The organism is Bradyrhizobium sp. S3.12.5 (assembly GCF_040548225.1).
Taxonomy (GTDB): domain Bacteria; phylum Pseudomonadota; class Alphaproteobacteria; order Rhizobiales; family Xanthobacteraceae; genus Bradyrhizobium; species Bradyrhizobium cytisi.
Window position 1 is genome coordinate 57,672 of sequence record NZ_JBEPRF010000025.1, and the last position, 57,671, is coordinate 115,342.

Here is a 57,671-nt window from a genome sequence, read left to right on the forward strand (position 1 = left end):
CAGCGGCGGATAGGGAATGGTGGCGCCGTCCGGCACCAGCATGTCGGCGTGCTTGGCGAAGAAGAACGGCGGCGCGCGCTCGTCATTGCCCATCTCGCGGATGTGCTCGAGATAGTTGCGGCCGACGCACCAGATGCGGCGCACCGGATAGCGGCCGGCCTCGCCGACCACGGGAAGCGAAGCCTGGGGCGGAAGCGGGATGACGTAGGAGGCGGCGTTCATGAAGCGATCTCGCTGCTCTTGAGGTGGACGGAACTTTATGCGGTGGCGCTGATCGGCGCCAGAGCGCCGGCGTCGCGATGTTGCAGGCGGAAGAACGAGGCGTAACGGCCCGAGCGGCGCAGCAGCTCGTCATGCCGGCCTTGCTCGACGATCTCGCCGCCCTCGACCACCAGGATCGCATCCGCATGCATGATGGTGTGCAGCCGGTGCGCGATCACGATGGTGGTGCGGTTCTGGCAGAGATGCTCGATCGCCTCCTGGACCTGCCGCTCGGATTCGGAATCGAGCGCGGCGGTGGCTTCGTCCAGCAGGATGATCGGGGCATTCTTGAGCAGCGCGCGCGCCACCGCGATGCGCTGGCGCTGGCCGCCCGAGAGCTGCGTGCCGTGCTCGCCGACCGGGGTGTCGTAGCCGAGCGGGAAGCTCATGACGAAATCATGCGCGCAGGCTGCCTTCGCGGCGTCGATGATCTCGCTTTCGCTCGCGCCTGGTCTGCCGAAGGCGATGTTGTTGCGGATGGTGTCGCGGAACAGATAGACGTCCTGGCCGACATAGGCGGTCTGCGCCCGCAGCGATTTGCGCGATACCGCGCCGATCGATTGGCCGTCGATCACGATGTCGCCTTGGCTCACCTCGTAGAAGCGCAGCAGCAGCGCCAGCACGGTCGACTTGCCGCCGCCAGAGGGGCCGACCAGCGCGGTGACCTTGCCGGGCTCGGCAACAAAACTCATGCGGTTGAGCACGGTCTCATTGGCGCGATAGCAGAAGCTGACGTCGCGCAGCTCGATCCGCGCATCGGAAAGCTTGAGGGCCGGCTTGTCGTCGTCGGAATGCTCGCTGGCCGGGCTGTCGACGACCTCGAGCAGCATGCGCGCGCCGACGAGCTGGCTGTTGAGGTCGATGTTGAGCCGCGCCAGCCGCTTGGCCGGTTCGGTCGCCATCAGGAAGGCGGTCATGAACGAGAAGAACGCGCCGGGCGTGGCGTTGAGCGCGACCACGCTGTAGCCGCCATAAAGCAAGCAGCCGGCGACCGCGAAGCCGCCGAGCATTTCCATCAGCGGGTTGGAGCGGTTGGCGACGCGGGCCATCTTGTTGGCGTTGCGCTCGACGATCGCGATGTTCTCGTCGATGCGCTTCTGCATGGTCTCTTCGAGCGTGAACGCCTTCACCGTGCGGATGCCCTGCAGCGATTCCTGCATCGTTTCCATGATGTCGGCGGTGCCGGTGAACTGGTTGAAGGCGAGGCCCTTGATGCGCTTGACCAGCTTGCGCAGCACCAGCATCGCCGGCGGCACCGCGACGAGGCCGATCAGCGACATCAGCGGATCCTGCCACACCATCACGCCGATCATGGCGAGCAGCATCAGCAGATCGCGCCCGATGGCGTTGACCAGCATGTTGAGCACATCGGTGATCGACTTGGCGCCGGCCGTCAGCCGGGCCAAAAATTCGGACGAATGCCGCTCCGAGAAGAAGCCGACGCTCTCGCGCATCAGCTTGGCAAACAGCTGGCGCTGGTTGGTGGCGAGGATGGCGTTGCTGATCTTGGTCAGGATCACCATGTGGCCGTAGGTCGCCACGCCCTTGATGAACAGCAGGATCACGGTGACGCCCGAGAACATCGCGATGCCCGGGATGTTCTTGTCGACATAGGCCTGGTTGATGACCTGGCCGAGCACGTAGGTCGCGCCTGCGGTGGCGCCGGCGGCCGCCGCCATCAGCGCAAAGGCGACGAGGTAGCGCCGCCAGTAGACGACGCCCTGTTCCGTGACCAGGCGGCGAATGAGGACCATCGCCTCATAGGGATCGTCGGTGATTTTCTTTGGAAACTGGGCCATCCGTAGTCCATTGACGGCCAAGGCGAAAAGCCTGCCCGCGCGTCAGGGATCGAATGGCCTCTGTGCCCGCTAAAGCTACGCTTTTCAAGCCCAATTAAGGGCTTGCGCCTGGAGGGATTTTAGGCCGAGACGGCGTGGCGAAGCTCGCCATGGCGCTCGCGGAACAGCTTGTCCTCCCAGGCCAGCGCGTGCGCCGCGATGGTCTCGAGGTCCTCATATTGCGGTTTCCAGTCGAGCAGGCCGCGGATGCGGCTGGTGTCGGCGACCATGGTCATGATGTCGCCGGGCCGACGCGGGGCGTATTGCACGGCGAAGCTGCGGCCCGACACCCGGCGTACGGCGTCGATGGTTTCGAGCACCGAATAGCCGCGGCCATAGCCGCAGTTCAGCGTCGTCGAGGCGCCGCCATTGCGCAGGTAAGCCAGCGCCGAGCGATGCGCCTGCGAGAGGTCCGTGACGTGGATGAAGTCGCGGATGCAGCTGCCGTCCTGAGTCGGGTAGTCGGTGCCGAACACGTCGATCTTGGCGCGCTGCCCGGTCGCGGCTTCCACCGCGATCTTGAGCAGATGCGTGGCGCCGGCGGTGGCAAGGCCAATGCGGGCCTGCGGGTCGGCACCGGCGACGTTGAAATAGCGGAGCACGACGTACTGCATGCCGTAGGCGGCGGCGACGTCGTGCAGCATGATCTCGGTCATCAGCTTCGACGAACCGTAGGGCGACAGCGGCCGCGTCGGCGCGTGCTCGGGCACCGGCACCTGGTCCGGATTGCCGTAGACGGCGGCGGTCGAGGAGAAGATGAAGCGGCTGATGCCGCGCTTGACCGCGACGTTGAGCAGGTTGCGCGCGGTCATAAAATTGTTGCGGTAGTAGCCGAGCGGATCGCGCATCGACTCCGGCACGACCACCGAGCCGGCGAAATGGATGATGCTCTCGATGTTGTGCTGGGCGATCACGCCCTCGAGCAAATTCTCGTCGCCGGCATCGCCAATGAACAGCGGCACGCCTTCGGGCAAGTAAGCGGAGAAACCGGTGGAGAGATCGTCGATCACGACGACGTCCTCGCCGGCTTCCGCCAGCGCCAGGACCGTGTGACTTCCGATATAGCCGGCGCCGCCGGTGACTAGCACAGTCATGATCTCACCCGTCTTCGATCAACGCACCAAGTTAACGTTTGCGCGGTGAAGAGGGGGTTTCGGCGCGGCTGAACTGGTCACTATGCTTAATGTTGCGTATAGGGGGCGTACCAGACGGAGCATGACGTGGCGAATTTTCCGGACGATCTGCAGGTGATCGTACCAAATCTGCACAGGCGCTATTCTGGGGTCACCGCGACCAACCGGATGGTGGCGCCGCGGCTGGCAAAACTCTATCGCGCCGCATGGTTCGGATCGGACGCGCCGGAGGGGATTGCGCGGCTGGGCGCCGCCGATGTCCTGAAACTGTGGCGCCGCAAGTCGCCGCTGATCTGGCATGCGCGCCGCAACAACGAGATGATCGCAGGCGTCGTGCTGCGCGCGCTCGGCTGGCCGCTCAAGCTGGTGTTCACCTCGGCGGCGCAGCGGCATCACAGCTGGATCACGCGCTGGCTGATCCGGCAGATGGACGCGATCATCGCGACGTCAGACATCTCGGCCTCGTTTCTCAAAGTGCAATCGACCGTGATCCCGCATGGCGTCGACACCGATGTCTATGCGCCGCCGCACGATCGCGCCGCGGCCTTCGCGGAAAGCGGCTTGCCGGGCCGTTACGCCATCGGCTGCTTCGGCCGCGTGCGCGCGCAGAAGGGCACCGACGTGTTCGTCGATGCGATGTGCCGATTGCTGCCGCGCTATCCGGATTTCACGGCAGTCATCGTCGGACAAGTCACGGCCGAGCAGACGCCGTTTGCGAATGATCTGAAGAAGCGCATTGAAGCAGCGGGCCTCCAATCGCGCATCGTCATCACCGGCGAATTGCCGATCGAGGATGTGCAGCGCTGGTATCAGCGGCTGACGATCTACACCTTCACCTCGCGCAACGAAGGCTTTGGCCTGACGCTGATCGAGGCGATGGCGGCCGGCAGCGCGCTGGTCGCTGCGCGCGCCGGTGCGGCCGAGCTCGTGGTCGAGGATGGCGTGAGCGGCGTGCTGATCCCGACCGGTGATGCGGAGGCGCTGATGGCTGCGCTCGAGCCGCTGATGCGCGACGTGGCTCTCGCGACCGCGATGGGCGAGCGCGGTCGCGCCCGCGTGCTCGAAAAGTTCAGCCTCGACGCCGAGGCGGCGCGGATCGGCGAGATCTATCGTCCGCTGCTCTGAGCGACCGCAGACAAAAACGCGAAACAAGCCCATGCACAGTAGCCCGAGGCAGCAAAATCAACGGCTTGCCGGGCAGGCACGGGAAGGTGCGGATTTTACGAATTTCATTTGACTCGTCGGGCAAAACAAGGGCACGATGTCATGATCGGCGTAGCTTCGGTGGCTACTTGCCTTCGCAAGCGTCAGCGACGCTGCCCTTTCTCCGCGAATGAACTGACGACGTCACTAAGGCAAGCGGGCGGATATCGAGACCTTTTGCTGGATCACGGCCATGCTCTCGCGGCTTGTGTTCATTTGATTTTAATCGGCCCCCGGTTGCCATTTTGCTTTTATGCAATCGGGCCTCCCACGAAAGCCCTTTGTCCGCGAGGTGCCTAAGAGGCGGCTGGCATCTTTGCTCTCCCGATTTATAGCCGCGAGAACACCCCGGCCGCGCGCAATGCCGAGCCGGGTCGACACTTCTGCAAGCCATGTCGGCTTCAGGTGCATGCCAGGAGGAGGATCACGTCATGAGTAACGATAGGATTCCGGCAAAGCCCGAGACAAGCTCACGGCCAACGGGCCCAGGATTGAAGCGCCGCGATCTCTTGTTGAGCGGTAGCTCTCTCACCGCGGCTTTGGCACTCTTCGCCGTCGGTGCGACAAGTTTCGCGCAAGCGCAGCAACCAACAGCGGTCCCCGCCCCGGCCGGGCAGCGGCCCAATATTGTCGTCATCATGGGCGACGATATCGGCATCTGGAATATCGGTGCTTACCACCGTGGGATGATGGCCGGCCGGACGCCGAACCTCGATAAGATTGCGGCCGAGGGCATGTTGTTTACCGATTACTACGCCGAGGCGAGCTGCACCGCGGGCCGCGCCAACTTCATCACTGGCGAGCTCCCGATCCGCACCGGTATGACGACAGTCGGTCAGGCCGGCGCTCCCACAGGCCTGCCCGCGGAGGCCGTGACGATTGCCACCGCGCTAAAAGGGATGGGTTATGCCACTGGCCAGTTCGGCAAGAACCACCTTGGCGACAAGAACGAGTTTTTGCCGACAGTGCACGGCTTCGACGAATTCTTTGGCTATCTGTACCACCTCGATGCGATGGAAGACCCGGCCCACCCGGCCTATCCGCAGGAGCTGCTGAATAAAGTCGGTCCGCGCAACATGATCCATTCGTGGGCAACGACTGTGGACGATGCCACCGTCGATCCGCGCTGGGGCAAGGTCGGCAAGCAGAGGATTGAGGATGCCGGAACGCTTTATCCCAAGCGGATGGAAACCGTGGACGACGAGATCCGCGACTTAGCGCTGGGGTTCATTGAAAGGGCAAAGGCGGAGAACAAGCCGTTCTTCTTATGGCTCAATCCAACCCGCATGCACATCGTCACGCACCTGTCGCCGAAGTACCAGGCGATGCGCAACTCCAAGAACGGCTGGTCGATTCATGAAGCCGGCATGGCGCAGCTCGACGACGATGTCGGCATCGTGATGCAAAAGCTCAAGGACATGGGCGTGGATGACAACACCATCGTCATCTTCACCACCGACAACGGCACCGAGGTCTTCACCTGGCCGGATGGCGGACAGACGCCGTTCGCGCAGAGCAAAGGTACGGTCATGGAAGGCGGCTTCCGCGCGCCGGCGATGATCCGCTGGCCGGGCAAGGTGCCGGCCGGCAAGGTCGAGAATGGTATCATCTCCGGGCTGGACTGGTTCCCGACCTTGCTGGCCGCTGCCGGCAATCCGAACATTGCCAACGAGTTGAAGAACGGCAAGCTCATCGGTGACCGCAGCTACAAATGCCATCTGGACGGCTACAATCAGATGGACATGATCACCGGCAAGGGACCGTCGAACCGGCACGAAATCTGGTACTTCGGCGAAAGCGAGCTGGGGGCCGTGCGCATCGACGACTACAAATATCGTTTCATCGACCAGCCCGGCGGATGGCTCGGCGAAAAGAGCAAGGTCGACGTACCGTACCTGATCAACCTTCGCCTCGATCCGTTCGAGCGAACGGGCTGGCCAGACAGTGGGACCAAATACGGCGCGCAAGAATACTTCGACTGGTTCAAATATGAGTTCTGGCGATTCGTGTTTGTCCAGCAGGAGGTCGAGAAACTGGCCATGACCGCCGTCGAGTTTCCGCCAATGCAGAAGGGCGCGAGCTTCAACCTCGATGCCGTGAAGGCGAAAATCGAGGCTGCAAGGACGGCGATGGGAAAATAAGCTGTGCCTATGATCGTCATGGTGGGACGGCCCGCATCCGGGCCGCCCCACGCCCCAGGCGACATGCATCAACGTTGGTGATAGTCGCTTTGCGGGAGTCGAGCGGACCGGCCGTCTAAGCCCGCCTGTTCCGCGCCAGCACCCCCGCCACGAACGCGTCGAGGTCGCCGCCTGGAAAGAGAAAGCCAGGCAGCCCGAGCGCCTTGCCGGCTTCGATGTCCCGGGCCTGATCTCCGATCACGAAGCTGCCGTCGAGTTGCACGGGCCAGTGCTGGACGAGATCGCGCAACATGCCGGGCGCGGGCTTGCGCCAGTCATGCTCGGCGATGTAGCCGGCGACCGTTCCCTGCGGATGATGAGGACAGAAGCGGATGTCGTCGATACGAGCGCCTTCGCGGGCGAGCTCGTCGCGCATCCAGCCGTGCAGCCGGTTCACGTCCTCTTCGGTGAAGAGACCGCGCGCGACGCCGGACTGGTTGGTGAAGACGAACACCCAATAGCCGGCCTCATTGAGACGGCGGATGGCTCTGGCGACGTTGGGCATCCAACGGATGCGGTCGCGCGTGCCGATATAGCTATCGTCATGATTGATGACGCCGTCGCGATCGAGGAATGCGGCGGGCTTCGCCGCGCGGCCGTCAGACATTTGCAAGTCAGCCATTTTCAAGTCCCTGCGTCCTGGCAAGCACCTCTCTTGCGATCTCGACCACGTCCTGCGCCGTGATGTCGCGCATGCAACGGTGGTCGTTCATCTTGCAGGTCGTGCTCTGGCAGGGCTGGCAGGCGAGCACGCTCCTGTTCTGGACTACGGTTGCGGCGAGGCCGTTGAGGGGGGCCCAGAGAGAGGGGCTGGTCGGGCCGAAGATGCCCATGGTGGGGGTGTCGAGCGCGGCCGCGATATGCATCAGGCCCGAGTCGTTGGAGATCGCGACGCCGGCCGCGGCCATGGCGAGGATGCCGTTGCGCAGATCGTTGCCGGTGAGGTCCCTCACCCCCGCGCCACCGGCCGCGACAATCTCCTGGGCGAGGCCCTTTTCTGCGGGGCCGCCGACCACCCAGACCTCGAGCCCGCGCTCGACCAGCAGGCGGGCAGCCTCCGGATAGAAGGTCCAGCGTTTTGACGCCCCGACCGAGCCGGGGGCGAGCGCCACGGCGGCGCCGGCGCTGAGGCCATTGGCCTGCCGCCAACCGGCGATCTCCTCGGCCGGCACCCGCAATTGCGGCACCGGCCATTCCCGCGGCAGGGGCGCGCCGTCGGGCTGGGCCAGCGCGGCGTTCTTGTCGATGAAGCGGGGCAGCTTCTTCTCGCCCCAGCGCCAGCGGTTGAGCAGGCCGAACCTGAATTCGCCGACGAAGCCGACCCTTTCAGGGATGCCGGCCAGCGCCGGTGCAATGGCCGCCTTCCAGGTCCGCGGCAGCACTAGGGCGGTGCCGTAGTTCCGCTCGCGCAGGAGCCGCGCCAGGCCGAGCTGGCGGCCGACGGCGAGGCGGCTGCGGGGCAGGTCCCAGACGATCCCGGCGCGTACGCCGGGCATGTAGTCGATCAGGGGGGCGCACTGCGATGTGGTCAGGAGATCGACCGGCCGATCCGGCCATCGCTCCTTCAGCACCCGAACCACGGTGTGATTCCGGACGAAATCACCGATCCACATATAGGGCACGATCAGGATCGGGCGGGTGTCGCTCCGATCCTCACTTCCGCCAAATTGCGAATCATTATTCATTCGTTGAAGGTGCCCGCCGACGCTCTGATGAGGCGGTTCGGTTAGCCGCTCCGGACCGGCAGGTAAAGCCGGGAGAAGTGCCGGTCCCAAAATGCTTACACTTTGGCAGATGATGCGCTACGGCAGATATCGGGCCGCAAAAACTCGGGCAGGGTGATTGGAATGTTGCTGGTGACCGGCGGGGCCGGTTTTATCGGATCGAATGTCGTCGCGGCGCTGAACGACGCCGGCCGCAGCGACGTCGTGGTCTGCGATCTCCTCGGCAGCGACGGCAAATGGCGCAATCTCGCCAAACGGCAGCTTGTGGATATCGTTCCCCCGGCCGAGCTGCCTGACTGGCTTAGGGATCGCAAGCTCGACGCCGTGATCCATCTCGGGGCGATTTCCGAGACCACGGCGACCGACGGCGACCTCGTGATCGAGACCAATTTCCGCTTCTCGATGCGCCTGCTCGACTGGTGTACGGCCAATGCGGTGCCGCTGATCTACGCGTCGTCGGCTGCGACCTATGGTGACGGCGCGGAAGGTTTTGACGACGATGCCTCGCTGCCGGCGCTGAAGAAGCTGCGGCCGATGAATCTCTACGGCTGGAGCAAGCAGCTGTTCGATCTCGCGGTCGCCGAGCGCGTCGCGCGCGGCGAGAGGCTGCCGCCGCAATGGTCGGGCCTGAAATTCTTCAATGTGTTCGGCCCGAACGAATACCACAAGGGCACGATGATGAGCGTGCTGGCGCGCCGCTTCGACGACGTCAAGGCGGGCCGCGTCGTGCAGCTGTTCAAGTCGCATCGCGACGGCATCGCCGACGGCGACCAGCGCCGCGATTTCATCTATGTCGACGACGTCGTGCGCGTGATCCTGTGGCTGCTGGCAACGCCATCGGTGTCGGGGCTGTTCAATGTCGGCACCGGCAAGGCGCGCAGCTTCCGGGAGCTGATGCTGGCTGCCTATGCCGCGCTCGGCACCAGGCCCAATATCGACTATGTCGACATGCCCGAGCAGATCCGCGGCAGCTATCAGTATTTCACCGAGAGCAAGGTCGATCGTCTCCACCGCGCCGGCTATAACGGCGGCTTCACGACGCTCGAGGACGCGGTGAAGGCCTATGTCGCCGATTATCTCGACCGGCCCGACCGTTTCCGTTAAGGCCCCAAGGATCTGAGGCCCAATCACCATGCCGACGCCCATTCTCGATTTCGATGCCCTCGCGCAAGCCATCTCCGGCCGCACGGTGCTCTGCATCGGCGACATCATGCTGGACGAGTTCGTCTATGGCGAGGTGTCGCGGATTTCGCCGGAAGCGCCGACGCCCGTCATCGCGGCCCAGCGCAGCGAGATCCATATCGGCGGCGCCGGCAACGTCGCGCGCAATATCGCTTCGCTCGGGGCCCGCTGCGTCTTCGTCGGCCTCGTCGGCGAGGACGATGCAGGGGCGCGGCTCAAGGCCGCGCTGGCGGATTATGCCGGCATCGAGAGCGTACTGGTGTGCGACCCGTCGCGGCCGACCACGCGAAAAGTCCGCTTCGTCTCCGAGCATTTTTCCACGCATATGCTGCGCGCGGATTGGGAGCAGGCGATAGCGGCCTCCGACGAGGTCGAGACCAGGCTGATCGAGGCGATCCTGCCGCAGATCGCGCGCGCCGATATCGTGCTGCTGTCCGACTATGCCAAGGGCGTGCTGACCGCGCGCGTGATCCGCCACACCATCGACGCCGCGCGAAAGCTCGGCAAGCCCGTGATCGTCGATCCCAAGAGCCTGAACTGGGCGATCTATCGCGGCGCCACGCTGCTCACGCCCAACCGCAAGGAATTTTCGGAAGCCACCCGCAGCCGCGCCGACACGGTGCAGAGCATCGTCGATGCCTCGGAAGACGTGATGCGGCTGGCTGATTGCGAAGCGATCCTGGTCACCCAGGGCGAGCACGGCATGACGCTGGTGCCGCGCAAGGGTGAAGCCGTCCATGTTCCGGCTTTCCCGGTGAAGGTGCGCGACGTCTCCGGCGCTGGTGATACCGTCGCCGCCGCGCTCGCGGTCTCGATCGCGGCGGGCGCGGATTGGGACACGGCGCTGCGCGTGGCGAGTGCGGCCGCCGCCGTCGCGGTCGGCAAGCAGGGCACCGCCAGCGTGAGCGCCGACGAGCTGCGGCGAAAGATCCTGCCGCATGCCACTCTCGCGGCCGAGGAGAAGGTCGTGAGCGCGCCTGATACGCTCGAGGCCCAGCTCGCCGAATGGAAGGGGCAGGGGCTGCGCGTCGGCTTTACCAATGGCTGCTTCGACATCCTGCATCCCGGCCACGTCAAGGTGCTGACCGCGGCGCGCGCCGCCTGCGACCGACTGATCGTCGGGCTGAACAGCGACGCCTCGGTGCGGCGGCTGAAAGGCGCGGATCGCCCGGTCCAGGACGAGCGGGCGCGTGCCGAAGTGCTCGCCGCGCTCGAAGCCGTCGATCTCGTCGTGATCTTCGAGCAGGACACGCCGATCGACCTGATCGCGCGCATCACGCCGAGCGTGCTGGTCAAAGGCGGCGATTACACCCGCGAGCAGGTGGTCGGCCACGAGGTCGTCGAGGCCGCGGGCGGCACGGTCGTGCTGGTCGACATCCTCAAGGGCTTCAGCACGACGGCGCTGGTCCATCGCGCGCGCGGAGAGACGAAGTGACGGAGCTCGTCCGGGACACGATGTGGGGGACGACGCTGCGGCGCTTGCGCAGTCCGGCGGCATGGTCAGAGACGGTCGACCTGTTTGCCATCCTGACCGCGGCCTCGCTGCCGTGGTCGACGTCGCTGGCGGCCATCTTCAACGTCACGATGCTGATTTGCATGGTGCCGTTTCTCGACGTCAGGGACTTCCTTCAGTCGCTGAAGCGACCGGTCTGCGCACTGCCGATCGCCCTGTTCCTGCTCGCGCTCGTCGGCACGCTGTGGTCAGGGGCGCCCTGGGGCGCGCGGCTCTACGCCGTGAACCCGACGACGAAGCTGCTCGTGCTCCCGGTCCTGATCTATCATTTCGAACGCTCGTCGCGCGGGCACCTTGTGTTCATCGCATTTCTGGTTTCCTGTGCGCTGCTCTCGGTGATGTCCTGGCTCGTGGTTTTCCATCCCACGTTCTCCCTGAAGCCGCCTGACGAACCCAATTCGCGCGGCATCTTCGTGAAGAACTACATCGACCAGAGCCAGGAGTTCACGCTGTGCGCGGTCGCGCTCGCGTTTCCGATCGTGAAGCTGCTGCAGCAGAACAGGGTCTGGCTGGCCGGGCTGCTGGCGGCGGTCGCGCTCAGCTTCTTCGTCAACATGGCCTTTGTAGTAATCTCGCGCACCGCACTCGTGACCGTACCGATCATGCTGGCGGTGTTCGGGCTGCTGCATTTGAAATGGCGCAGCGTCCTGATCATCTTCGCTGCTCTCGTAGCCCTCGCCGCGCTGACATGGAACACCTCGTCGACGCTGCGCAACACGATTGAAACATTCTCCGTGCAGTACGAGCTCTACAAGGACAAGGGGATCCCGACATCGATCGGACTTCGGCTCGAGTTCTGGCGCAAATCGCTGGGTTTCTTTGCCGAGGCACCGGTCGTCGGTCATGGAACCGGCTCGACGCGCGGCCTGTTCGAGCTGGCTGCGACCGGCGGCCCCTACCAGGCCTCAAGCGAGGTGATCGGCAATCCCCATAACCAGACGCTGAACGTGGCCGTGCAATGGGGCGTTGTCGGCATCATCATCCTGTATGCGATGTGGGCGGTGCATCTCCTCCTGTTCCGCGGCGAAGCGCTCGCCAGCTGGATCGGGTTGCTGGTCGTTGTCCAAAACGTATTCACCTCGCTGTTCAATTCCCATCTTTTCGACTTCCATGAAGGGTGGATGTACGTGCTCGGTGTCGGTGTGGCCGGCGGCATGGTGCTCAATTCGCGCCGGAACGGCCGCAGCCCGGGAGAAGCCCGCGCCTGAGCTTCGGAGCGCTGGCAAGTCCCGGCGAGATGCGCTATCAGCGCGGTCAGGTTGTATGCAGCATTGGAGATATTCGGCCGCAGATGACGCGTCTTTCGCATCTTACCTTGCGTAACTTCCTGATCGCGCTTCACGACCTGGTGGCGACGGCCGCGGCCCTGTTCGTTGCGTTCTATCTGCGCTTCGAGGGCGGCGAGGGCTTCACGGCCCGCTTGCCGCTGCTGCTGCAGATCCTGCCCTATTTCCTCGCCTTCAGCGTGGTCGTCTTCTACGTCTTCAACCTGACGACCACGAAGTGGCGCTTCATCTCGCTGCCTGATGCGCTCAACATCATCCGCGTCGCCACGGTGCTCACCGTCGCCCTCCTCGTGCTCGACTATGTCTTTGTCGCCCCGAACGTGCACGGTACTTTCTTTCTCGGCAAGATCACCATCGTCCTTTACTGGTTCCTGGAAATCTCCGCGCTGAGCGCGCTGCGGCTGACCTACCGCTATTTCCGCTATACCCGCGTGATGCATCACGTCAGGACCGAAAATGCCGCGACGACGCTCCTGATCGGGCGCGCTGCCGATGCCGAGGTCGTGCTGCGCGGCGTCGAGAGCGGGGCCATCAAGCACCTCCGTCCGGTCGGGGTGCTGTCGCCGTCCCGGGCCGATCTCGGCCAGCTGATCCGCAACGTGCCGGTCGTCGGCGCGATCGACGATATCGAGGACGTCATCGGCAGCTTCGCCAAGCGCAACAAATCGATCGCCCGGGTGGTGATGACACCCTCCGCCTTCGAGCCGGAATCGCGTCCCGAATCCGTGCTGATGCGGTCGCGGCGGCTTGGCCTGATCGTCAGCCGCCTGCCGTCACTCGAGCAGGGGGATATGCCGCGGCTCACCTCGGTTGCGGTCGAGGACCTGCTGCTGCGGCCGAGCGAGACGATCGACTACGTGCGGCTGGAAGCCCTGATCAGGGACAAAAGCGTCATCGTCACCGGCGGTGGCGGCTCGATCGGCTCGGAGATCTGCGAGCGCGTGGTCGCGTTCGGCGCGGCGCGTCTTCTGATCGTCGAGAATTCGGAGCCGGCCCTTTATGCGGTCACCGAGGCGCTCGTTGCGCGCGGTTCCGGCGCAGAGATCGAAGGCCGGATCGCCGATATCCGCGACCGCGAGCGCATCACGCGTCTGATGGCGGAGTTCAAGCCGGACATCGTGTTCCATGCCGCCGCGCTCAAGCACGTTCCGATCCTGGAGCGGGATTGGAGCGAGGGCGTCAAGACCAACATCTTCGGTTCGATCAACGTGGCCGATGCCGCGCTTGCGGCAGGCGCCGAGGCCATGGTGATGATCTCGACCGACAAGGCGATCGAGCCGGTCTCGATGCTCGGCCTGACCAAGCGATTCGCGGAGATGTATTGCCAGGCGCTCGACCACGACCTCGTGGCGCAGGCCGGCGGCAGCAGGCCGGCGATGCGCTTCATCTCGGTCCGGTTCGGCAATGTGCTGGCCTCGAACGGGTCGGTCGTGCCGAAGTTCAAGGCGCAGATCGAAGCCGGCGGTCCTGTAACCGTGACGCATCCCGACATGGTCCGGTATTTCATGACCATCCGCGAGGCCTGCGATCTCGTCATCACGGCCGCCACCCACGCGCTCGGCGCCAAGCGTTTCGACGTTTCGGTCTACGTGCTGAACATGGGCCAGCCGGTGAAGATCGTCGATCTGGCGGAACGGATGATCCGGCTCTCGGGTCTGCAGCCCGGCCACGACATCGAGATCGTGTTCACAGGCATGCGGCCGGGGGAGCGCCTGCACGAAATCCTGTTCGCCTCCGAGGAGCCGACCCGCGACATCGGTGTCGCCGGCATCATGGCTGCGCAGCCGTACGAGCTGCCGATGCAGACCCTGCAAAAATGGATCGCGGCACTAGATCAAGCGATCGCGCGCGACGACCGGGTGACGATCAGGACCATCCTCAAGGATGCGGTTCCTGAATTCGGGTCGACCGCGGCCTGACGATGCAGCCCCGAAATAAGATCGTCGTCGCGAGCCAGCATTATCCGCCGGATCCGGGCACGACCGCCGCGATTATGGGCGAGATTGCGTGCCGCCTTGCCGCGGAGCACGAGGTCGTGGTGTTGTCGGGCTGGCCCGGCGCGCTGCCACCCTCGCAGATCGGGCCGAAAAAGCCGCGCGTCGTTGCCGTCGAGAATCAGGTCGCAGACAAGGCGGCGCTGGCGCGGCGCGGCATCTCCGAGCTGCTGTTCGTGCTGCGCATCTTCGTCGCGCTGTTGCGGCAGCTTCGGCGCGGTGACGTCGTGCTCACTGTGACCGCGCCGTTCATGTTGCCTTATGCGGTGGCGGCGGCAGCGTGGCTCAAGGGCGCTCGCTCGGCATTGATCATGCACGACCTCTTTCCCGACGTGCTGGTGATGGCGGGCCTCCTGAGGCCACGGTCGATCGTGGCGAGCATGATGCGCGCCGCCAACGGGCTGATGTTCCGCGTGCTCAATGCCGTCGTCACCATTGGCCGCGATGCTGAGCGGCCGCTGCTGAGTTATTCCTGCATGACGCGGGGCAAGATACGCTTCATTCCAAACTGGGCGACGCTCGCGCCCGGAGTACGGCCGATGACATCGGACAACCCGTTCCGCAAGATGCGCCCGGCCTGCTTCATTGTTGGCCTGTCGGGCAATCTCGGCTTCACTCACGATCCGGAAATCGTGTTCGAGGCGGCGCGCTTGCTCAAGGACGAGGCGGACATTCATTTCCTGCTTTCTGGCTGGGGCATCGGCTTCGAGCGGCTGAAGCAATTGCAGGCGGATACGAACCTGCCCAATGTCTCTTTCGTGGCGCGGGTCGAGGACGCCGAGCTTGAAGCCTTTCTGGCTGCGGCCGATCTCTGGATCATCCCGTACCGTAAGGACGTGGCTGGAGTGTCGGTGCCGAGCCGCTTCTATAATCTGTTGGCGGTCGGTCGCCCTGTCGTGCTGGTCTCGGAGGCCGAGGCCGAAGCCGCCCTGACGGTGAAAGAGAATGGACTCGGTTGGGTCGTGACGCCGGGCCGAGCCGATCAACTCGCGCGTGCCATCCGGGCGGCGTCCAGTTCGGACGCTGCCGGCATGGCGCAGCGGGCAGTGACGGCGGCGTCACAGTTCGATCGCTCCGCCGCTCTGAACGCCTACGCGGCCCTGGTCGGAGAACTGTTGCACCACTCTAACCTTTCGGAGTAACGATGATTGAGCGAAAGCCGGTCGTGCTAGTGACGGGAGCGAGCGGCTTCGTCGGCCGCCATGTAACTCCGATGTTAGTACGTGAGGGATGGTCCGTCCGCCGTGCGGTCCGCAGACCGGACGGCCTTGATGGGGAGGTTGTCATCCCATCGATTGGGCCTGAAACAGCCTGGCGGACGACGCTTGCTGATGTCGATGCCGTTGTCCATCTTGCCGCACGCGTTCATCATAAGCGTGAGGAGCACGCGGCTGATCTTTATAGAGCGATTAATATTGCTGGCACGCTGCGACTGGCGCGCAGTGCGGCGGAGGCTGGAGTTGGCCAGTTCATCTTCATCAGTACAGTTCTTGTCCATGGTCGCAGCAATGGAGGTCGCGCGCCGTTCAGCGAGGAGGATATTCTGACGCCCCGCGGCGTCTACGGCGTATCGAAGGCTGAGGCGGAAGCCGGCTTGAAAGCGTTGGCTTCCGAGACCGACATGAAAATCTCGACGATCAGACCCCCGCTGGTCTACGGCGCTGGGGCGAAGGGCAATTTTGCGTTGCTGACGCGTGCGGTCAGCTTAGGTCTGCCACTCCCCTTAGCTGCGATCCACAATCAGCGCGCCTTTGTCGCCGTGCAGAACCTCTCGTCGTTCATTCTTTATCGACTTGCACATCCAGATCCCATCAGCAATTTCGAGACCTTTCTAGTCGCCGATAATGAGCAGATCTCGACTCCGGAGTTTATTTCGCGTCTTGCCAAAGCATCCGGTACGCGTCCCAGGCTCTTCCGTGTGCCGCCAGGTTTGCTCAGCTCGCTTCTCAGCATGATCGGCCGGCAGGAAACTTATGATAGTCTGCTCGGTTCGCTCGAGCTCGACATTTCTAAGGCGATCGCCACCGGCTGGCGGCCGCAGGTCTCAATGGACGAAGGATTGCGGCTCGCGCTGTTGGCTCAAAACCGCTGAAGGCGGGAGAATCGCCAAAGGACAAAGCCGATCGCGATCGCACCGGCGAGCAGCGCAACGGACGTGACCGCTGCCGAACCGGCGCTGATGGTGCCGAGGGCAAGCAACCCCAAGATGAAATTGAGCGTGAAGACCTCGCCGATTACGCGGCGCACCGTGAAGCCGTTGTCAGTGGCGCGCTGGTAGAAATGGGTGCGATGCGCCGACCAGAATTGTTCGCGCCGGACAATGCGACGAAATAGTGTGACTGTGGAATCCGCGAGGTAATAGGCTGGCAGCAATAGCGCCGCGACTGGTTGTCCGTGCCAGGCAAGCTCGAGCAGGCACCAGCCCAGCAGAAGTCCGATCGGTAAGCTGCCGACATCGCCCAGGAACACTTTTGCGACCGGCGTGTTGAATGGTGCGAAGCCGAGCACAGCGCCGCACAGCGCAGTTGCGACCAGCGTTGCCGGTGAGGACAAGTCCCCGAGCCATCCGAGCAGCAGTAGCGCCGCGGTGACTGGCACAACCTCTGCCACCGTCATCAAGTCGAGCCCATCCATGAAGTTGACGAGGTTCACGAACCAAACGCCCGCGAGCAGGATGAGGGCACGCTCAAACGCGAGCGGTAGCGCCGGCATTATCCGCGCGTACTCGGGTACGGTGAACACGACTGCGCCGACACAAGCTGCTTGCAGCACGAGCCGCACCAGCACCGGAAGCGATACGATGTCGTCGGCAAACCCGACCAACGCGATCGCAATCGTCGCGATAACCAGCGCTGGCGGCATTGCGACGTTGGCCCAAGCTGCCCATGCCAATGCAACGACGAGCGTCGCGGCGATTACCGCTATGCCCGCGCCTTGTGGGGTCGGGATGCGATGCGAGGAGCGCACGTTCGGTCGCGCCAGCGAGTAGCGCTGGAGCAGAGGGCGGCTGGTCCAGGTGATCAACGCCGAAATCAGCGCGGCAATTGCGACGGCGAGCAGAGACGCCGGGACAGCAAGGGCGATCACTCCGGCACCCCGATCGGCGCCGAGCCCTGCGCGGCTTTCTCCGCGCTGAGGATCCAGACCAGGCCGCCGAACGCGCCGACGATGAAGGAGACCGCGCCGAACAGCAGCGAGACGTTGACGCCTTCATTGGCAGCCAACCCGGCGAAGCCGAAGGCGAGCCCCATGCTGGCCTCGCGCACGCCCCAGCCGGCGATCGAGATCGGCATCAGCGTGATCAGCATCACCGGCGGCACCAGCAGGAAGACCTGCACGAAGCTGACCGGTGCTGCGATTGACTGCACTACGCACCAGGCGATGATGACGGCAAGCACGTGAACCAGCAGCGACAGGATCGCGATAACAGGTCCGCGCGTGCGGTTGAAGATCACGCGGTCGGCGATCACCGCGCAGGCGTGGATATGGTGGGTGGCCCACCAGGCCTTCAGCCACGACCATTTCAGCGCGCCGAAGATCAGGAAGCCGATGCCGCCGGCGAGTGCCGCGAAGTCGACGAGCAGCAGCGCCGAGCGGCCGTGCGGATCGGCGATGAGCGTGTAGCTCCAGGGCAGGCTCGCGACGATGAGGACGGCCAGCGCGACCAGGCCGATCGCGCGATCGACGAAGATCGAATAGGCCGCCGCGCGCCATCCGGCGCCGGTGCGCGCCACCAGCCATAGCCGGACCGCATCGCCGCCGATTGCGGACGGCAGGGTCTGGTTGAAGAAGGAGCCGATCACGTTGTAGCGCATCGCGCGGCCGAGCTCGAGCGGCGCACCGCATGCGGCGCTGACCTCGCGCCAGCGCAGCACGCCGACGAAGATTTGCAGGAACGTCACCGCGATCGCCATGCCGATCCAGAACAGGCTGGTCGCGGTGAAGCGCGCGAGCAGCTCGGTCAGATCGACCTTGCGCAGCGCCAGATATAGCAGCGCCGCGGAGATCAGGATTTTGGTCGTCGACAGCAGGATTCGGCGCATCTCGCCCGCTTGAACAGGGTTTCGGGACAACCCGACGCGAGGCGCCGAATTCGGCCGCTTTGGTATGGTTTTGGCGCCGATCTTGCAATAGCTGTCATTGAGGCGCCGCGGGCTCACGTTAAGGATGGCTTGGGATCGCTTGGGAACAGGATGACGGATCAGGCGATTTTGGTCACGGGAGCCGCCGGTTTCATCGGCTTTCACACCGCCCGGCAGCTGCTGGCCGAGGGGCGGTCCGTGGTCGGGCTCGACAATCTCAACAGCTATTACGATCCGGCGTTGAAGCAGGCGCGGCTTTCGCTGCTCGGCAACGAGTCCCGTTTCTGCTTTGTCCAGGCCGATCTCGCCGATCGCGAGACGATGGCGGCGCTGTTTGCGCGGCATCGCTTTTCAGAGGTCGTGCATCTCGCCGCCCAGGCCGGCGTGCGCCACTCGATCGAGCATCCGCAGAGTTACGCCGATTCCAATCTGCAGGGCTTTCTCAACCTGCTCGAGGGCTGCCGGACGTGCGGTTGTCGTCATCTCGTCTACGCCTCGTCATCGTCCGTTTATGGCGCCAACACCAAACTGCCCTTTTTCCGTGCAGGACCGGACCGATCATCCCGTGAGCTTCTACGCTGCGACCAAGAAGGCCAACGAGGTGATGGCGCAGTCCTACAGTCATCTCTACCGGCTGCCGGTCACGGGCTTGCGCTTTTTTACCATCTACGGCCCGTGGGGCCGGCCTGATATGGCCATGTTTCTGTTTGTAAACGCCATCATGGCGGGCCAGCCGATCCGGCTCTTTAACCATGGCAAAATGCGCCGCGACTTCACCTATATTGACGACGTGACCCGTGTAGTGTCCAAGCTGATCGATCTTGTGCCTGCGGACAATCCGTCTGCCGCAAATGCGCCGTCTCGGGTCTACAATGTCGGAAATCACCGCCCCGAAGAGCTGATGCATGTCGTCGGACTTCTGGAGCGGGAGCTGGGTCGGACGGTGGTCAAAGAATTGCTGCCGATGCAGCCGGGAGACGTGGTGGAAACGTTCGCGGATGTCGAGGATTTGATGCGCGACACCGGCTTTGCACCGTCAACGCCGATCGAGCACGGGGTCCACAAATTTGTCACCTGGTATCGCGACCACTTCAAGGTTTGAAATGACGATGGACAAACGCATTATCCCCCTGATCATGTGCGGCGGCGCCGGCACGCGGCTGTGGCCGGCTTCGCGCGAGGTGCGCCCGAAGCAGTTTTTGCCGCTGTTCGGCGCGCGCTCGACCTTCCAGGACACGCTGTTGCGCGTCTCGGACGCTTCGCTGTTCGATCGCCCGATCGTCATCACCAATGTCTCCTATCGCTTCATGGTGCTGGAGCAGCTCGCCGAGATCGGCATCGAGGCCGACGTGATCCTCGAGCCGATGCGGCGCGACTCCGGTCCTGCGATTGCCGCCGGCGCGGCGTTCGCGCAGAACCGCAGCAGTGAAGCGATCGTGCTCGCGCTCGCTGCCGACCATGTGGTGCAGGACAAGGCCGCCTTTGTTGCGGCGTGCCGCGAGGGCCTCGTTGCCGCGAGCACCGGGCGCATCGTCACCTTCGGCGTCAAGCCGGAGCGGCCGGCGACCGAATACGGCTATATCAGCCCGGGTGAGGTGATCTCCGGCGAGGTGCACGCGGTCGCGCGCTTCGTCGAGAAGCCGGATGCCGTGAAGGCCGCCGACTACGTCAGTTCGGGCTATCTCTGGAACAGCGGCAACTTCATGTTTCCCGCCGCCCTGCTGCTCGACGAATATCGCAAGGTCGATGCGGCAAGCGTGGAGGCGGTGTCCAACGCGGTTGCCGGCGCGGGGCGCGATCTCGGCTTCGTGACGCTGGAGCCACAGGCTTTTGGCGCGGCGAAGGCGATCTCGATTGATTATGCGGTGATGGAGAAGACCTCGCGCGCAGCCGTGGTGCCGGTGTCCTGCGGCTGGTCCGACGTCGGCTCCTGGCACGCGGTGTGGGAATTGTCGGACAAGGACGCGCAAGGCAACGCCTCGCATGGCGTTGCGGTGTTCGAAGACTCGCGCAACTGCAACGTCACGACGGATTCGGCGCTGGTCGCGCTCGAAGGCGTCGATGATCTCGTCGTGGTGGCGACTGCGGACGCGGTCCTCGTATCGCGCCAGAAAGACGCCAACGGGCTCAAGCGGCTGGTCACAAAACTCAAGGCGGTCGCGCCGAAGGTCACCGAGGAGCATCTCAAGGTGCATCGGCCCTGGGGCAGCTACCAGTCGGTCGACAATGGCGAGCGCCATCAGGTCAAGCGCATCGTGGTGAAGCCCGGCGGGCGGCTGTCGCTGCAGAAGCATCATCACCGCGCCGAGCACTGGATCGTGGTCCGTGGTGCCGCCCGCGTCACCGTGAACGAGATCGTGAAGACGGTGCACGAGAACGAGTCGATCTACATCCCGATGGGCGCGGTCCACCGGATGGAGAATCCCGGCAAGATCATGCTGGAGCTGATCGAGGTCCAGACCGGCTCCTACCTCGGGGAAGACGACATCATCCGGATTGAAGACGACTATCAAAGGTCGTAACCAGCAAGCTCCGAATCACGCGATCCGGGCCTAAAAACTCCGCTTCATGCGGCTTAAGGCCCGGAGAACGTGTAATTTTTTGAATCAAATCGTGTCCGGGCAGTTTTGCCGGCATTCGCCACAAATGTGGCACCCGTGCTAGAAGCGGCCCGGGAATTTGCGGTGAATCGGGGTTCGATCAGATGAGTTCCAAAGGGTCACCACCGGCAAAGGCCGGCTTGCGCGTCGGCGTCATCGGCGCCGGCGTGATGGGCAGCAACCATGCGCGCGTGCTGAGCGGTCTGCCCGGCATCAGCCTGGTCGGCATAGTCGATCCTTCGCCGGCGCACCGCGCGCGCGCCACCGAGCTTGCCGGCTGCCAGGGCTTCGAGACCATCGAGCAGCTCTTCGCCGAAGGCGTCGATGCCGTCACCATCGCGGCGCCGACCCATCTGCATCACGAGGTCGCGCTCGCCTGCATCGCCAAGGACATCCATGTGCTGGTCGAGAAGCCGATCGCGTCCACGGTCGCCGAAGGCCGCGAGATCGTCGCCGCCGCGCAAAAGGCCGGCGTCACGCTGATGGTCGGCCATGTCGAGCGCTTCAATCCGGCGGTTGCCGCCGTCAAGCAGGCCATTGCGGGCGAGGACATTCTCTCGATCGCGATCACCCGCGTCGGTCCGTTCCCGCCGCGCATGTCCAATGTCGGCGTCGTCATCGATCTGGCCGTGCACGACATCGATCTGATCCGCTGGTTCACCGAATCCGACATCGTCGAGGTGCAGCCGCAGCTCTCGAGCGCGGTCGCCGAGCGCGAGGACATCGCGCTGCTCCAGTTCCGCACCGCCAGCGGCGTGCTCGCCCACATCAACACCAACTGGTTGACGCCGTTCAAGGCGCGCAGCGTCACGGTCGCGACCCGCGGCAAATACGTGATGGGCGATCTCTTGACGCGTCAGGTCACCGAATGCTTCGGCTTCAAGCCCGATGGCAGCTACTCGATGCGGCATCTGCCGGTCGGCCATGACGAGCCGCTCCGCGCCGAGCTGATCGCCTTCCTCAAGGCCGTGCGTCACGGCGAGACGCCGGCGGTCACAGGCGACGAGGGCGTCGCCAGCCTCGAGATCGCGACGCAGTGCCTCGAGACGCCGTCGCGGCCTGCAGCCACGTCGGCCGCCCTCAAGGGCCCGCGCCGCGTCGCCGGCTAAAACCCTTTGTCTATGTCGACCACGCAAGAAGGCGTCATGAACCAGCATCTGCGTTCCGAACCCATTCCCTTTGTCGACGTGGCCTCGCAGCGCCGCCGGCTCGGCGCCTCGCTCGATGAAGCGGTCAAGCGCGTTCTCGACCACTGCCAGTTCGTCAATGGTCCTGAGGTCGCCGAGCTCGAGGCGCAGCTTGCGGCCTATTGCGGCGCCAAGCACGTCATCGGCTGCGCCAGCGGCACCGATGCGCTTCTCATGGTGTTAATGGCGAAGAACGTCGGTCCCGGCGATGCCGTGCTGTGCCCGTCGTTCACCTTCATCGCGACCGCGTCGCCAGCGGCGCGAATGGGCGCGACGCCGGTCTATGTCGATGTGGACGAAGCGACCTTCAACATGAGCCCGGAGTCGCTCAAGCGCGGCATTGCGACCGCGCGCAAGGCTGGCCTGAAGCCGGTCGCGGTCATTCCGGTCGATCTGTTCGGACAGCCTGCCGACCACGATGCCATCGCCGAGATCGCCAGCGACGAAGGCCTGTTCGTGATCGATGATGCCGCGCAAGGTTTTGGCGCAAGCTACCAGGGTCGCAAGCTCGGCACCTTCGGGCTCGCCACCACGACCAGCTTCTTCCCGGCAAAGCCGCTCGGCTGCTTCGGCGACGGCGGCGCGATCTTCACCGATGACGACGAGCTCGCCGCAACGCTGCGCAGCATCCGCGTGCACGGGCAGGGGGTCGACAAATACGACAACGTCCGCCTCGGCCTGACCGGCCGGATCGACACCATGCAGGCCGCGATCCTGATCGAGAAGCTGAAGATCTTCGACGACGAGATCGCCGCCCGCAACAAGGTCGCCGAGCGCTACGCGCGGGGCCTGTCCAACGTCGTGACCGTGCCGCGTCTGGCGCCGGGCAACACCTCGGTCTGGGCGCAGTACACGATCCGTCTCCCTGAGGGGACCGACCGGGATGGCTTCGCTGCCGCGCTAAAAGCCCAGGGCGTGCCGACCGCGATCTATTACGGCAAGTCGATGCATCAGCAGACCGCCTACAAGCAGTATCCGGTCGCCGACGGCGGCCTGCCTGCTTGCGAGAGCCTGTCGCAGGACGTCATCAGCCTGCCGATGCACGCCTATTTGACCGAAGCCGATCAGGAGCGAATCATCGCCGCCGTGCGCGGCGCGCTTTCGGCCTGATTTGCCCTGATTTTGCAGCGAGCTGTCTCTTCCTCTAAAACAGACGCATGCTCAGACGCATCTTCACGGTCGGTGGTTATACGCTGCTCTCGCGGCTGACGGGATTTGCCCGCGATATCATGCTCGCGGCGATCCTCGGCGCCGGCCCCGTGGCCGACGCCTTTTTCGTGGCGCTGCGGCTGCCCAATCATTTCCGCGCGATCTTTGCCGAAGGCGCCTTCAATGCCGCCTGGGTGCCGGCCTATGCCCATGTCCATGGCGAGCGCGGGGAGGGGGCGGCGCGGCTGTTCGCCGACCGCATCTTCACGCTGCTGCTGGCCTCGCAGGTTGTGCTGCTGACCGTCGCCTGGCTGTTCATGCCGCAGGCCATGAGCATTCTGGCGCCCGGCTTCGGCGATGATGCCGAACAGCGCAAGCTCGCGATCGAGCTGACCCGGATCACCTTTCCCTATCTGCTGCTGATCACGCTGGTGACGCTCTATGGCGGCATGCTCAACGTGATGCAGCGCTTTGCCAGCGCAGCCGCCGCGTCGATCTTCCTCAACGTCGCGATGATGATGACGCTGGCGCTCGCCGCCTGGTTTCCGACCGCGGGCCACGCAGCCGCCTGGGGCGTCCTGATTTCCGGCTTCCTGCAATATTTCCTGCTCGCAGGCGACCTCGCCCGCCATGGCGGCCTGCCGCGCTTCGCGCCGCTCAAGCTCGACGAAGACGTCCGCGGCTTCTTCAGGGCACTGGGACCCGCGACGCTGGGCTCGATGGGCACGCAGGTCGCGCTGTTCGCCGACACCATCATCGCGACCTTCCTGCCGGCGGGCGCGCTGTCGGCGCTCTACTACGCCGACCGTCTCAATCAATTGCCGATCGGCGTCATCGGCATCGCGATCGGCACGGTGCTGCTGCCGGAGATGTCGCGGCGGATCACGGCCAACGACCATGACGGCGCGATGAAGGCGCAGCGCCGCGCGTTCGACTTCACGCTGCTGTTCTCGGTGCCGTTCGTCGCCGCGTTCCTCACCGTGCCCGACGAGATCATGCGCGCGCTGTTCGCCCGCGGCGCGTTCTCCAGGGACGATGCGGTTGCCGCAGGCAGCACGCTCGCAGCCTATGCCATCGGCCTGATCCCGTTCGTGCTGATCCGCAGCGCGGTCGCGACCTTCTATGCGCGCAAGGATACCGCGACGCCGGTGCGCGCCTCGCTGTCGGGTATCGCGGTCAACGTCGCGCTGAAACTCGCTTTGATGGGATCGTTCGCCCAGATCGGCCTGGCGCTGGCAACCGCAATCGGGGTCTGGACCAATCTGCTGCTGGTGCTGTTCTTCGCCGTGCGCCGCGGCTTTCTCGTGCTGGACCGCGCCTGGCTGTCGTCGCTCGCCAAATTCCTGCTGACCGGAATAATCCTCGCCGCCGCCTTCTGGCTGATCGCGCGCTTTGGCGGTTCTGCGCTGGGTGCGCTGCGCTTCCGGGACGAAGTGATGTTGGTCCTGCTGGCCGTCGGAGGCACCATCGTCTATGCGCTCGCGATCCTCGTGCTGTTCGGCCGCAGCTGGCTGGTTTCGCTGGTGCGTGGCTAGCTCGCCTCCAGGGTGCAGCCGGCCTCTGCACATCTCTTGATTTCACGCGATTGCCGTGCTATGAGCAGCCCATGATCAAATGGTCGCGCAAAGTCAACTTCTCGCACATGACCCGCTTCGGCTGGGCCGTGGAAGGAGTCGCGCGCTAGGAATTCGTCGACGACATCTTTTCCACCAGGCCCCGCCGGCATCGGACGGGGCCTTTTGTTTGGCCACGCTCCCTGCCGGCACCACCACACCAGGAGCGTCCGATGCCACCCCAATTGACGAACACCTCACCCGGGATTGAGGGCGACGCCGCGAGGCGCGGCCTCACCCTAACGATCTTGTCGGCGAAGAGCGCAGTCGACCAGGCGTTGGCAGCGCGCCTCAAGGCGTCCGCTGCGGCGCTGGACGACGCTTTGCGGGATAAGGATGCTGCCGGACCAGCGGGCGCATCGACGCCAAGCGTCCCGGGCTTGCTCAGGCGATATTGGCTGGCGTTTCAGGAGCGGCGGCGGCGCCGGAGCCTGCGCGTCAACTTGCACGAGTTGAGTGACAGGGAGCTGATGGACATCGGCTTGACGCGCGGTCAAATCGACTACCTCACACCTCAGCGAGCGATCGATACGCTGAGGGATAGCACGATCTATCTCTGGAGCCGCCGTGGGATGTAGCGGATTTACCGCCAGAGGCGGACATGCGTTTTGAGAGCAAGCAGCGGCTAGCACGGCTGCTTGTTCTCACATGCCGTTGCATCGCGACACAACGTTTAGATAGCGCCTAAACATTTGATTAATTTAGCCACGGCGGCTTCGACGAATCGAACCTCTGTGGCTCCATAAATTGATGAACAATTAACCGGGCCTCATTGATTATCGCACCCAGCACTTCGCACCGATTCATTGCCGGACAGGCTGCCAAACCCATGGAAATTCAGGACGGGACGCCACGCCCCGGCAGGATGTTTCTGTCCATCGTTGTACCCTGCTACAACGAAGAGGAAGGCTTGCGCGAATTCCACCATCAGATGACGGCCGCGGCGCGCGCGCTGTGCGGTCAACGGTTCGAGCTGATCCTGGTCGATGACGGCTCGACCGACAACACCTGGAAGCTGATCAACCAACTCTCGGCGGAAGACCGCAACGTGGTCGCGGTAAGGCTCTCCCGCAACCACGGACATCAACTGGCGCTGACGGCGGGGCTTTCCACTGTGCGCGGTGACCTCGTGCTTGTCATCGACGCCGACCTGCAGGACCCGCCGGAACTGCTGACACCGATGTACGAGATGATGGCGCGGGAAAGCGCCGACGTCGTCTACGGCCTGCGACGCAGTCGCGCCGGCGAAACCCGCTTCAAGAGGAAATCGGCCGAGGCCTTCTATCGCCTCCTCGCCCGGATCACCCGCGTCCACATCCCCGTGGATACGGGCGACTTCCGCCTGATGAGCCGCCGCATCTCCGACCAGCTGGTGCAGATGCCGGAGCACGATCGTTTCATCCGCGGGATGGTGGCCTGGCTCGGCTACAAGCAGGTCGCCTACGAATACGACCGCAATCCGCGTTATGCCGGCAGCACCAAATATCCGCTGGCAAAGATGATCGGCTTTGCGGCGGACGCACTGGTCAGTTTCTCGATGGTGCCGCTGCGGATTGCGACCTATGTCGGCGCGCTCCTGACCACCGTCCTCACTTTTGTCGGTATCGGTGCCGTCATCAGCTGGATCTTTTCAGGCACCGTGCCGGGATGGACCAGCCTGACCCTGCTGGTCGTGATGATCTCCTCGGTCCAGCTCCTCGTGCTCGGGCTGATCGGCGAATATGTCGGTCGCATCTACATTCAATCGAAGAACCGTCCGCTGTTCGTGATCTCGCACATTCACCGGCGCGGACGGCTGCCGCACAGCGCGACCGACGGCCGGGACGATCAGGAAACGGCGCCGTTGATGACGTTGCTGGCCCAGTCGGAATCGAACAGGCGCAGCGAAATATATGAGGCCTCCTGATGAAGGCGATGATCCTGAGCCATCCCGTCCTCTATCAGGCCTATCAGGCTGCCGGCGGCTTCTTCGGCGCGCGGGTCAAGGCGATCGCGGATTACCTGACCATGCGGCCGGGCATGCGGGTGATCGACATCGGGTGCGGACCGGGTCATATCCTGCAATATCTGCCCGAAGGCACCAACTATAACGGCTTCGACATCGACGAAACCTATATCGCCTACGCGAAGCGATCGTTCGGCCATCTCGGCACCTTTCATTGCCGTTATTTCGATGCCGCCGCCGCCCGGGAATTCGCCGGCGCAGACCTCGTCATGATGAACGGCGTCTTGCACCATATCGGCGACGAAGATCTGAGGTCCACGCTCGCCAACATCCGCGACGTCCTGAGAGACGACGGCGTCCTGTTTACGACCGATCCCTGCTATCGCGAAGGCCAGTCGCCGATCGCGAAATGGCTGCTCGACAACGACCGCGGCGAGTTCATCCGCGATCAGGACGGCTACTCCAGGGTGCTCGGCAACGCGTTTGCGAGGGTGAAGCTCGCCATCCGAGAAGACTTGTCGCGCCTGCCCTATACATTCGCCATCGGCGTCGCACAGAAATAGCGGCCGGCGCGCCGGCTAACACGGATCATTCAGTCCGGCGCAGGATGTCGATCCCCTCGACGGATCGTACCAGCGAATACGGTTTGAGAAGTTGCGACAGTTCGGCATCGGCGCGCACCCAGTCCCCCCATCCGTCGCGCAGATTGTCAACCAGGACGATGTCGGGCGGCAATTTCCTGAAATCCTCGATCAACCATTTGCGCTCGAGCGCCAGATAGTCGTTCAGCCGGGCGGCCGTCGCGGCGTCGACCGAGGTCTTTTCGCGCGTCAGCCGCCCGAATACCCTAAGCCACAGATTCTCCTGACGAGAAACCCAGACGCCGCCGACATCCCGCACCAGCGGGTGACCAATGGCGGCCTCGCCGCTCAGCACGAGGATCCGCGGATGCGGCATGAGACCCTCGATGGCTTCCCTGACCGGCCCGACATAGACTTTGCCGTTGAACCATTGCGCGCCGAACAAGAAGGTCGCGGCCAGGATCAGCGGCGCCGTCAGGCCAAGGCGGCGGCGCGACGGCGCGTCGCCCGCGACCAGCAGCGCGTATCCCATCGCGAGCATGGCGACCGCCACCATCGGATAGGAATGATAGGCCCAGCCGCGCCGCTGCAGGAAAAACGAGATCGCAAAGCCGCCAGCGGCAAGAACAGCCGCAACCAGCAGCGAGTCGGGCGTTCGTCCCCACGTCGTCAACAGCACCGACAGCATTGCGACGGCGAAGAGCAGCGAGGCCGCATTCAGGAAGATGACGGAGAGCGGCATCGACCAGGACAGATACGTATCGCGCACCAGCGGATAGGTCACCGTGAAATATTCGGGATAGAGGAGGTAGGTGCCGATACTGACGCTGGCTACCAGCACGCCCGCGATGATGTTTTCCGGCGCAAGCAACACAAGCCACGAACGCGCGCGAACGGCGCTCGCCAGCATGCACAACGCCACCGGCACAGCGAAGAACGGCTTGAAGGCGAGCGTGATCCCGGCTCCCGAGCCGGCAATCAGGATCGCCCACAGCGGAACCGAAACGCGACCGCTGCGCAGTGCATAAACCGCGAGCGCAGGCAGGAAGGTCAGCGTAGCCATATGTTCGCGCTGGCCGAACACGTGCATTGGCAAGAGGGTCACGACGGCCGCGGCCCAGACCGCGAACGGTCCCCAGTTCGCCTGAGCCCATGCCGGCGACAGCCGCACGATCCGCGACACGGCATAGAGCGAAGCTACCGCCAGCAGCAGAAGCTGAACATCGATGACGTGTCTCGGATCGACGTCGAGCAGGCGGCCCAGCGCAACGCCGGGGAGATAGGCAAACGCCGCCATCGGCGGATTGATCTCGATAATATCGCCGTAGAGGTGCTGGCCATCCAGCATGCGCTCGCCGACCACGAGCAACCAGCTGACGTCGGTATTCAGCGGAACGAACTCCCGCATCAGGAGTGCGAGCCCAAACACGGCGCCGATCAGCAGCCAGGGCGTCGGGGCCGACCGTTCGCGGTCATGCGGGCTGACATGCGCCTGGCGGGAAACGTCTGCGATCTTCGAACTGCTCTCCGAACTGCTCTCCAAACTCATGGGCCTATCCTGCGAGGAAACGCAGCCACGCTACCCGAGGTGCGTTAACGAGTGACTTTCGCGGCAAACTACAGCGCGGTCGGAGTGCCTGAAGGGTTCGATGGCAATTTTGGGGCTTGATTGAACGAACGTAGGGCGTGGAAAGCCCTGGAAGGCACACTGCTGCACGATCTCCAAGGATGCCACTTATGGGGGCGAATTCCTAAAGCCATTTGCGCTCTCCCTCGTTCCACGGCAATATGGTTCGCAAAACAACCATAGGACGGGACAAGACAATGGCGGCTCCCATCAAGTTCGGCGTTGGCCAAAGCGTGCTGCGCAAGGAGGACGACGCGCTGATTCGCGGCAAGGGCCGCTATACCGACGATTACGCGCCGCAGGCCGCGCTTCGCTGCCTGATGCTGCGCTCGCCGCATGCGCACGCCAAATTCACCATCGATGCGGCCCGCGCCCGCACCCTTCCCGGGGTGGCGCTGATCCTGACCGCCGCCGAGGTTGCGGATCTCGGCAATCTGCCCTGCCTGTTCAATCTCGAGACCGATCCCTTCACCGGCCCGCCTTACCCGATCCTTGCCAAGGACGAGGTGCGCCATGTCGGCGATTCCGTCGCCTTCGTCGTCGCCGAGACCATCGATCAGGCCCGCGACGCGATCGAGGCGATCGAGGTCAAATGGTCGCCGCTGCCATCGGTGACCGGCCTCGTCAACGCCGTCAAGAAGGGCGCGCCGCAGGTCTGGCCGGACAAGCCCGGCAACGTGCTGTTCGATGTCTCGATCGGCGACAAGGCCGCCACTGAAGCTGCGTTCGCCAAGGCGCATACGGTCGCCGAGATCTCCATCGTCAATCCGCGCGTGGTCGCGAGCTTCATGGAGACGCGCGCGGCGGTCTGCGAATACGACGCCAAGAACGATCATCTCACGCTGACGATCGGCAGCCAGGGCAGCCACCGCCTGCGCGACATCCTGTGTCAGAACGTGCTGAATATCCCGACCGAGAAGATGCGGGTGATCTGCCCCGATGTCGGCGGCGGCTTCGGCACGAAACTGTTTCCCTATCGTGAATACGCCCTGGTGGCGGTTGCGGCGCGCAAGCTGAAGAAGGCGGTGAAGTGGTCGGCCGACCGCTCCGAGCACTTCATGGGCGATGCGCAGGGGCGTGACAACGTCACCACCGCGAAGATGGCGCTGGCCGAGGACGGCAAGTTCCTCGCGATGGATTGCGACCTGATGGGCGACATGGGCGCCTATCTCTCGACCTTCGGGCCCTACATTCCGCACGGCGGCGCCGGCATGCTGCCGGGCCTCTATGACATCCGGGCTTTCCACTGCCGGGTGCGCACCGTCTTCACCAACAGCGTGCCGGTCGATGCCTACCGCGGCGCGGGCCGCCCTGAAGCGGCCTATGTGATCGAGCGCCTGGTCGATGCCTGTGCGCGAAAACTCGATATGACGCCGGATGCGATCCGCCGCAAGAATTTCATCCAGCCGAAGGCGCTGCCCTACAAGACCGCAACCGGCAAGGTCTACGATTCCGGCGACTTCGCCGCGCACCTGAAGCGCGCGATGGAGATCGCCGACTGGAAGGAGTTTCCCAAGCGCGCCAAGCTCGCCAAGAAGCACGGCCTGATCCGCGGCATCGGGCTTGCGAGCTATGTCGAGGTCTGCGGCGTGATGGGGGAAGAAACCGCCAATGTGCGGCTCGACCCCAATGGCGACGTCACCGTCTTGATCGGCACCCAATCAAGCGGGCAGGGCCACCAGACGGCTTACGCGCAGATCGTCGCCGAACAGTTCGGCTTGCCGCCGGAGCGCGTGCACGTCCGTCAGGGCGACACCGCCGAGATTGCGACCGGCCTCGGTACAGGCGGTTCGGCCTCGATTCCCACAGGGGGCGTCTGCGTCGAGCGCGCCTCGAGCGAGCTAGGCAACAAGCTGAAGGAGTTCGCCGCGCAAGCACTGGAAGCGAGCGTCGGCGACCTTGAAATCACCGACGGCGTGATCCGCATCGCCGGTACCGACCGCTCGATCTCGTTTGCCGATTTGGCCAAGCGGCCCGGCGCCGATCCATCGAAGTTGAACGGCAGCGCGACCTTTGCCAGCGCTGACGGCACCTATCCCAACGGCACGCATCTGGCGGAGGTCGAGATCGATCCTGCCACCGGCATCATCAAAATCGTCAACTATGTGATCGTCGACGATTTCGGCAAGACGCTCAATCCGCTGCTGCTTGCGGGGCAGGTGCATGGCGGTGCCATGCAGGGCATCGGCCAAGCGCTGATGGAGCAGGTGATCTACGGCGCGGGTGACGGCCAGCTCATCACTGCCACCTACATGGATTACGCGCTGCCGCGGGCGGCCGACGGCCCGTCCTTCGTGTTCGAGACCGCCAACGTCCCCTGCACCACCAATCCGATGGGTGTGAAGGGCGCGGGCGAGGCCGGCGCGATCGGCTCCTGTCCGGCGGTCGTCAACGCCATCGTCGATGGGCTCTGGCGCGAATACAAGATCGACCACATCGACATGCCGGCGACACCGGAACGTGTTTGGATCGCGATCAACGAGCATCATCGTCGCCATAGCCTGTAAAGCTTGGCCCCCGCGGCGGGAATAATCGGCCGCCGCCGGGTTCTAACCATGAATGACCTTCCCCAAGCCGAGCTTCCCCCAAAGCGACGTGCGAGCCGGAGAAACAAGCCGATGAAGCGAATTTTGATTGTCGCGGGCACCCTCATTCTGGGTGCGGGCGCCGTCATGGCCCAGCAGGAGATTGCCGTCCAGCAGGACAACCTGATGCGCTCGCAGGCCAAGAGCATGTACGGCGTGATCCTCAAGATGACGAAGGGCGAAATCCCCTACGATCAGAAGGCCGTCGACGCGGCGATCGCCAGTCTCGAGGCCGACGTCGCCAAGATCGCAAAGACCTTCGAGGTCAATCCCAAGCAGGACGTGGTCAACGCAACTTACGGTGCTTCGCCCAAGGTCTGGCAGAACAAGGTCGATTTCGACTCCAAGATCCCGCCGGTGCAGAAGGCGATCGCCGAGGTCAAGGGCAAGATCACCGATGTGGCGAGCCTGAAGGCCGCCTACACTGCGATGAATGATCGCTGCACCGACTGTCACGAGACGTATCGGCTGAAGCTGAAGTAGAGCGGCGCGGGCGCGTCACTACAAGTTCGGTGTCATCGCCCGCCTTGTGCGCACTTGCGCACTGCGGCGGGCGATCCAGTACGCCGAGGCGGTTCGGGGAACGTTGATGTCTCTAGAATACTGGATTCCCCGCTTTCGCGGGGAATGACAGCAGTGGGTGAGGCTTCGCAATCGCGTTCATGCTGCTGCATCACCGGCGCGCAGCTCATCACCAAATTCTCCTCTCATGGCCTGACGGATCGCCGTCAGAGTGGTTATGTTTGCTCGCGCCGCTGCAGCGTTGATGCCTCACGATGTCTGGAGTTCCAACGCGCGGCGCGGATCTCGAGCAACAGCGAGGCAGGCCATGGTCAAACCGTTCCCGTCGAAAACCCATATCGGCAACCATATGCTGCATCCGGAAACGCTGATGCTGACCTATGGCTATGATCCGCAGCTGTCGGAAGGCGCCATCAAGCCGCCGGTGTTCTTGACCTCGACCTTCGTGTTCAGGACGGCCGAGGACGGGCAGGATTTCTTCGATTTTGTCGCGGGCCGGCGCGAGCCGCCGGAGGGCATGGGCGCAGGCCTGGTCTATTCGCGCTTCAACCATCCCAACAGCGAGATCGTCGAGGACAGGCTCGCCATCTATGAGCGCACCGAGAGCTGTGTCCTGTTCTCATCCGGCATGGCGGCGATCGCGACCACGATCCTGGCTTTCATACGCCCTGGCGATGTCATCCTGCACTCCCAGCCGCTCTATGGCGGGACGGAAACCCTGTTGACGAACACGCTTTCGCGTCTTGCGATCGGCGCAGTCGGCTTTGCCGACGGCATCGATGAATCGGCGGTCGGCCAGGCTGCGGAGGAGGCCATGCGCAAGGGCCGGGTCGCGATGATCCTGATCGAAACGCCGGCCAACCCGACCAATGGCCTGGTCGACGTCGCGATGATGCGCCGCGTCGCCGAGACCATTGGAAAGGCCCAGGGCCACACGCCGATCATCGCCTGCGACAACACGCTGCTCGGCCCGGTGTTTCAGCGGCCGATCGAGCATGGCGCGGATATTTCGCTGTACTCGCTGACCAAATATGTCGGCGGTCATTCCGACCTGATCGCGGGCGCGGCGCTCGGCTCGAAGGCGATCATGAAAAGCATCAAGGCGCTGCGCGGCGCGATCGGCACCCAGCTCGATCCGCATTCCTGCTGGATGATCAACCGCTCGCTCGAGACCTTGAGCCTGCGCATGGAGAAGGCCAACAGTAACGCGCGCCTCGTCGCGGACTATCTGCGCGACCACGCCAAGGTCGCCAAGGTCCACTATCTCGGTCATCACGACGAGGCCTCGCCGGCCGGACAAGTGTTCGCGCGGCAGTGTCTCGGCGCGGGATCGACATTCTCGTTCGACATCGTCGGCGGCCAGGCGGCGGCGGAGAAATTTCTCAACGGCTTGCAGATCTTCAAGCTCGCGGTCAGCCTTGGCGGAACGGAGTCGCTGGCGAGCCTGCCGGCGACGATGACCCATTCCGGCGTGCCCGCCGACATCCGCCATAAGATTGGCGTTCTGGATTCCACGATCCGGCTCTCGATCGGCATCGAGCACCCGTCGGACCTGATCGCGGATCTCACGCAGGCGCTGAGCGCTGCGTAGGGACAGGCATGCTGTGAGCAAGCGTCCCGTCTGACACGCTCAGCCGGAATCGAAAAGGCCGGACGCGCAACTGGCGCCCGGCCCCCGCGGAAAAAATTGCAACAAAACTTACTTGGTCACCTGGCCGCGGATTTCGCCGCCCGGGTTGGCCGCGGTGTGAATGTTGACGTAGAGCTTGCCGGCGAGCAGATCGGAGGCCTGCGCGTCGGTCAACGTCGCCGAGCCCTCAGCCGGGCTGTTGGCAGCACCCGGGATCGGCACCGCGACGCCGGCATTCTTGCCGGCCTCGGCGGGGCCATGGAAATGGGCGGCGGTGGCGGGGCCGGAGAGGCCGGAATAGCTCAGCTTCCAGGACAGCTTCTTGGTGGCGGCGTCATAGTCGAGATCGGCCGTGCCGGTGCCGCTGCTGGTGGTGGCGGGCACTTCGGACTTGCCGTCCAGCGTCGCCTTCAGTTTCTCCGCGCTGGCCGAGCCTGCGAATGCGACGGCGGCTCCGAGCGCCAGCGTGGCAAAAAGCGCTTTGTTCATGGGTCTCTCCCTGTTGACGCCTGATTGCGGTCAACTTGCAAACAGTGCGGTTCCGACTTTATTCCCGGATTCCGATCAAACCATCTAAATTATTCGTGGCTGGAGCGGCTGCGGGATGATCCGTAAATTCGCCGGAGCTCGATGGGATCCTCAATGCCGCGACGAATAATTTCTGTCATTTTGATTGCTGCTGTTGCAGCACTTGTCGTCTACTGGTGGCTGACCGCGCCGACCGCTTTGGCCTTGCCGGCGCCGATGCGCGGGCGTGATCTCGCCAATGGGCAGGAGCTGTTCAATGCCGGCGGCTGCTCGTCCTGCCATGCCGTGCCCAACCAGCCCGATCGCCTGCGGCTTGGCGGTGGCCTGGCGCTGGGCTCGCCGTTCGGAACGTTCTATGCCCCGAATATTTCGCCCGATGCCGCCGACGGCATCGGCCGCTGGAGCGAGGCCGATTTCGTCAATGCGGTGATGCGCGGCATCTCGCCTGCGGGTACGCACTACTTCCCGGCATTTCCCTACACGTCCTATCACATCGTCAAAGTCGACGACGTTCGCGATCTCTTTGCCTATCTGAAGACGCTGCCGCCGGTGTCCGGCCGGGTGCGCGACCACGATTTGCCATTTCCCTTCAACATCCGCCGCAATGTCGGCATCTGGAAATTGCTGTTCATGGAGGTCAGGCCGTTCATGCCGGATGCAGCGCGATCCGCACAATGGAATCGCGGCGCCTATCTCGTGAACGGTTTTGGCCATTGCGCCGAATGCCACAGTCCGCGCAACTTTCTCGGCGGCGTCATCACTTCGCAGCGCTTCGCCGGCGGCCCCAATCCCGAAGGCGAGGGCTGGGTGCCGAACATCACGCAGAAGGGTATTGGCGGCTGGAGCGAGAAAGATATTGCCGACTTCTTAGAGACCGGCGACATGCCCGAAGGCGACAGCGCATCGGGCTCGATGCGGCCGGTGATCAAGAACCTCGCGCAGTTGACACCGGAGGATCGCGCCGCGATGGCGGCGTATCTGAAGTCGTTGCCGCCGGTCGACGGTCCGACGCCGCCCAAACGCAAGGAGGCTGGCGGTTAGTTGGTGCCGAACGCCTTGAAGGTGATGATGGTGAGCGTGTCCTGGATGCCGGGCAGCACCTGCACCTTCTCGTTGATGAAGTGGCCGATGTCGGTGTCGTTGTCGACATAGAACTTCACCAGCAAATCGTAATGGCCGGCTGTCGAGTAGATCTCGGAGGCGATCTCGGCTTCGGCAAGCGCATTGGCGACCGTATAGGACTGGCCGAGCTTGCATTTGATCTGGACGAAAAAGGGAACCATTGCAGTCACTCCGAAGGCGTATCTTGCCGGCTAATAGGCCAAAACCGGCCGGATTTAGCAAGCGGACTTGCGGCCTGCGGGGACAAGCCGCCCGCGCGCAAATACGGTTTTGCCCTACGAAGTCACCGTCACCGCGGCGAAGGCGTCCCTGAGCCGCTGGGCGAGCTCGGCCTTGCGATAGGGCTTGGTCAGGACCACTGCGTCGGCTTGCGCGCGGCCCTGCTCGACCAGGGTCTCCAGCGCATAGCCCGAGGTGAACAGCACGGGCAGGCCCGGCCGAATCCGCCGGGCCTGGTCGGCGAGCTCCCAGCCGCTCATTCCGCCGGGCATGACGATATCGGTGAACAGCATGTCGATGCCGGGGTCGGCGCGCAGCCGCTGCAGGGCATCCTGGCCGTTGACGGCGGCGACGACGCCATAGCCGAGCGCCTCCACCCTTTGGATCACCGAGGAGCGCACGAACGGATCGTCTTCCGCGATCAGGATCTTCTCGTGCCCGCGCGGCGCGACGTCCTCGCTTTCCCGCGCATCGGCCAACGATTGTCCGGCACCGGCACGCGGCAGGTAGATCCGAATCGTCGTTCCCAGGCCCTGTTCGCTATAGATCGAGACGTGACCGTCGGACTGCCTGGCGAAGCCATAGACCATGCTCAGCCCGAGCCCTGACCCCTTGCCGACCTCCTTGGTGGTGAAGAATGGTTCGAATGCGCGCTCGATCACCTCGGGCGTCATGCCTTCGCCGTCATCAGTGACGGAAATCAGCGCGTAGGCGCCCGACGCCACTTCCGGGTGCAGGGCACGATAGTCCTCGTCGATCGCGGCCAGTTCCGTGCTCAACGTCAGGTGTCCGCCTGATGGCATCGCGTCCTGCGCATTCAGCGCAAGGTTCAGCACGGCGGATTCGAGCTGGGCGCGGTCCGCAAAGGCCAAGATCGTGCCGGGCCCGAAGGCTGTCTTGATCTCGATGTTCTCGCGCAAGGTGCGCTTGAGCAGCTTGAGCATGGACCCGAGCAGCTCGCGGCAATCGACCGTCTGCGGCTGGAGCAATTGGCGGCGACTGAACGCGAGCAGCCGCTGCGTCAGCTCTGCGCCGCGTTCGCCGGACTCGCAGATGTCATCGGCGAATTGCCGCAAATCGGGCCGCGTCTTGAGCTGCTCGCTGAGATGCTCGGCGTTGCCAATGATCACGGTCAGGAGATTGTTGAAGTCGTGCGCGATGCCGCCGGAGAGCTGGCCGACCGTCTCCATCTTCTGCGCCTGCTGAAGCTGCTGCTCGGTCAGCTTGCGCGCGGTCAGATCGTGGATGATGCCGACATGGATCAGATCGCCGTCCTGCCACGCCTGGCCCACCGACAGATCCATCGGGAAGGTCGATCCGTCCTTGCGCAGGCCGGCGGCTTCGCCGGTCGCGAAGCGCCGCGCATGACCGGTGGATGAGGGCCTCTCCTGGTTGGACATCAGCATGCCGATGTCGAGATTCATGACCTCGGCGGCGTGATAGCCGAACAGCCGTTCGCAGGCGGGATTGAACAGGAGAATGCGGGCTTGCGCGTCGAACAGGATGACACCGTCGACGGCGGTCTCGACGACCGCGGTGAGACGCGTCACGCTTTCGCGCATCGCGCGCTGGGCGTCTCCGACCTGCCGCAGCAGCAGCGTCGCGTCCCGGCTCTTGATCTCCTCCTCCTCGAGCGCAGCCTGAACCTTCTGCAGCTCAAACGGGGAGGGGATGGTCAGGATTTTCGGCAAGAGCGGCCAAAGTGCACCGGCGGTGAAGATGGAGGCCGCAGCCGTGACCGCCTTGACCAGGCCCTCGATGCCGTAGATCGGGACCCAGAGCGTGTAGATCGACAGCACATGGGTCAGGCCGCAGGCCATGATGAAGATCGCGAACGCCCAGTAGACCCAGCCGAATTGGAGGTCTCGCCGCTTGGTGACGAGAATGGTGAGAGCGAACGGGATCGAGAAATAGGCGGCGGCTATGATGGCATCGGAGACGACGTGGAGCCAGATCAGCTCAGGTTCCCACAACAGGCAGATGCCGTGCGGTGAGAACATCGAGGAGTCGAGGATGCGTTCGAAGTAGGCCCACATGATACAGTCCCGAGAGGGTTGCAGGCCGGGGGCGGCCCGCAACATGGCATCGCCAGCGAATCGATCAATCTTTCACTGATTTGGATGGACCCGCCAAGGCCGGGCGATGACTAGGTCTTATTTGTCCGGATGTGCACGTTTCCGGGACGACGATACTGCGTGGCACCGCGCGTGCACGATTCGCGGCTTGCTGGTGCTCCGAGCGCGCGGTAGGAGAAGCCATGACTTCGAAATGCCTGACTTTGAAACGCCTGGCTTCGAAAACCCGGAAAACCGCCCGATGACCACGCCCGTGGCGCTCACCATCGCCGGCTCGGATTCGAGCGCCGGCGCCGGCATTCAGGCCGACCTGAAGACCTTTGCCGCGCTCGGCGTCTACGGCGCATCCGCGATCACGGCGCTGACGGCGCAGAACACCAAAGGTCTCACCGGCATTCACGCGGTATCCGCGGCGTTCGTCACCGCGCAGATCGATGCGGTGCTCTCCGATCTCGACGTCGGCGCGGTGAAGATCGGCATGGTGGCGCAGGCCGAGACTATCGATGTGATCGCCTCTGCGCTGGCGCGCTGGAAGCCTCGCAATATCGTGCTCGATCCCGTGATGGTCGCAACCTCCGGCGACCGCCTGCTGGCGTCCGAAGCCGTCGAGGCCCTGCGCAAGAAGCTGATTCCGCTGGCCTCGGTCGTTACGCCAAATCTGCCCGAGGCCGCCGCTCTGCTCGACGGGCCGCTTGCGCGAAGCGAAGCCGAGATCGAGAGTCAGGGCCGCCGCCTGCTCGCGCTCGGCTGCCACGCTGTCCTGATCAAGGGCGGGCACGGCGAGGGCGCCGAGAGCATCGACTATCTCGTCGATGCCGGAAACACGATTGCGCTTGCCGCGCCGCGCGTCGCCACGAAGAACACCCATGGCACCGGCTGCTCGCTCTCGTCGGCGATTGCGGCGGGTCTCGCCAAGGGCGAGACCCTGGAGCAGGCGGTGCGCAACGCCAAGGCCTGGATCAGTGTTGCGATTGAAGCTGCCGACCGCTTCAGCGTCGGTCACGGCCACGGGCCGATCCATCATTTCCACAAGTTTTACTGACGCCGGCTGCGAGCTGCGTGTCGGCCCCGCCGTTAACCAGCAGGACCAGGGTGTTCCGGGCTTTTGCGGGCAACCAATGCCGCCTCATGTCGCCTGATTGTCGCATGCGACTGATATTCGCGGGGAGGGCGAGGCGAGGTTTGATTCGTAGCTGAGGGTGCCTCAAAGGTCCAATTGGTCATCCCCCTGTCACGGGAAATTGTTACAGGCTGTCGTATGGGAAGTTACGATGTGAGTGACGAGAGCCCTGAAAGGCGCTTTCGCACCTTGTTCATTTCCGATGTCCATCTCGGAGCCCGCGGCTCGCAAGCCGACCTGCTGCTGGACTTCCTGCGCTACCACGACGCCGACACTATCTATCTCGTCGGCGACATCGTCGACGGCTGGGCGCTGAAATCGAGCTGGCACTGGCCGCAATCGCACAACGACCTAGTGCAGAAGCTCCTGCGCAAGGCGCGCAAGGGCGCCAAGGTCATCTACGTGCCCGGCAATCACGACGAGTTCCTGCGCAACTATTACGGCACGCATTTCGGCGGCATCGACGTGGTCGAGAACACCGTCCACACCGGCGTGGACGGCAAGCGCTATCTCGTCATCCACGGCGACATCTTCGACCTCGTGGTGCAGAACGCGCGCTGGCTCGCCCATCTCGGCGACAAGGCCTACGACTTCGCGATCCAGATGAATCGCTTCGTCAACTTCTTCCGCCGCATGTTCAAGGTGCCCTACTGGTCGCTGTCGCAATGGGCCAAGCAGAAGGTCAAGAACGCCGTGAACTATATCGGCGCGTTCGAGCAGGCGCTCTCGGCCGAAGCACGGCGCCATGACGCCGACGGTGTGATCTGCGGCCACATCCACTACGCCGTGATCCGCGACGAGAATGGCATCCGCTACATGAATTGCGGCGACTGGGTCGAGAGCTGCACCGCGCTGGTCGAGCACGATGACGGTCGTTTCGAGATCATCACCTGGGCCGACCACGCCCAAAAGCCTGCAGCCGTACCGCAGGTGGCAGCAAGGGCGGCTTGATGCGCATCCTGGTCGCGACCGACGCCTGGCACCCGCAAGTCAACGGTGTGGTTCGGACGCTGACCAAGCTTGCTGACGCCGCCAAGACGCTCGGTACCGAGTTTACATTCCTGACGCCGCAATCGTTCCGCACCTTTGCGATGCCGAGCTATCGCGACGTGCGGCTCGCGATGCCGCGCCCGGCGCGCATCGCAAGACTGATTGAGGAAGCGCGGCCCGACAGCATCCACATCGCGACGGAAGGGCCGATCGGCCTGATGGTCCGCCGCTATTGCCGGCAGCGCAAGCTGCCGTTCACGACCAGCTTCCACACCCGCTTTCCCGAATATGTCCGCGCCCGCGTGCCGGTTCCGGAATCCCTGATCTGGCGGGCGCTGCGGCGCTTCCACAGCGCCAGCCGCGCCGTGATGGCGGCGACGCCAGCACTCGCCCGCGAGCTCAGCGAGCGCGGCTTTGCCAATGTCGTGCTGTGGCCGCGCGGCGTCGACACAAAGCTGTTCCACCCTCGCGCCATCGATCTCTGCCTCCCGGCACCGGTGTTCCTTTCCGTCGGCCGGGTCTCGGTCGAGAAGAATCTCGAGGCGTTTCTCGACCTCGATCTGCCCGGCACCAAGGTGATCGTCGGCGATGGCCCGGCGCGCAACACACTGGAAGAGGCCTATCCCGACGCGATTTTCCTGGGCGAAAAGCACGGCGAGGAGCTGGCCGACATCTATGCGGCAGCCGACGTCTTCGTGTTTCCGAGCAGGACCGACACGTTCGGCCTGGTCCTGCTCGAGGCGCTCGCGAGCGGCCTGCCGGTTGCGGCGTTCCCGGTGAAGGGGCCGCGCGACGTCATCGGCGATGCGCCGGTCGGCGCGCTGGACAATGACCTGCGCAATGCCTGCTTCGCGGCGCTCGATATCTCCAGGCCAGCCTGCGTCGAATTCGCCGCCAATTACACCTGGGAAGCCTCGGCGAGGGCATTTGTGGACAGCATCCGGGCGGTCGGCGCGGTGCTGCCCGGCCGGACCGGCACGGAACAGCCGCGCTTCGTCGCCTGAACGGATAAAAATCCTCGCGCGGAGATGTCTTGCCCGCGCCGCATCCGCCGCGATAACATCGCCCCATGTCCGAACAGCCCCTTCCGATCGGCCCCGCCGATATCGACGCCGCAGCGCGCGTGCTCGCGCCCTTCGCCGTCCGCACCCCGCTGTTGTCGTTTCCCGTCCTCAACGAGCGCGTTGGCGCGAAAGTGTTCCTGAAGCCGGAGATGCTCCAGCGCACCGGCTCCTTCAAGTTCCGCGGCGCCTTCAACAAGGTGTTCTCGATCCCGCAGGACAAGCGTGCCGGCGGCGTCGTCGCGTTCTCCTCCGGCAACCACGCCCAGGGCGTGGCGGCGGCGGCCAAGATCCTCGACATGCAGGCGACCATCGTGATGCCGGCGGACGCGCCGCTCTCGAAGCGCGAGCGCACCAAATCCTATGGCGCCGAGGTCGTGCTGTACGATCGCGACCGCGACGATCGCGAGGCGATCTCGCGCGGCATCGCCGAGAAGCGCGGCGCGACGCTGGTCAGGCCCTATGACGATCCTTTCGTGATCGCAGGGCAGGGCACCGCGGGCCGCGAGATCGCGGAGGACATGGCAACGCTCGGCCTCTCACCTGACATCGTGGTGGCGCCGGCCTCCGGCGGCGGCCTGATCGCAGGCGTCGCGACCGCCGTGAAGGCGCGCTACCCACTAGCCGAGATCGTGGTGGCCGAGCCCGAGGCGTTCGACGATCACGGCCTGTCGCTGACCGCGGGCCATCGCGAGCCGCACGGGCCTGCGGGCCGCACCATCTGCGACGCGCTGATGGCCCTGATCCCCGGCGAGATGACCTTTGCGATCAACAGCAAGCTTCTGGCGCGCGGCGTGACCGCGTCGGACAAGGAAGTCGGCGCGGCCGTCGCCTTTGCCTATCGCGAGCTGAAGCTCGTGGTCGAGCCCGGCGGCGCGGTCGGCCTTGCCGCGTTGCTTGCCGGCCGCCTCGACGTTGCCGGCAAGAACGTGGTCATCGTGCTCTCCGGCGGCAACGTCGATGCGGATCTGTTCGCTGAGCTGGTGGCCTGAGGTTTTGAGCTTTTGACATGAAGAAGGGGCAGAGCGTCGCCGCACTGCCCCTTTGTCGCGTGCGGTCGCCGCCATCAGTGCATGAAGCCGCGGTGGTTGTTGCCGCCATTCATGTTTGACTGGTTCATCGATTGACGGACATTGTTGCCGCCGCCATTCCCCATCGCATTGAACTGCGGCCGATTGTTATTCTGCACCTGCACCTTGTTCACCGGGTTGTTGTCGAGTTTCACGCCGTTGTTGATGCGGATCGGATTGTTCTGGGTCTGGACATTCACCGGCTTGGCATCGCCAGTCGTGACGCCCTTGCCGATCGTCACGGGCATGCCCGCGACCTTGCCAGGAGGGGTATTGGCAGCGCCGGCATTATTGTTGCCGGTGTTCTGCATGGTCACCGGCAGTGTCGTGATTTTGCCGATGCCGCCATTGTTCGTCGTCGTGTTGGTCGGCGCGGGCAGGGTGACGATCTTGCCCGGGGCCTGCGACGGCGTGCCGTTCTGCGAATTGCTCGCCGGCAGGGTGACGATCTTGCCGATGCCGTTGACCGGCTTCTGCACGACCGGCAGGTTGGCGTTCATCTGCGAGCCGCCGTTGCCCTGCTGGATCAGCGGCATATATTTGGGCTGGCCGAGATTGCCGATCTTGAGCGTCGGGGCAATGTTCTGCGGAGCCAAAAACTTCGTCGCCTGCATCAGGGGGATCAGCTTCGGCTGCGTCTCGAGCTTGTGCGCCATCTGCGCATATGGGCTGTTGCCGTAGCTGTCGTAGAAGGCCTTGTAGCCGATCGGCGAGTTCGCCAGCACCGCCTGGTGCCAGGCCTGCGAGATCAGCAAATTCGACAGCAGCCAGCGGATATGATCGCACAGCGGGTCGTGCGGATACATCTGGATGAACTCCTGATAGTACTCCGGCCGTCCCTCGGACACGACGTAGTCATAGGCCTGCCGCGTCGAACGGCTCGGCAGGTTCGAGGCCATCTGCACCACCGGCGCATTCACCGGCGCGCGATTGGCGGCAACGGCCGTGTCGCCGAAGAAGGTGAAGTCGGAGGTCAGCGAGGAGCTCTCCCACGGAATCTGCGCGCCGCTGGTGGTCTGGTTGACCTGGAGCCGCACGCGCTTGAAGAGCTGCTCGATCGGCACGTTGGGCTCGCGCGCGACGTTCAGGAAAGCCTGGGTGTAGGGGCTGTGGCCGCCATTGCCATCGAGCGCTTCGGCGCCCGGCGCGGTCGAATAGCCGACGATGGAGCCGTTCGGCGCATCGACGATGGCAAGGCCGCGGCCGGCGTCGTTGACGTCAGGGAACGGGTTGTTGCGGCAGGCATCGAGGATGACGATGCGCATCCGGCTCGGGATCGTTTCCAGCGTCGACATCACGTCGACCAGGCGGACCGAGTCGTTGACGAGCTCGGTCTGGTTCGACACCTTCGCGTCAACAGGGACGAGATAGTTCTCGCCGGCGAGCTGCACGCCGTGACCGGCATAATAGACCATCGCCACCGTGTTCGGACCGCGCGCGGAGACCTTAGCCGAGAAGTCCTGCACCACGCGCAGCATGTCGTTCTGGCCGAGGTCGGTCGCCGAGATCACCTCGAAGCCGGCCGAGTTGAGGAACTGCGCCATCGACTGCGCGTCATTGTCGGGATTGGCGAGCTGCGGCGCGTTCTGGTAGTTCGAATTGCCGATCACCAGCGCCACTCGCTGCTCCGGGCCTTGCAGCGCGGCAGGCGCAGCCGGTTCGACAGGGGCGACCTGTGCGGAAATGGGGCCGCAGGCGAAGCCGAACAGGCTTCCCAGCAGGCCGGCGGTCATCAGGGCGGATTTCAGGCGGAACATGGCGGGCTCCTCGGGGCTCATCTCGATGCGAGATTGGTTGCGAGGAAGCTAGGCGGCGTTCGATCCCTGGTCCGTGATCGCGATCACCCCGGCGCGGTGCGTGATCTAGATCACGCGTAAGGGCGTGGGGCGCTTGCCTCGCGCTCCGTCATTGCGAGCGGAGCGAAGCAATCCAGAATCTTTCCGCGGCGGCAGTCTGGATTGCTTCGCTCCGCTCGCAATGACGGTGGAAAGAGTGCGAGCGCCTTTACGAGAAGAACGCGATCTTCTCGGCCTGGGTCATGCGGCGGATCGGCGCCAGCGCGTCGTTGGCCGCAGGGCGGGGCTTTTGCACGATGCCGCTGGCGAGAATGGTGGCGCCGAGCGAGGGTTCGGGCAGGGGGGAGGGCATCGGCAGCGACGCGGTCGGTGCTGCGCCGTAGGTTGCTGCGGCCGTCATCATGGAGGCCGGTTGCTCCATCGCTTCGGCTGCGGCTTCGGCGATGGCATCGGTGAGACGCGCGAGCGATTCCATCGCGATCGGGGCTTCGACGACCGGCTCCTCAACAACCGGTTCCTCGACATGCGGCGCGATTGGCGCCTCCATGGCGAACGGCTTCGCGACCTCCGCGGCCATCGGCTCCGGCTTGGGAATAGCCGCTTCCATCTCCATCGGCTCGACGATCTCGTCGAACTCCGGATCAGGCGCAGCCATCTCCAACGCGATCGCCGCGAGCACGGCGTCGTCTTCGGCCTCCGCGGCGGCATCGAACGAGAACTCGTCCGTGATCTCGGCGACGGAAGCGGGATCGGCGAGGCTGTCCTCGACCGCAGCAAAACTCTCTTCGACGGTGGCGTGGCTTTCGGCAATCTCGGGCGCGATCGCGACGTCCATCATCGCGTTCTCGGCGATGCTGCTCGCGTCAGCGGTCGCCTCGGGCTCCGGCGCGATGTCCTGCGGGGTCTCCGTAGAAGCCACGGATGCTTCGCTCGCCATCGCAACGGGCGCTCCGACGCCGTCAGCGTCCGTCTGCTCGACACGGTCCCTGAGCAGATCGAAGGCGGCCTTGAGGTCGGCGCGCGGGTCGATGGTCGACACCTGGGCGCAGGCCGCTTCGATCGAGGCGAGCTGCGAATCAATCAGGTCGCAGATTCGCCCGTCGGCGCCGATCTCGCGCCAGCGCCAGGAGATCTCCTTGATGATGCGCACGCCGCGCGGAATCGGCGCGAGGCTCGCCTCGAGCACGGCCGGATCGCAAGCCTTGCCGGCGGCGCTTTCTGCGTCCTCGACCGCGCGGCGGATCGCGACCAGCGCCTCGGGCAGGCGGTCCTCGACGACGGGTTGTCGCTGTGCCGCAAGGGTTTCTTCGATTTTGGCGACCGCGTCGAGCACCATGCTGGTGTCGGCATTGCGGTTGCGCTTGGCGTATTCGCCGAGGAACCAGCGGCCGCGCGCGGTCTCCATGAAGGCTTCACGGATCGCGTCGTAATCCTGCTCGTTCGGCTCGGCCGCGCGGGCCGACATGGGCGAGAGGGCGAATGCTTCGTTGGCCATGACAATCTCGTCGCGCAAATCACCGCGCGTTACTGTAACGATCACCACGATATCGACCGAATCGCAATTGGTTTGATGGCAGGCGAATCACAAATCCCCATCGCGACATCCGTCAAGCGGCGATTCGCCGTGCGTCTTGCGCTGTTCTACGCGGCCGTGTTCGCGGTGACGGGCACGCATCTGCCGTTCTTCCCGGTCTGGCTCAAGGCGATCGGCGTCGATGCGGCCTGGATCGGGATCATCAACGCGCTGCCGGGGATCACGCGCTTCACCACGCTGCCCTACGCAACCGCCTTTGCCGAAAAGCGCCACGCGATTCGTGCCGGCATGATGGTTTCGGTCGTCGCGACGGCGGCGGGATTTGCGCTGGTCGGCGTGCAGCACCAGCCGCTGGCACTCCTCCTGATTTATGCGCTGACCTGCATCATGTGGACGCCGGTCGTCCCGCTGACGGATGCATACGCGTTGCGCGGCGTCATTCGCTACGGCTTCGACTATGGGCCAATTCGGCTGTGGGGCTCGGCAGCCTTCGCGGCCGGCGCACTCGCCTGCGGCTATCTCGTCGACAGCATCGACACGCGCGAGCTGATCTGGGTCATCGTCGCATGGGCTCTCGTTGCGGGCGTCGCGGGCCTGTTGCTCCAGCCGCTCGGCGATGTCAGGCGAAGGAGCGCGGAAAAGCCCGCTGGCAATGCCCTGCTGCGCGATGCCGGCTTCTGGTCGGTCATCATTTCGGCCGCGCTGATCCAGGGCAGTCACGCTGCCTATTACTCATTTTCGGCGATCAGCTGGCAGGCCCATGGGCTCGGCGGGTTCACAATCGCCGGACTCTGGACGCTGGGCGTGATCGCCGAGATCGTCGTCTTCGCGCTGTCGCCGCGCTTCTCGCTGCATCCGTCATCGCTGATGGCGATCGGCGGCGCAAGCGCGGTGCTGCGCTGGATCGTCACGGCGCAGGAGCCGCCGCTGGCGCTGCTCGCGATCGCGCAGCTCGGCCACGGCCTCACGTTCGGCATGACCATCGTCGGCACCATGAATTTGCTGGTGCGGCGGGTGCCGTCGCATCAGATTGCGCGGGGGCAGGGTTACTATGCTGCGTGCAGCGGCTTGCTGGGCGCGACGAGCTCGATCGCTTCAGGCGCGATCTACGCCAGCATCGGCGACAGCCTCTATTACGTCATGGCGGCGATGGCGGCGGCCGGCGCGATCGTGATCTGGTCGGCGCGGCATCGGCTCACGGCTCAGCCCCAGAGCGAAGCGTCCGGCGGATAGACCAGGCTCTCGTCATAACGCAGTCCATGATCGCGATCGCGCGCCAGCAACAACGGGCCGTCGAGATCGACGAAGCGCGCCTGCGGGGTCACCAGCATGGCGGGCGCCATCGACAGCGAGGTCGCGACCATGCAGCCGATCATGATCTCGAAACCGAGCGCCTGCGCGGCATCGGCCATGGCCAGCGCCTCGGTGAGACCGCCGGTCTTGTCGAGCTTGATGTTCACGGCGTCGTAGCGCGCGCGCAAGGGGGCCAGCGAGTTGCGGTCATGCACGCTCTCGTCGGCGCAGACCGCGAGCGGCCGCTTGATCCGCGCCAGCGCGTCGTCCTTGCCGGCCGGCAGCGGCTGCTCGACCAGGGTAACACCGACGGCGGCGCAGGCCGCGAGGTTGGCTTCCAGATTGGCCTCGGTCCAGGCCTCGTTGGCGTCGACGATCAGCTCCGACTCGGAGGCCGCCTTGCGCACGGCCGCGATCCGCTCGGGATCACCCTCGCCGCCGAGCTTGATCTTGAGCAGCGGCCGGTGCGCCGCCCTGGCGGTCGCCGCCGCCATGGCCCCAGGCGTGCCCAGCGAGATCGTATAGGCCGTGGTGCGCTCGCCCGGCACAGGGCGGTCGAGCAGGTTCCAGGCCCGCAGGCCCGAAGCCCTGGCCTCGAGGTCGATCAGGGCGCAATCCAGCGCATTGCGGGCCGCCCCTGGCGGCATGGCGGCCTGGAGGGCCTGCCGCGTCAGCCCGCCCGCGAGAGCCGCCTGCATGGCCTGGATCGCGGCCAGTGTTGCCTCGGGCGTCTCGCCATAACGGGGATAGGGGACGCATTCGCCGCGGCCGATCAGGCCGTTTTGGCTCACTTCGGCCACTACGGTCACGGCTTCCGTCTTGGCGCCGCGGCTGATCGTGAAACTGCCGGCGATGGGAAACCGCTCGATTCGGGCGGCAAGCGCAGGAACTTTGCTGGAAGTCATTTTGAACTCTGGCGAAATCTGAACCTGCTGGTTACCTCTAGCAACTAACATTAACCAGTTGGGGATACCTTTTCTGGGTAAGGGCGCGTGCGCAATGATTTGATTTTCTCCGCCCCGGCACGGGAGCGGACACCTTGAGCGGCGATCCGAAGCTGGAGCGGATTGCCAAAGGCAACGCGCTGGCCCTCTGCGCCACCGGAACCTGGACCGCGAGCTTCGCGCCGGTCCTGGAACGGATGGTGGCCGACGCCGAGAAGCTCGCCGGCGGCCCCCAAAGCATCTTCATCGACGTCTCCGAGGTCGCCAAGCTCGACACGTTCGGGGCCTGGCTGATCGAACGGCTGCGTCGCACCCTGACCCAAGGCACCGTCGAGGCTCAGATCGCGGGGTTGTCCGCGAACTATTCGAGCCTCGTCGACGAGGTGCGGCGGGTCCGCGCGACGCCCGTGATCGACACCACCTCGATCACCATCACCGGCATGCTGGAGCAGATCGGCCGCGCCGTGGCGGGCATCGGCGGCACCATTGCGAGCCTGATCGACATGCTCGGCGCGGTGCTCGCGGCGGGCGGGCGGGTGCTGATCCATCCGCGCTCACTCCGCCTGACCTCGACCGTGCATCATCTGGAGCAGGTCTGCTGGCGCGCGGTGCCGATCATCGTGCTGATCACCTTCCTGATCGGCTGCATCATCGCCCAGCAGGGCATCTTTCATTTCCGCCGGTTCGGCGCCGACATCTTCGTCGTCGACATGCTCGGCGTCCTGGTGTTGCGCGAGATCGGCGTGCTGCTGGTCGCCATCATGGTCGCGGGCCGCTCGGGCAGCGCCTACACCGCCGAGCTCGGCTCGATGAAGATGCGCGAGGAGATCGACGCGCTGCGCACCATGGGGTTCGACCCGATCGAGGTCCTGGTATTGCCGCGCATGCTGGCGCTGGTGCTGGCGCTGCCGATCCTCGCCTTCCTCGGCGCCATGGCCGCGCTCTATGGCGGCGGTCTCGTCGCCTGGCTCTATGGCGGCGTCGATCCCGAGGCGTTTCTGCTGCGCCTGCGCGACGCCATCTCGATCGATCATTTCATCGTCGGCATCGTGAAAGCGCCCGTCATGGCCGCGGTGATCGGCATCGTCGCCTGCGTCGAGGGCCTCGCGGTACAAGGCAGCGCGGAATCGCTCGGACAGCACACGACCGCGTCGGTGGTGAAGGGCATCTTCTTCGTCATCGTGATGGACGGCGTGTTCGCCATCTTCTTCGCCTCGATCGGAATGTGACGATGGCGCAGGAAACTCAAAACGCGATTCAGGACCCCATCATCCGCGTCCGCGACATCACCGTGCAGTTCGGTGCGACGCGCGTGCTGGACGGTCTCAACCTCGACGTCCGGCGCGGCGAGATTTTGGGATTTGTCGGCCCCTCGGGCGCAGGCAAATCGGTGCTGACGCGGACCATCATCGGCCTGGTGCCGAAGGTCGCGGGCTCCATCGAGGTGTTCGGCGTCGATCTGGATTCCTCCAACACCTCGCAGCGCCGCAATGTCGAGCGGCGCTGGGGCGTGCTGTTCCAGCAGGGCGCGCTGTTCTCCTCGCTCACGGTGCGGCAGAACATCCAGTTTCCGATGCGCGAATACTTACGCGTCTCGCAGCGGCTGATGGACGAGATCACCATGGCCAAGCTCGCCATGGTCGGCCTCAAGCCGGAAGTGGCCGAGCGTTTCCCCTCGGAACTGTCGGGCGGCATGATCAAGCGCGTCGCGCTGGCCCGCGCGTTGTCGCTCGATCCGGACCTCGTCTTCCTGGACGAGCCGACCTCCGGCCTCGATCCGATCGGCGCCGGCGACTTCGACGATCTGGTCAGGACGCTGCAGCGTACTTTGGGGCTGACCGTTTTCATGGTAACCCACGACCTCGACAGCCTTTACACGGCTTGCGACCGGATCGCCGTTTTAGGGAACGGTAAGATCATTGCGGCAGGGTCGATCGCCGACATGCAGGCCTCGCAGCATCCCTGGCTGAGGCAGTATTTCCATGGCAAGCGCGCCCGCGCGGTCGTGACTTGAGTAGCCGGAGCAGCTGATGGAAACGCGGGCGAATTACGTACTGATCGGATCCTTCACGCTGGCGGTGCTCGCGGCTGCGATCGGCTTCGTGCTGTGGTTCCAGTCGCTGCACACCACCAAGCAGCGCAGCCCCTTCCGCGTCGTGTTCGAGGGCCCGGCCGCGGGCCTGCGCAACGGCGGTAGCGTGAACTTCAATGGTATCCGGGTGGGCGAAGTGGTCTCGGTGAAGCTCGACAACCCGCGGCGGGTTGTCGCACTCGCCATGATCGAGAACAACACGCCGCTCCGCAAGGACACCCTGGTCGGCCTCGAATTCCAGGGCCTGACGGGTGTGGCCGCGATCTCGCTCAAGGGTGGCGAGGAGGCGGCTCCGCCGCCGCCGCTCGACGAGGACGGCATCCCGACGCTGACGGCCGACCCCAACAAGCTCCAGGACGTCACCGAGGCGATCCGCGGCACGCTGCAGAACATCAACAAGATCGTCGCCGACAATCAGGAATCGGTGAAGAATTCGCTGAAGAATCTGGAGACCTTCACCAACTCGCTCGCCCGCAATTCCGAGAAGATCGACGGCGTGATGGCCAAGGTCGACGGCGTCATGCTCAAGGCCGACAACCTCATGCTCGGCCTCAACACGCTCGCCGGCGGCAAGGACGGTGGCGAGCTGTTCCTGACGGTCAAATCGATCCGCGAGCTTGCCGAGGATTTCGACAAGCGCTCGGGTGCGCTGATGACCGACGGCCGCCGTACGCTCGGCGACATCAGCCGCGCCGTGAACAACTTCGACCGCAACCCGACCCGCGTGCTGTTCGGCGCCAGCAACAGCGCACCGGCCGCTGCCGCGCCGTCGGCCGAGGCGCCGAAGCCGGCGCCGGCCAGCGAGCGCAAGCGGCAGTAGCGCCTCTCTCCTCCGTCATTGCGAGCGAAGCTCAATCCAGACTGTCTCCGAGGAGGCAGCCTGGATTGCTTCGTCGCAAGGGCTCCTCGCAATGACGGAGCTTGTGGGGGCGTCGTAATTTCCCAACGGTCAGTGAACTGCTGGCGCAATAACGGCCAAAACAAAACGGAGCCCGACAGGGCTCCGTTTTTTCATTCGCTATTCGCCACTCGCGAGCTTTGTTTTACCCCAGCCGGCCCGCCGCGTGAGCAAGCAGCGTATACACCAGGCCCGTCTCCGAGGTGAGGTGGCTGCGCAGCTCCTGCGGGCCGCGGCCGTCGCGGGCGACTTCGTCGAGCAGACGTTCGAACTCGCTGATGTAGCGGTCGACCGTCGCCTTGAAGTTGCGGTCGGCGCGATACTTGCGGGCGACCTCGTCAAAAGCCTTCTGGCCGGCGGGCGTGTACAGGCGCTTGGTGAAGGCCTTGTTCTCGCCGCGCTGGTAGCGGTCCCACATCTCGGTGGCGAGGTTGCGGTCCATCAGCCGGCCGATGTCGAGCGACAGCGATTCCAGCGGATTGCCGCCATTCTGCGGGGCCTGCGGCTGCGGAGCGGGTGCAGCCTGGCGGCCACGCGGGGCCTCACGACCGGTTGGAGCAGCCTGGTTGGCGTCCGTGCGGTTCAACAGATCCGACAACCAGCCGTCGCGGCCGGGGTCGTTGCCGCCCGGTGCGACCGGCGGCGCCTCGGTGCGCCGCGAGGAGGCGGGCATGCCCAGGTCCGGCGGCGGCAGCGTGGAAGCGCTGCCTGTGTCGCGCGTGCGGGTCTCGTTACCCCGTCCGCCCGCACTTGCCATCACCGGCTCTTCCTGACGCTGGACGGCGACAGAAGCGCGGCCCGTCGTGGTGACGTCGAGGCCGCGGCCGTGCTGGGCCACGATGCGGTTGAGCTCGGCGAGCGCCTCGATCTGGTCGACGATCACCTTGCGCATCTGCGCAGTGCTCTCGGCGGCCTCCTGCGGCATCTCGAGCACGCCGCGGCGCAGCTCGTTGCGGGTGGCTTCGAGCTCGTTGTGCATCTCGAACGCCATCTGCTTCATGCTGGAGACGAGGTTGCCGAACTTCTCGGCCGACTGCTTGAACATCGCATCCGCCTCGTCGGTGGTCTGGCGGTAGATGTCGTGCATGGCATCGATGGTCTGGCGATGCTCCTCTTCGGAGGCCGACCGCACCGCCTCGAACTGGCGGGTGATCGCGGCCGAACCTGCGCCGGCGGTCTCCGCGACCACGCGGGCGATGTCGCGGGCACGCTCTTCGGCCGCAGCGAGCGACTCATCGAGCAGCCCGGTGAAGCGCGACAGCCGCTGGTCGAGATCGGTGGTACGCAGGTCGATGGTGGTGACGAGCGATTCCAGCGCCTGCTTGCGCTCGGCGAGCGAGGCGGTGGTGTTCTTGTTGCTCTGCTCGACGACCTGGGCGGCATCGACGAGTGCCTTGCCGTGCGCGTCGAACTGCGTCGACAGCTCGCCGAGATCCTGGAGCGCCCGCGTGGTCTTGGTGTTGAAGACGTTGAGCTGGTCTTCCAGGTTCTGCGTCGCAGCGCCGTTGCGCGAGGTGACGTCGTTCATCGCCGAGACGAAGTCGGCGACGCGCGTCACCAGCGCCCGCTCGAGCGAGTTGAGGTTGTCGTGCGCACCGGTCAGCACCTCCTGCAGGAGGATGTTGCCTTCGCGCAGACGCTCGAACAGGGCGACCGTGTCGGTGCGCAGGATCTTGCTGGTCTCCTGCATCTCGGTGACGGCCGCAATCGAGACCTGGCGCGACTGGTCGATCGCCGCACGCGAGGCCTGTTCGAGGTCCTTGAGCGACCGGCCGACCGCGCTGGTCGCGACCTCGCTCGCCGCGTTGATGGTGCGGGCGACTTCGTTGCCGTTGCCCATCATGGTCTGCGAGAACGCCGTGCCGCGCGTCTCGATCGACTTCAGCGCGTCGGAGGTGACGCGGTCGATGTCGAGCGTGAGCTGGCTGGTCTTCGAGCCGATCGCATCCACGAGCGAGCCGCGCTTGGCGTCGATCATGTTCGAGAGGCGGTCAGCCTGCTGCTGCACATAGGTGACGATCTCGTCGGTCTTGCCGGTCATGGCCTGGCCGAAACTGCTCGAGGCGGAGAGCACCGAGCGCTCGACGTCGGCCGAGCTCGACTTGACCCGCGAGCTTGCTTCGTTGGAGGCGTTGATCAGCGCATTCTGGGCGTTGAGCGCGCTGGTCTGGATGTCGTTGGTCGCGTTCGCCGTGGCCGTGCTCAGCGCGCGCTCGATCTCGGTCGAGATCGTGCGGATCTGGCTTGCGGCATCTGCCGAGGTCGAGGTCAGCGAGGTCTGGGCCTCGCGTGCGCTGTTGAGGATGGTCGAGGCAGTGTCGGCGCCGACTGCGGTCAGCGTGCGCTCGATGTCGGTCGTCAGCGACTTGATCTGGCTCGCCGCATCGGTCGACGCAGTGATCAGCGTGCCCTGGGCCTCGCGCACGCCGCTCGTCAGCGCCTCGATGGTGGCGCCGCCGGCAGTCGCCAGCGCGCGCTGCATCTCGGCTGCGAGCGAACGGACCTGGCCGGTTTGTTCTGCTGAGACAGCAAGAAGGGTGCTCTGGGCGTCGCGGGCGCTGGCCGTGATCGTCTCGGCAGTGCTCTGGCCGACCTGCGAGAGCGAGCGGTGCACCTCGGCCGCGAGCGACTTGACCTGGCTCGCCGCATCCGAGGACGCGTTGACCAGCGTGCTCTGGGCTTCGCGTGCACCGGTCATGATGGTCTCGGCCGTCGAGGTGCCCGCCATCGAGAGCGAGCGCTGCACGTCGGAGGACAGCGCCTTGATCTGGTTGGCGGTCTCGGTCGAGGCCGCGATCAGCGTGCCCTGCGCATCGCGGGCGCCAGCGGTGATCGATTCCGCCGTGCTGGTGCCGGCGAGCGACAGCGAGCGCTGCACGTCGGCGGTGAGCGTCTTGACGTGGTTGGCCGCGTCCGAAGAGGCGGTGACGAGCGTGGTCTGCACCTCGCGGGCGCCGGCCAGGATCGAGGCCGCGGTGGCCGAGCCGGCCGCGGACAGCGTGCGTTCAACGTCGGCGGCGAGCCCCTTGATCTGGTTGGAGGCATCGCCCGAGGCCGCGACCAGGGACGACTGCGCCTCGCGGGCGCTGGTCAGGATCGAGTTTGCAGCACCGGTGCCGACCGCGGTCAGCGCACGCTCGACCTCGGCGGAGGTCATCTTGAGCTGGGCGTTGACGTCGGAGGAGACCGTCATCAGCGACTGCTGCGCGGTGCGCGCACCGGTCTGGATCGTCTCGCTGGTGTTGACGACGAGGTTGGTGAGCGAGCGCTCGGCGTCCTCGACATGCGAGCGGATCGCGGTCGAGATCATCTCGGCGCGGGACATCATGTCCTCGCTGGCCTGGCGGCCGCTGCTCTCGATGCGGCCGGCAACGGCCTCGACACGCGAGCCGAGCAGGTCTTCGAACTGCGCGACGCGCACGTCGATGTCGCTCGCAACCGAACCGACCTTGGTCTCGATCGCCTGGTGGATGTCCTGGAAGCGCGCCGTGACCGTGTCGGTCAGGTGCATGCTGCGACCGTCGATCAGCTCGGCGACGCTGGTGATGCGGCGGTCGACCGCCTCGATCGCCTGCGCCGTGCCGTCCGTGAGCGTCGAGGTCAGCAGGGTGAGGCGGGTGTCGATCGACTGCACGGCCTGCGAGGCGCCGTTGGTCAGGGCGGTCGTCAGATAGGTGAGGCGGCTGTCGACGGACTCCAGCGCCTGCGATGCGCCGCTGTTGAACGTGGTCGTGAGGTGCGTCAGCCGCGTATCGATCGACTGGATCGCCTGCGTCGCACCGTCGGTCAGCGTCGTGGACAGCGTGTTGAGGCGCACGTCGATGGTCTCGGTGACGGACTTGGCGCGGGTGTCGAACGACTCTTCGAGAGCGGCGACTCGGCCAACGAGCTGTTCGTCGAAGGTCCTGATGTGGCCTTCGATGGTGCCGTCGAGGCTCGTGATCTTGCCGTTCAGCGAGGCGTCGAGGTTGGTGACGCGTTCGCCGATCGTGGTCTCGAACTGCACCAGGCGCTGATCCAGCACGGCCGTGATCGCGCCGCCGTTCGAGGTGAAGCGGGTGTCGAAATTGTCGACATAGGTCTTCAGCGACTCATGGATGTCGTGGGTGCGCTGGCCCATGCGTTCGACGATCTCGCCGCCGAACGTTTTCACGGTGCGGTCGAACTCGGAGATGTGGCGCGTGATCAGGGCACCCAGCGTGCCGGAATCGCGGGCGAACTTCTCGACCAGCTCGGAACCCTGGTTCTTCACCAGCTCGTCGAACGCGCTCATCTGCAGCGACAGCGAGTCGTGCGCGGTCTCGGTCTGGCTGACGACCTTGGCGACGAGGGTGTTGACCGTGGCGTCGAGCGCTTCGCTCGCCTTGTCCCCGGAGGTCATGATCTGGCCGGCGAGGCGGTTGCCGGCGTCGTCGATCTTGGCGGAGAGGTCGTTGGAGCGCAGCTCGAGCTCGAGCAGCAGCGAGTCCGACGAGTTCTTCAGGCTGTCATGCACCTGCTCGGTGCGCTCGGAGATGCCGTCGACGATCGCGGCGGAACGCTGCTCGAACTCGCCGGTGATGCGGTCAATGCGCTCGTTCAGCATCTCGTGGACGCGGTCGGCGAGGTCGACGAACTCGTCGTGGACGTGGCCGGTCTTGAAGTTGAGGCTGGTGGTCAGCCGCTCGCTGGCGTCGAGCACCGCGCGCGTCGTCTCGGCGCTGGCCTCCTCGAGGCGGTCGAGCAGGTCGCCGCCGCGCTCGCCGAGCGCCAGGATCATGTTGTCGCCGGCGTGGCTCAGCGCGCCGGTGATGTGGGCGCCGCGCTCTTCCAGCGCGCCGGTGATGGATTTCGCGACCTCGTCGACGCGCGAGGCGATCGCGTCCGAGATCAGCGCGATGTCGTGGCGGAGGTCGATCTGCACGCCGGAAATGGCGCTGCGGACCTGCTCGGCCTGGCCGACCAGGTTGTCGCGCTGATGCGCGATGTCCTGGAGCAGGGCGCGGATGCGGACTTCGTTGTCGGAATAGGCGCGCTCAAGCGCGGCGACCTCGTTGGCGACCAGCGTCTCGAGCTCACCGGCGCGCGCGATCGCGCGCTCGATGCCGTCGCCCATCGCCGCGACCTCGCGGCGGATGGCCTGGCCGACGGTGACCATGGAATCGGACGCAGAGCCTTCCGGCTCGGAGAAGCGGATCGCGACCTGCGCCATCGCCTGCGCGACCTGGCTCATCTGCTGGCCGCGCCAGACCAGGCTTGCGAGGAAGTAGAACAGCATGATCGGCGCGAAGAACATCGTGACGAGGCCGGCGATCGCCAGCACGCCGCCGCTCTGGCCCATGGCGGCCTGGATCGAGGGCAGGAAGCCGACCGTCAGCGCGGCGCAGGCCGCAAGCCAGACGACGGTGAAGATGGTCGCGCCGGTGTAGATGTTGCGGGCCGGGCGGCCCGTCTGCAGCGACTGGAGCAGCTGGCCGATGGTCTCGCGGTCGTCATTGGCGGCGCGGCGCGAGGTCCGCGGTTCCTCGATCGGATCGAACACGTCGCGCTCGTTGGCAGCAGGGCGCGGCTCGAATGTCGGCTCGTCGAACACGGAAGGTGCCGGCGGCGCCGTTTCGTTGCGCATCGATGCGTTGCGGCTGGTGTCGGCAGCCGTGTCGCTGATGTTGAGGGCTTCCTGGATCGCAGAAAGCGCAACTTCTGTGGGATCTTTGACCTTCTTGGGAGTGTTGGCCATGTGCAGTCGAGCCCTCGTTACTTGTACGCGTCCCCCCGCGAGCCCTGCGCGCTGCGCAAGCCCACAGTCCGGATCATGCCGCTTGCGCGGATCTCCGAGCCATCCCCACCCGGATGGCTTGTCCGCCAATTTCCGAAACATCCTATTGGCAGAGCGTCGCGAATGAAATGCCTGCGGTTAAGACAATCTTAATCATCGTTAACAGGATCGCGCCGTAACACCTTAGGCCTAAATGAAATTCTCCACGGAACTTGGTCGATTGCGGCAACTTTTCGTCAATAAACGGGCGGATTTGCGTAAAACGGTCCGAACACTTCGTTAACCATTTCCATGCTTCGGTGGGGCAAACCGCCGGACCGGCGGACCGTCGCGCGATGCCGGGGCCTGCGCCATGATGCCTGAACTGCAACGGATGGACTGGATGCCCTCGCCCCCGCTTGCGCCCATCGATAACCCCCTCGACCTCGACCACCTCTCGCGGATGACGCTCGGCGATGCCGAGCTGGAACAGGAAGTGCTTGCGATGTTCGCGGAGCAGGCGGTTCGGCTGATCGCGGCGATGACGGCGCTGCCGGCCGAGACCGGTGCGCTCGCGCATAAGCTTAAAGGCTCGGCGCGGGGGATCGGCGCCTTTGCGGTTGCGGATGCCGCTGCCAGCCTGGAAACCGCGGCCCGGATCGGCCACAACCAGCCCCGCGCGTTCGCCGTGCTGAAAGAGGCGGTTGCCGAGGCTCGCGCGGCCATTGCGGCGATCCTGAAGCATTAGGCGGCGCTCCCACGAATGCGGGTGGACTGCGCACTAGCGCTGCCCTGACCGACCCGTTATAGGACAGCCCGGACCCTCCTTTCTCCCTAGATCGCGGCAGCACGAGCACTCATGGCCAAAATTCACTTTGTCGACCACAAGGGCGAAACCCGTACGGTGGATGTCGAGAACGGCGCGACCGTGATGGAAGCCGCCATCCGCAACAGCGTCCCCGGCATCGAAGCCGAGTGCGGCGGCGCCTGCGCCTGCGCGACCTGCCATGTCTATGTCGACGAAGCCTGGCGCGAGAAGGTCGGCAGCCCGACGCCGATGGAAGAAGACATGCTCGACTTCGGCTTCGACGTGCGCCCGAACTCGCGCCTGTCCTGCCAGATCAAGGTCTCCGACGAACTCGACGGGCTCGTGGTGTCGACGCCGGAACGTCAGGCCTGATCTTTCTTACGATATGCTCGGCCGCGCGACCTCGATGCCGCGCTTGTGCCAGGGTCTGAACCTCTCGACGATCTCCGTGGTCAGCGGCGCCGGCCGCCGCGTCGCCTCGTCGAGCAAGACGCCGACTGACGTCGCCGAGGCGATGCATTTTCCCTGCGAGAACACGACCTGCTCGAAGGT

Annotated in this window: 45 protein-coding genes and 1 pseudogene (2 of these 46 cut by a window edge); 30 read left to right on the forward strand and 16 right to left on the reverse strand. The window is 64.8% G+C overall.

The window, feature by feature from the left end; all coding sequences use genetic code 11:
* The 3 genes from ABIC09_RS30115 to galE form a co-directional block, all read right to left on the reverse strand.
* Positions 1–222 carry the start of a fumarylacetoacetate hydrolase family protein gene (locus ABIC09_RS30115; protein WP_354035047.1) on the reverse strand. 480 nt of this gene lie to the left of the window's left edge, so 222 of the gene's 702 nt are visible here — the first part of the coding sequence; its start codon is at positions 220–222; its stop codon lies off the left edge, out of view.
* Positions 223–257: 35 nt separating this feature from the next.
* Positions 258–2,060, reverse strand: coding sequence for an ABC transporter ATP-binding protein (locus ABIC09_RS30120; protein WP_354111528.1), 1,803 nt, complete (start codon positions 2,058–2,060; stop codon positions 258–260).
* 119 nt (positions 2,061–2,179) lie between these two features.
* The gene (gene galE, locus ABIC09_RS30125; RefSeq protein WP_354084003.1) at positions 2,180–3,193 is read right to left on the reverse strand and encodes a UDP-glucose 4-epimerase GalE; all 1,014 of its coding nucleotides are present in this window, start codon (positions 3,191–3,193) and stop codon (positions 2,180–2,182) included.
* Positions 3,194–3,319: 126 nt separating this feature from the next.
* Between galE and ABIC09_RS30130 the strand changes: the two genes are divergently transcribed.
* Both ABIC09_RS30130 and ABIC09_RS30135 read left to right on the forward strand, forming a co-directional pair.
* A complete protein-coding gene (locus ABIC09_RS30130) occupies positions 3,320–4,357 on the forward strand; it encodes a glycosyltransferase family 4 protein (RefSeq protein ID WP_354111529.1) in 1,038 nt (345 codons plus the stop codon).
* 509 nt (positions 4,358–4,866) lie between these two features.
* Positions 4,867–6,576 carry an arylsulfatase gene (locus ABIC09_RS30135; protein ID WP_354111530.1) on the forward strand — a complete coding sequence of 570 codons (1,710 nt, stop codon included), beginning with the start codon at positions 4,867–4,869 and terminating at the stop codon, positions 6,574–6,576.
* A 115-nt stretch (positions 6,577–6,691) separates the two neighbouring features.
* Here ABIC09_RS30135 and ABIC09_RS30140 read toward each other — a convergent pair whose 3' ends face one another.
* Both ABIC09_RS30140 and waaF read right to left on the reverse strand, forming a co-directional pair.
* Positions 6,692–7,237 (reverse strand): D-glycero-alpha-D-manno-heptose-1,7-bisphosphate 7-phosphatase, encoded by a 546-nt coding sequence (locus tag ABIC09_RS30140; protein ID WP_354111531.1) that lies wholly within the window; start codon positions 7,235–7,237, stop codon positions 6,692–6,694.
* Positions 7,230–8,300: a lipopolysaccharide heptosyltransferase II gene (gene waaF, locus ABIC09_RS30145; RefSeq protein WP_354111532.1), complete on the reverse strand. Its 1,071-nt coding sequence runs from the start codon at positions 8,298–8,300 to the stop codon at positions 7,230–7,232. The genes ABIC09_RS30140 and waaF overlap by 8 nt, the downstream gene beginning before the upstream one ends.
* A gap of 162 nt (positions 8,301–8,462) precedes the next feature.
* On the opposite strand from waaF, the gene rfaD reads away from it, so the two are divergent.
* From rfaD to ABIC09_RS30175, 6 genes are all read left to right on the forward strand, one after another.
* Positions 8,463–9,443, forward strand: a complete 981-nt coding sequence (gene rfaD / locus ABIC09_RS30150; protein WP_354111533.1) for an ADP-glyceromanno-heptose 6-epimerase — start codon at positions 8,463–8,465, stop codon at positions 9,441–9,443.
* A gap of 28 nt (positions 9,444–9,471) precedes the next feature.
* Entirely contained in the window at positions 9,472–10,956 is a 1,485-nt protein-coding gene (gene rfaE1 / locus ABIC09_RS30155) for a D-glycero-beta-D-manno-heptose-7-phosphate kinase (protein ID WP_354083997.1), read from the forward strand.
* On the forward strand, positions 10,953–12,242 hold the full coding sequence (locus ABIC09_RS30160; protein WP_354111534.1) for an O-antigen ligase family protein: 1,290 nt from the start codon (positions 10,953–10,955) through the stop codon (positions 12,240–12,242). Before rfaE1 ends, ABIC09_RS30160 begins: the two co-directional genes overlap by 4 nt.
* Before the next feature lie 83 nt (positions 12,243–12,325).
* Positions 12,326–14,239 carry an SDR family NAD(P)-dependent oxidoreductase gene (locus ABIC09_RS30165; RefSeq protein ID WP_354111535.1) on the forward strand — a complete coding sequence of 638 codons (1,914 nt, stop codon included), beginning with the start codon at positions 12,326–12,328 and terminating at the stop codon, positions 14,237–14,239.
* A 2-nt stretch (positions 14,240–14,241) separates the two neighbouring features.
* The gene (locus tag ABIC09_RS30170) at positions 14,242–15,456 is read left to right on the forward strand and encodes a glycosyltransferase family 4 protein (RefSeq protein WP_354111536.1); all 1,215 of its coding nucleotides are present in this window, start codon (positions 14,242–14,244) and stop codon (positions 15,454–15,456) included.
* A 2-nt stretch (positions 15,457–15,458) separates the two neighbouring features.
* Complete coding sequence (locus ABIC09_RS30175) at positions 15,459–16,406, forward strand: NAD-dependent epimerase/dehydratase family protein (RefSeq protein WP_354111537.1); 948 nt, start codon at positions 15,459–15,461, stop codon at positions 16,404–16,406.
* On the opposite strand, the gene ABIC09_RS30180 is transcribed toward ABIC09_RS30175, so the two are convergent.
* Positions 16,394–17,401: an MraY family glycosyltransferase gene (locus tag ABIC09_RS30180; RefSeq protein WP_354111538.1), complete on the reverse strand. Its 1,008-nt coding sequence runs from the start codon at positions 17,399–17,401 to the stop codon at positions 16,394–16,396. The genes ABIC09_RS30175 and ABIC09_RS30180 overlap by 13 nt on opposite strands.
* Entirely contained in the window at positions 17,398–18,357 is a 960-nt protein-coding gene (locus ABIC09_RS30185) for a lysylphosphatidylglycerol synthase transmembrane domain-containing protein (protein WP_354111539.1), read from the reverse strand. Before ABIC09_RS30185 ends, ABIC09_RS30180 begins: the two co-directional genes overlap by 4 nt.
* Before the next feature lie 150 nt (positions 18,358–18,507).
* On the opposite strand from ABIC09_RS30185, the pseudogene ABIC09_RS30190 reads away from it, so the two are divergent.
* The 8 genes and pseudogenes from ABIC09_RS30190 to ABIC09_RS30225 all read left to right on the forward strand — a co-directional run bounded on the left by ABIC09_RS30190 (position 18,508) and on the right by ABIC09_RS30225 (position 27,453).
* Positions 18,508–19,498 (forward strand): annotated as a pseudogene (locus ABIC09_RS30190) (NAD-dependent epimerase).
* Positions 19,499–19,505: 7 nt separating this feature from the next.
* The gene (locus ABIC09_RS30195) at positions 19,506–20,918 is read left to right on the forward strand and encodes a mannose-1-phosphate guanylyltransferase/mannose-6-phosphate isomerase (protein WP_354111540.1); all 1,413 of its coding nucleotides are present in this window, start codon (positions 19,506–19,508) and stop codon (positions 20,916–20,918) included.
* Between the two features lie 182 nt (positions 20,919–21,100).
* Positions 21,101–22,105, forward strand: a complete 1,005-nt coding sequence (locus ABIC09_RS30200; protein WP_354111541.1) for a Gfo/Idh/MocA family oxidoreductase — start codon at positions 21,101–21,103, stop codon at positions 22,103–22,105.
* 36 nt (positions 22,106–22,141) lie between these two features.
* On the forward strand, positions 22,142–23,293 hold the full coding sequence (locus tag ABIC09_RS30205; RefSeq protein ID WP_354111542.1) for a DegT/DnrJ/EryC1/StrS family aminotransferase: 1,152 nt from the start codon (positions 22,142–22,144) through the stop codon (positions 23,291–23,293).
* 47 nt (positions 23,294–23,340) lie between these two features.
* Entirely contained in the window at positions 23,341–24,867 is a 1,527-nt protein-coding gene (gene murJ / locus ABIC09_RS30210; RefSeq protein WP_354111543.1) for a murein biosynthesis integral membrane protein MurJ, read from the forward strand.
* A gap of 251 nt (positions 24,868–25,118) precedes the next feature.
* Positions 25,119–25,523: a YjiS-like domain-containing protein gene (locus tag ABIC09_RS30215; protein ID WP_354111544.1), complete on the forward strand. Its 405-nt coding sequence runs from the start codon at positions 25,119–25,121 to the stop codon at positions 25,521–25,523.
* Positions 25,524–25,810: 287 nt separating this feature from the next.
* Complete coding sequence (locus tag ABIC09_RS30220; protein WP_148751562.1) at positions 25,811–26,851, forward strand: glycosyltransferase family 2 protein; 1,041 nt, start codon at positions 25,811–25,813, stop codon at positions 26,849–26,851.
* The gene (locus ABIC09_RS30225; RefSeq protein ID WP_148751288.1) at positions 26,851–27,453 is read left to right on the forward strand and encodes a class I SAM-dependent methyltransferase; all 603 of its coding nucleotides are present in this window, start codon (positions 26,851–26,853) and stop codon (positions 27,451–27,453) included. The genes ABIC09_RS30220 and ABIC09_RS30225 overlap by 1 nt, the downstream gene beginning before the upstream one ends.
* Before the next feature lie 25 nt (positions 27,454–27,478).
* On the opposite strand, the gene ABIC09_RS30230 is transcribed toward ABIC09_RS30225, so the two are convergent.
* On the reverse strand, positions 27,479–29,020 hold the full coding sequence (locus ABIC09_RS30230; RefSeq protein ID WP_354111545.1) for a glycosyltransferase family protein: 1,542 nt from the start codon (positions 29,018–29,020) through the stop codon (positions 27,479–27,481).
* 275 nt (positions 29,021–29,295) lie between these two features.
* On the opposite strand from ABIC09_RS30230, the gene ABIC09_RS30235 reads away from it, so the two are divergent.
* From ABIC09_RS30235 to ABIC09_RS30245, 3 genes are all read left to right on the forward strand, one after another.
* Positions 29,296–31,605 carry a xanthine dehydrogenase family protein molybdopterin-binding subunit gene (locus ABIC09_RS30235; protein WP_354111546.1) on the forward strand — a complete coding sequence of 770 codons (2,310 nt, stop codon included), beginning with the start codon at positions 29,296–29,298 and terminating at the stop codon, positions 31,603–31,605.
* Between the two features lie 111 nt (positions 31,606–31,716).
* The gene (locus ABIC09_RS30240) at positions 31,717–32,166 is read left to right on the forward strand and encodes a cytochrome c (protein ID WP_354111547.1); all 450 of its coding nucleotides are present in this window, start codon (positions 31,717–31,719) and stop codon (positions 32,164–32,166) included.
* Positions 32,167–32,512: 346 nt separating this feature from the next.
* On the forward strand, positions 32,513–33,796 hold the full coding sequence (locus ABIC09_RS30245; RefSeq protein WP_354111548.1) for a cystathionine gamma-synthase family protein: 1,284 nt from the start codon (positions 32,513–32,515) through the stop codon (positions 33,794–33,796).
* Between the two features lie 108 nt (positions 33,797–33,904).
* On the opposite strand, the gene ABIC09_RS30250 is transcribed toward ABIC09_RS30245, so the two are convergent.
* Positions 33,905–34,324, reverse strand: coding sequence for a CHRD domain-containing protein (locus tag ABIC09_RS30250; RefSeq protein ID WP_148751292.1), 420 nt, complete (start codon positions 34,322–34,324; stop codon positions 33,905–33,907).
* A 153-nt stretch (positions 34,325–34,477) separates the two neighbouring features.
* Between ABIC09_RS30250 and ABIC09_RS30255 the strand changes: the two genes are divergently transcribed.
* The gene (locus tag ABIC09_RS30255; RefSeq protein WP_354111549.1) at positions 34,478–35,404 is read left to right on the forward strand and encodes a c-type cytochrome; all 927 of its coding nucleotides are present in this window, start codon (positions 34,478–34,480) and stop codon (positions 35,402–35,404) included.
* Here the strand turns inward: ABIC09_RS30255 and ABIC09_RS30260 are convergent.
* Entirely contained in the window at positions 35,401–35,646 is a 246-nt protein-coding gene (locus ABIC09_RS30260) for an Lrp/AsnC ligand binding domain-containing protein (RefSeq protein WP_354111550.1), read from the reverse strand. The genes ABIC09_RS30255 and ABIC09_RS30260 overlap by 4 nt on opposite strands.
* A gap of 114 nt (positions 35,647–35,760) precedes the next feature.
* Entirely contained in the window at positions 35,761–37,740 is a 1,980-nt protein-coding gene (locus ABIC09_RS30265; protein ID WP_354111551.1) for an ATP-binding protein, read from the reverse strand.
* A 280-nt stretch (positions 37,741–38,020) separates the two neighbouring features.
* On the opposite strand from ABIC09_RS30265, the gene thiD reads away from it, so the two are divergent.
* From thiD to ABIC09_RS30285, 4 genes are all read left to right on the forward strand, one after another.
* Positions 38,021–38,821 carry a bifunctional hydroxymethylpyrimidine kinase/phosphomethylpyrimidine kinase gene (gene thiD / locus ABIC09_RS30270; protein WP_354111552.1) on the forward strand — a complete coding sequence of 267 codons (801 nt, stop codon included), beginning with the start codon at positions 38,021–38,023 and terminating at the stop codon, positions 38,819–38,821.
* Positions 38,822–39,037: 216 nt separating this feature from the next.
* On the forward strand, positions 39,038–39,850 hold the full coding sequence (locus ABIC09_RS30275) for a UDP-2,3-diacylglucosamine diphosphatase (RefSeq protein ID WP_354035086.1): 813 nt from the start codon (positions 39,038–39,040) through the stop codon (positions 39,848–39,850).
* A complete protein-coding gene (locus tag ABIC09_RS30280) occupies positions 39,850–40,893 on the forward strand; it encodes a glycosyltransferase family 4 protein (protein WP_354111553.1) in 1,044 nt (347 codons plus the stop codon). Before ABIC09_RS30275 ends, ABIC09_RS30280 begins: the two co-directional genes overlap by 1 nt.
* Positions 40,894–40,958: 65 nt before the next feature.
* Positions 40,959–41,942 (forward strand): threonine/serine dehydratase family protein, encoded by a 984-nt coding sequence (locus ABIC09_RS30285; RefSeq protein WP_354111554.1) that lies wholly within the window; start codon positions 40,959–40,961, stop codon positions 41,940–41,942.
* 74 nt (positions 41,943–42,016) lie between these two features.
* On the opposite strand, the gene ABIC09_RS30290 is transcribed toward ABIC09_RS30285, so the two are convergent.
* Both ABIC09_RS30290 and ABIC09_RS30295 read right to left on the reverse strand, forming a co-directional pair.
* Positions 42,017–43,777, reverse strand: a complete 1,761-nt coding sequence (locus ABIC09_RS30290; RefSeq protein WP_354111555.1) for a caspase family protein — start codon at positions 43,775–43,777, stop codon at positions 42,017–42,019.
* Between the two features lie 247 nt (positions 43,778–44,024).
* Positions 44,025–45,311, reverse strand: a complete 1,287-nt coding sequence (locus ABIC09_RS30295) for a hypothetical protein (protein WP_354111556.1) — start codon at positions 45,309–45,311, stop codon at positions 44,025–44,027.
* Between the two features lie 75 nt (positions 45,312–45,386).
* On the opposite strand from ABIC09_RS30295, the gene ABIC09_RS30300 reads away from it, so the two are divergent.
* Positions 45,387–46,583 carry an MFS transporter gene (locus ABIC09_RS30300; RefSeq protein ID WP_354111557.1) on the forward strand — a complete coding sequence of 399 codons (1,197 nt, stop codon included), beginning with the start codon at positions 45,387–45,389 and terminating at the stop codon, positions 46,581–46,583.
* On the opposite strand, the gene dgcA is transcribed toward ABIC09_RS30300, so the two are convergent.
* The gene (gene dgcA, locus ABIC09_RS30305; RefSeq protein WP_354111558.1) at positions 46,553–47,548 is read right to left on the reverse strand and encodes an N-acetyl-D-Glu racemase DgcA; all 996 of its coding nucleotides are present in this window, start codon (positions 47,546–47,548) and stop codon (positions 46,553–46,555) included. The genes ABIC09_RS30300 and dgcA overlap by 31 nt on opposite strands.
* 134 nt (positions 47,549–47,682) lie before the next feature.
* Between dgcA and ABIC09_RS30310 the strand changes: the two genes are divergently transcribed.
* From ABIC09_RS30310 to ABIC09_RS30320, 3 genes are read left to right on the forward strand one after another with little or no spacing between them, the layout of a single operon-like run.
* Entirely contained in the window at positions 47,683–48,816 is a 1,134-nt protein-coding gene (locus tag ABIC09_RS30310) for an MlaE family ABC transporter permease (protein ID WP_354083975.1), read from the forward strand.
* A gap of 2 nt (positions 48,817–48,818) precedes the next feature.
* Positions 48,819–49,601: an ABC transporter ATP-binding protein gene (locus ABIC09_RS30315; protein ID WP_354035096.1), complete on the forward strand. Its 783-nt coding sequence runs from the start codon at positions 48,819–48,821 to the stop codon at positions 49,599–49,601.
* A 16-nt stretch (positions 49,602–49,617) separates the two neighbouring features.
* Positions 49,618–50,499, forward strand: coding sequence for an MlaD family protein (locus tag ABIC09_RS30320; protein ID WP_354111559.1), 882 nt, complete (start codon positions 49,618–49,620; stop codon positions 50,497–50,499).
* A gap of 223 nt (positions 50,500–50,722) precedes the next feature.
* On the opposite strand, the gene ABIC09_RS30325 is transcribed toward ABIC09_RS30320, so the two are convergent.
* Positions 50,723–56,293, reverse strand: a complete 5,571-nt coding sequence (locus tag ABIC09_RS30325) for an apolipoprotein A-IV repeat region-like domain-containing protein (protein ID WP_354111560.1) — start codon at positions 56,291–56,293, stop codon at positions 50,723–50,725.
* A 391-nt stretch (positions 56,294–56,684) separates the two neighbouring features.
* Between ABIC09_RS30325 and ABIC09_RS30330 the strand changes: the two genes are divergently transcribed.
* Positions 56,685–57,059, forward strand: coding sequence for an Hpt domain-containing protein (locus tag ABIC09_RS30330; RefSeq protein ID WP_354111561.1), 375 nt, complete (start codon positions 56,685–56,687; stop codon positions 57,057–57,059).
* A 111-nt stretch (positions 57,060–57,170) separates the two neighbouring features.
* Positions 57,171–57,491 carry a 2Fe-2S iron-sulfur cluster-binding protein gene (locus ABIC09_RS30335; protein WP_148751307.1) on the forward strand — a complete coding sequence of 107 codons (321 nt, stop codon included), beginning with the start codon at positions 57,171–57,173 and terminating at the stop codon, positions 57,489–57,491.
* Between the two features lie 6 nt (positions 57,492–57,497).
* Here ABIC09_RS30335 and ABIC09_RS30340 read toward each other — a convergent pair whose 3' ends face one another.
* A protein-coding gene (locus ABIC09_RS30340; RefSeq protein ID WP_354035098.1) for an acyl-CoA thioesterase crosses the window boundary here: on the reverse strand, positions 57,498–57,671 show its 3' portion. It continues 297 nt past the right edge of the window; the window shows 174 of its 471 coding nt (coding positions 298–471); its start codon lies beyond the right edge, outside the window; its stop codon occupies positions 57,498–57,500.

Excerpts from the sequence above, each read along its gene's own strand:
- ABIC09_RS30295 (WP_354111556.1), bottom strand. The coding sequence starts at position 45,311 with ATGGCCAACGAAGCATTCGCCCTCTCGCCCATGTCGGCCCGCGCGGCC.
- ABIC09_RS30220 (WP_148751562.1), top strand. The coding sequence starts at position 25,811 with ATGTTTCTGTCCATCGTTGTACCCTGCTACAACGAAGAGGAAGGCTTG.
- rfaD (WP_354111533.1), top strand. The coding sequence starts at position 8,463 with ATGTTGCTGGTGACCGGCGGGGCCGGTTTTATCGGATCGAATGTCGTC.
- dgcA (WP_354111558.1), bottom strand. The coding sequence starts at position 47,548 with ATGACTTCCAGCAAAGTTCCTGCGCTTGCCGCCCGAATCGAGCGGTTT.
- ABIC09_RS30245 (WP_354111548.1), top strand. The coding sequence starts at position 32,513 with ATGGTCAAACCGTTCCCGTCGAAAACCCATATCGGCAACCATATGCTG.
- ABIC09_RS30120 (WP_354111528.1), bottom strand. The coding sequence starts at position 2,060 with ATGGCCCAGTTTCCAAAGAAAATCACCGACGATCCCTATGAGGCGATG.
- ABIC09_RS30240 (WP_354111547.1), top strand. The coding sequence starts at position 31,717 with ATGAAGCGAATTTTGATTGTCGCGGGCACCCTCATTCTGGGTGCGGGC.
- ABIC09_RS30275 (WP_354035086.1), top strand. The coding sequence starts at position 39,038 with ATGGGAAGTTACGATGTGAGTGACGAGAGCCCTGAAAGGCGCTTTCGC.
- thiD (WP_354111552.1), top strand. The coding sequence starts at position 38,021 with ATGACCACGCCCGTGGCGCTCACCATCGCCGGCTCGGATTCGAGCGCC.
- ABIC09_RS30325 (WP_354111560.1), bottom strand. The coding sequence starts at position 56,293 with ATGGCCAACACTCCCAAGAAGGTCAAAGATCCCACAGAAGTTGCGCTT.
- ABIC09_RS30225 (WP_148751288.1), top strand. The coding sequence starts at position 26,851 with ATGAAGGCGATGATCCTGAGCCATCCCGTCCTCTATCAGGCCTATCAG.
- ABIC09_RS30195 (WP_354111540.1), top strand. The coding sequence starts at position 19,506 with ATGGACAAACGCATTATCCCCCTGATCATGTGCGGCGGCGCCGGCACG.
- ABIC09_RS30200 (WP_354111541.1), top strand. The coding sequence starts at position 21,101 with ATGAGTTCCAAAGGGTCACCACCGGCAAAGGCCGGCTTGCGCGTCGGC.
- ABIC09_RS30135 (WP_354111530.1), top strand. The coding sequence starts at position 4,867 with ATGAGTAACGATAGGATTCCGGCAAAGCCCGAGACAAGCTCACGGCCA.
- ABIC09_RS30170 (WP_354111536.1), top strand. The coding sequence starts at position 14,242 with ATGCAGCCCCGAAATAAGATCGTCGTCGCGAGCCAGCATTATCCGCCG.
- ABIC09_RS30255 (WP_354111549.1), top strand. The coding sequence starts at position 34,478 with ATGCCGCGACGAATAATTTCTGTCATTTTGATTGCTGCTGTTGCAGCA.
- ABIC09_RS30205 (WP_354111542.1), top strand. The coding sequence starts at position 22,142 with ATGAACCAGCATCTGCGTTCCGAACCCATTCCCTTTGTCGACGTGGCC.
- ABIC09_RS30165 (WP_354111535.1), top strand. The coding sequence starts at position 12,326 with ATGACGCGTCTTTCGCATCTTACCTTGCGTAACTTCCTGATCGCGCTT.
- ABIC09_RS30260 (WP_354111550.1), bottom strand. The coding sequence starts at position 35,646 with ATGGTTCCCTTTTTCGTCCAGATCAAATGCAAGCTCGGCCAGTCCTAT.
- ABIC09_RS30265 (WP_354111551.1), bottom strand. The coding sequence starts at position 37,740 with ATGTGGGCCTACTTCGAACGCATCCTCGACTCCTCGATGTTCTCACCG.
- rfaE1 (WP_354083997.1), top strand. The coding sequence starts at position 9,472 with ATGCCGACGCCCATTCTCGATTTCGATGCCCTCGCGCAAGCCATCTCC.
- galE (WP_354084003.1), bottom strand. The coding sequence starts at position 3,193 with ATGACTGTGCTAGTCACCGGCGGCGCCGGCTATATCGGAAGTCACACG.
- ABIC09_RS30250 (WP_148751292.1), bottom strand. The coding sequence starts at position 34,324 with ATGAACAAAGCGCTTTTTGCCACGCTGGCGCTCGGAGCCGCCGTCGCA.
- ABIC09_RS30335 (WP_148751307.1), top strand. The coding sequence starts at position 57,171 with ATGGCCAAAATTCACTTTGTCGACCACAAGGGCGAAACCCGTACGGTG.
- ABIC09_RS30235 (WP_354111546.1), top strand. The coding sequence starts at position 29,296 with ATGGCGGCTCCCATCAAGTTCGGCGTTGGCCAAAGCGTGCTGCGCAAG.
- ABIC09_RS30300 (WP_354111557.1), top strand. The coding sequence starts at position 45,387 with ATGGCAGGCGAATCACAAATCCCCATCGCGACATCCGTCAAGCGGCGA.
- waaF (WP_354111532.1), bottom strand. The coding sequence starts at position 8,300 with ATGAATAATGATTCGCAATTTGGCGGAAGTGAGGATCGGAGCGACACC.
- murJ (WP_354111543.1), top strand. The coding sequence starts at position 23,341 with ATGCTCAGACGCATCTTCACGGTCGGTGGTTATACGCTGCTCTCGCGG.
- ABIC09_RS30330 (WP_354111561.1), top strand. The coding sequence starts at position 56,685 with ATGATGCCTGAACTGCAACGGATGGACTGGATGCCCTCGCCCCCGCTT.
- ABIC09_RS30320 (WP_354111559.1), top strand. The coding sequence starts at position 49,618 with ATGGAAACGCGGGCGAATTACGTACTGATCGGATCCTTCACGCTGGCG.
- ABIC09_RS30290 (WP_354111555.1), bottom strand. The coding sequence starts at position 43,777 with ATGTTCCGCCTGAAATCCGCCCTGATGACCGCCGGCCTGCTGGGAAGC.
- ABIC09_RS30230 (WP_354111545.1), bottom strand. The coding sequence starts at position 29,020 with ATGAGTTTGGAGAGCAGTTCGGAGAGCAGTTCGAAGATCGCAGACGTT.
- ABIC09_RS30185 (WP_354111539.1), bottom strand. The coding sequence starts at position 18,357 with ATGCGCCGAATCCTGCTGTCGACGACCAAAATCCTGATCTCCGCGGCG.
- ABIC09_RS30285 (WP_354111554.1), top strand. The coding sequence starts at position 40,959 with ATGTCCGAACAGCCCCTTCCGATCGGCCCCGCCGATATCGACGCCGCA.
- ABIC09_RS30280 (WP_354111553.1), top strand. The coding sequence starts at position 39,850 with ATGCGCATCCTGGTCGCGACCGACGCCTGGCACCCGCAAGTCAACGGT.
- ABIC09_RS30140 (WP_354111531.1), bottom strand. The coding sequence starts at position 7,237 with ATGGCTGACTTGCAAATGTCTGACGGCCGCGCGGCGAAGCCCGCCGCA.
- ABIC09_RS30175 (WP_354111537.1), top strand. The coding sequence starts at position 15,459 with ATGATTGAGCGAAAGCCGGTCGTGCTAGTGACGGGAGCGAGCGGCTTC.
- ABIC09_RS30315 (WP_354035096.1), top strand. The coding sequence starts at position 48,819 with ATGGCGCAGGAAACTCAAAACGCGATTCAGGACCCCATCATCCGCGTC.
- ABIC09_RS30215 (WP_354111544.1), top strand. The coding sequence starts at position 25,119 with ATGCCACCCCAATTGACGAACACCTCACCCGGGATTGAGGGCGACGCC.